Below are 44,756 nucleotides of genomic sequence, written 5' to 3' on the forward strand. Positions count from 1 at the left end.
GCGGCCAGAGAAGTCCAGGCAGGCCGGGCGGCCAGTCCTTTCAAGCCGCGCCACCGGGGCCGGCAACGACCATGCAGCCTCACCCGGCCCACCCGGGTCACAGCACAACGTAACAACACGAAGTAACTGCACCTACGAACTTAAGGAGTGACCGTGGGGCTGCAGGAGTTGTGGTTCGGCATTATTGGGATGCTGTTCCTGGGCTTTTTCATCCTGGAGGGTTTCGACTTCGGGGTGGGCATGCTGATGGAGCCGTTCGCCCACGTCGGAACCGGCGACCCGGAGGTGCGCCGCCGCACGGTGCTCAACACCATCGGACCGGTCTGGGATGGCAACGAGGTGTGGCTGATCGTGGCCGGTGCCGCCATGTTCGCCGCATTTCCCGGGTGGTACGCCACCGTCTTTTCCACGCTCTACCTGCCCCTGCTGGCGATTCTGTTCGGCATGATCGTGCGGGCGGTGTCGATCGAATGGCGCGGCAAGATCGACGACACAAAATGGCGCAGGTGGGCCGATTTCGGTATCGCCGCCGGTTCCTGGCTGCCCGGTGTGCTGTGGGGAGTGGCGTTCGCCATCCTGGTCCGCGGACTCCCGGTGGACGGCGCCGGAGAGGTTCACCTGTCGATCACCGATGTGCTCAATGCCTACACGCTGCTTGGCGGGCTGGCCACCGCCGCACTGTTCTTGTTCTACGGAGCGGTGTACATAGCTTTGGAGACCTCGGGTGCGATCCGCGACGACGCATACCGATTCGCGGTGTGGTTGTCGCTGCCGGTAACCGGACTGGTTGCGGGCTTCGGCCTTTGGACGCAGCTGGCACACGGGAAGGACTGGACCTGGCTGGTGCTGGGTGTCGCCGTAGCCGCGCAGCTGGCGGCGGTGCTGTTGGTGTGGCGGCGCTCGTCCGACGGCTGGGCCTTCGCGTGCACCGCCGTGGTGGTCGCAGCCGTTGTGGTTCTGCTGTTCGGTGCGCTGTATCCGAACCTGGTTCCGTCGACGCTGAACCCGCAATGGAGCGTGACCATCTACAACGCCTCGTCGACCCCGTACACCCTCAAGATCATGACCTGGGCGACGGCGATCATGGCCCCGCTGACGGTGGTGTATCAGGCGTGGTCGTATTGGGTGTTCCGGCAACGGCTTTCGGCCGAGCGGATACCGGCGCCCACCGGCTTGGCGAGGCGTGCGTCCTGAGCGCGCGGGCGCCCCTGGATCCGCGACTGTGGCGGGCATCGGCGCCGCTGCGGCGTTATCTGGTGGTCGCGGTGGGCTGCGGAGTGGTGATCGCGGGATGCGCGATCGGCTCGGCGATTGTGCTGGCCGGCATCGTCACGCGCATCGTGGGCGCCGCCCCTCCGCATGACCCGCGCACATGGCTGGGACGCCTGTCAATCCTGTTGGCGCTGTGGGCCATCCGTACCGTGACGCAGTGGTTTCAGGCGCGCCTGAGTCAGCGGGGGGCCAGCGCGGTCATCGCCGACCTCAACGGCCAAGTGCTGGCCGCCGTCACGGGCCGCCAGCCTCGCGAAGTCGCTGCCCAGCGCGACGCCGCCGCGGTGCTGGTCACCCGCGGCCTCGACGGGCTGCGCCCCTACTTCACCGGATACCTTCCCACATTGCTGCTCGCTGCGATTCTGACCCCCGCTACCGTTGCCGTCATCGCGGCCTATGACGTGAAATCAGTTGCGATCGTGGTGATCACACTTCCGCTGATACCGGTTTTCATGGTGCTGATCGGGCTCGCGACGGCCGACCGGTCGGCGGTAGCGCTGGAGGCCATGACGACCCTGCAGGCCCGGTTGCTGGATCTGATCGCCGGCATCCCGACGCTGCGGGCGCTGGGACGCGGTCGCGGCCCGGAAGTTAGGATCGCCGAACTCGCTGCCGCACAACGGCGCTCAACCATGGCCACGCTGCGGATCGCATTCCTGTCGGCGCTGGTACTCGAATTGCTCGCCACGCTGGGCGTAGCGCTGATCGCGGTCAGCATCGGACTTCGCCTGGTGTTCGGCGAAATGACCCTGACCACCGGCCTGACGGTGCTGCTGCTGGCGCCGGACGTCTACTGGCCGCTGCGCCGGGTCGGCGCGGAATTTCACGCCGCCCAAGACGGTAGGACTGCGGCCGACAAGGCGTTCGCCCTCATCGGCGAGCCGGCCGTCCCAACGACGCCAAACGGGACGGTGGCCGCCCGTGGCGCACGCATCCGACTGGAAAGACTCACCGTGGCGGGACGCGACGGCGCTGCGCCACGCGACCTCAGCGCCGTGATCGAACCCGGCCGGGTGACGGTGCTGACCGGACCCAACGGCGCCGGAAAAAGCACCACGCTGCAGGCGATCGCCGGGATCACACCGCCCTCATCGGGCCGCGTGACCGTGGCGGGAATCGACGTCGCCGAACTCGAGCCGACGACGTGGTGGCGGCAATTGTCCTGGCTACCGCAACGGCCGGCGCTGGTCCCGGGCACCGTGTACGACAATCTCGTCCTGCTCGGAGACTTGAATGATATTGAAAAAGCTTGCACTGCATCGGCTTTCGATGCTGTGCTGGCGGAGCTGCCCGACGGCATGGAGACCGAGCTCGGGCGCGGCGGCGTCGGCCTGTCGCTGGGGCAGCGGCAGCGGTTGGGGCTTGCGCGGGTGTTCGGCTCGGCGGCCAGCGTATTGCTGCTTGACGAGCCGACCGCGCACCTGGACGCCCACACGGAGGAACGGGTACTGCGGGCCATAGTGCAGCGCGCCCGGGCCGGGGCGACCGTGATCGTCGTCGGACACCGTGAACCCGTCGTCGAAATCGGCGACCGCGTCATCGAAGTGGCCGCCGGCAGCGGAGAGCGTCATGCCAGCGTCTGATCCGCTCGTGGTCGGACTTGGCTTGCTGCGCCCGCGCTTGCCCAGGATCCTCGCGGCCATCGCCCTCGGCGTGTCGTCATTGGGCAGTGCCCTGGCGTTGGCCGGGTTTTCGGCGTGGCTGATCACGCGCGCCTGGCAGATGCCGCCGGTGCTCGACCTGTCCGTCGCGGTCGTCGCGGTCCGCACGTTCGCGATTTCCCGTGGCGTCCTGCACTATTGCGAGCGGCTGGCCACCCACGACGCCGCGCTACGCGCGACCGGCAGCGCCCGGGTGCAAGTCTATCGGCGGCTGGCCCACGGGCCGGCGGAGGCAGCCGTCCGGCTCCGCAGCGGTGAACTGGTGGCACGGGTGGGCGCCGACGTTGAAGAGCTGGCCAACGTGCTGGTGCGCGCCGTCGTACCGATCGGCGTCGCGGCGGTGCTGGGCTTGGCGGCGACGGCGGTCCTCGCGGCCATTTCGCCGCCGGCCGCCACGGTCCTGGCGATCTGCCTGCTGCTCGCCGGCGTTGTCGCGCCGCGACTGGCCGCTCGAGCAGCGAGCAAGCAAGAGGAGATTGCGCGGCAACATCACTCCGCCCGCGACACTGCGGCCATGGCCGCCCTAGAGCACGCGCCGGAGCTTCGCGTCGCCGGCGCGCTGCCCGATGTCATCGCCGAATCGGCACGCCGCCAACGTGCTTGGGCCGCCGCCCTCGACGCGGCCGCCAGGCCGGCCGCCGCCGCGGCAGCGGTGCCGACCGCCGCCATCGGAGTCAGCGTGCTGGGCGCGGTGGTAGCGGGAATAGCGTTGGCCCCCGCGGTCGCACCCACCACACTGGCCGTCCTGATGTTGCTGCCGCTCTCCGCTTTCGAGGCGACGACGCCCTTGCCGGCCGCCGCGGTCCAGCTGATGCGATCGCGGATCGCTGCCCGTCGCCTGCTCGACCTGGCTCCCCCGGAACACCCCGAGGAGGGCGGCGAGCCGGTGCCCGCCGGCGTCGGCACGCTGTCTGTCGATGTCTGTTACGGTCACCCGAATGCGATCCGGCTTATCCGGGTTGAGCTCGAAATGCCGCCGGGGGCCCGGCTGGCCGTCACCGGCGCCAGCGGTTCGGGCAAGACGACGCTGCTGATGACCCTCGCCGGGCTGCTGCCCCCGCTGGACGGACGGGTGGCGCTGGACGGGACCGACATCGGCCGCTTCGACGAAGTCGAATTGCACAGGGCCGTCAGCTTTTTCGCCGAGGACGCGCACGTCTTCGCCACCACGGTCCGCGACAACCTGCTGGTCGCCCGTGGCGACTGCGACGACGACGAGCTGACGGCGGCGCTGGCCGCGGTCGGCCTCGGCGGCTGGCTCGCCGGCCTGCCCGAGGGCCTGTCCACGGTGTTGATCGGTGGCGCGCAGGCGCTTTCGGCGGGCCAGCGCCGACGGCTACTGTTGGCCCGCGCCGTGATCTCACCCGCGCGGATCGTGCTGCTCGACGAGCCCACCGAGCACCTCGACGCGACCGACGCCGAACCGATCCTTCGTGATCTATTGGGGCCTAACGGCCTCATTTCGGCGGACCGGACCGTGGTCGTCGCTACCCACCACTTGCCCAACGGGATTGGCTGCCGCGAACTTCACATCGATCCGGCGGATCACCTGATCGGCCAAGCCGATGCCAGCGTCACGAGCGGTGCGCTCTGAAAAATTCGCGGATGTCGGCAATGAGGACTTCGGGTTTCTCCATGGCGGCGAAGTGACCGCCATCGTCGACGTCGGTCCAGCGGGTAATCGTGTTCTGCCCTTCGACATAACGCCGGATGCTGACGTCCTGCGCGAACACAAGCGCTGCGGTGGGTACTCCGGAGTTTGGGTGCGGTGTCGTCCAGTCGCTTCCTTGTGCGTAGCCGACGTACGCGGCGGATCCGGCCGTTCTGGTGAACCAGTAGATCGACGCGTTGGTGAGCAACCTATCCCGCTCGATGATTTTGTCGGGGACGGTGTCTCGCGGATGGGTCCATTCTCGGAATTTGTCCATGATCCAGGCCAGCTGCCCGACCGGGGAGTCGGTAAGCCCGTAGGCGATGGTTTGCGGCCGGGTGGACTGAATCGCGATGTAGCCGTACTCCTCTCGCATGAACGCCTCGATCCGGCGCACCCGGTCGCGCTCGAGCTCGGAGAGCTCAGCGAGCTCCTTGTCCGGCAGTGGCACGGGCGGCACGACCGAGGGGCCGTTGAGGTGCACACCGGCGACACGATCGGGAGCCACCCGTCCCAGCTGCGGGCTGATCGCCGCGCCGAGGTCCCCGCCCTGGGCGCCGTAACGCCGATAGCCGAGCCGCCGCATCAGCTCGGCCCAGGTCCTGGCGATCCGATCGGTGGTCCAGCCGCCATCGACCGTCGGACCTGAGAAACCAAATCCCGGCAGTGAGGGAATCACCACGTCGAACGCGTCAGCGCGGTCACCACCTCCGTGTGCCTGAGGGTCGGTGAGCGGTCCGATGACGTCGAGGAATCCGACGAAGGAATCCGGCCAGCCGTGGGTCAGGATCAGCGGGAAAGCGTCGGGCTCGGGCGAGCGAACGTGCAGGAAATGGATGCGCTGTCCGTCGATCGTGGTGGTGAACTGCGGGTACTCGTTCAGGCCGGCTTCGGCCGCGCGCCAGTCGTACCCACTGCGCCAATACTCGGTGAGCTCACGCAGCCAGTGAAGGGGAACTCCGCTGTCCCAGTCGTCGCCCGGAAGCGGCGTCGGCCATCGGGCGCGATCAAGCCGATCGTGCAGGTCGTCGAGCTGCGGTTGGGGAATATCAATGCGAAACGGTGTGATGTCGTTGGTCATAAGACCGAAGGTATGGCTCGGTCAGGTCAGGTCCTGTCCTAGGTTGCGGGCAGAATTGAAACGTGCTCGAGACGTCCGCGCGGTTGCTTCGCCTGCTTGGCCTCTTACAGATGCGCCGCGAATGGACCGGCGCCGATCTGGCCGATCGGCTGAGCGTCGACGTTCGAACGGTGCGCAGGGACATCGCGAAGTTGCGGACACTGGGCTACCCGGTCGAAGCCACCTCCGGGCGCTGCGGCTATCGGTTGGGCGCGGGGGCTCAGCTGCCGCCGCTGCTTCTCGACGACGAAGAAACCGTCGCTGTCGCCATCGGATTGCGCACCGCCGCAACGAGTTCTGTGACGGGCATCGAAGAGCCCTCGGTGCGAGCGCTTGCCAAACTCGAACAACTGCTCCCGTCACGACTGCGGCACCGCATCAATCTGCTGACCGCGACCACCGAAACCGTTTCCGGACCCGGCCCTACCGTGCACCCGGAAAAGCTCATCGCCGTCGCCCGGGCATGCCGCGACCAGCACCAACTTCGGTTCGACTACGTCGGCCACGACGGAACGGCCTCGCTTCGCACGGTGGAACCTCATCGGCTGATACACACCGGCAAGCGCTGGTACCTGATCGCCTGGGACACCGACCGTGACGACTGGCGTACCTACCGCGTCGACCGATTGACCCCGCGCGTTCCCACTGGGCCCCGGTTCTCGTTCCGCGCGCCACCAGACGTCGACTTGAGCGCCTACCTGTCACGCGGTATCACAACGGACGCCTATCGATACCGCGCCCGCATCACTCTGCATGTCCCTATTAGCGTTGCCGCCGAACGCGTTTCGCACTATGTCGGACTACTCGAATCGAGCGGCGACGAAGACTGCGTCCTGTACACCGGATCGAACAGCCTCGACGAACTCGCGCTGTACGTCGGCTTGTTCCAATTCCCTTGCACTGTACATGAACCCACCGAATTGATCGAACACATCCGCCATCTCACCGACCGGCTCGCGGGCGCTATCGGGCAGAGCTTCCCTCCCCGCCGGGGCTGAAGCGGAAACTCAAATCACAGCGCCACGAACTACAGATGTCGCCGGCGCGGCGTGAACTCGAGCGTCAACAGCACGAAAACCAACTGGACCAGCTGGGTCATCGAGATTACCGCGTACCGTCGGGCGTCCATCGCGTGGAACTTGCGCACGTAGCAGTACAGCGACTCGAGCGCGATCAGCGGGTCGAGCACCTGGATCAACCGGTAGAAGACGCGCTGCAGCCGGCCGCGGTCCTTGTCCTCGAAGATCTCCGGGAACGCCGCGAACGAGAGCGATATCCGTTGCGCGCCGGTTTCTTTCGCGGCCATGATCATGTCGACGCTGAGGCGTTCGTCGATGCCGTTGGGCGCCCCGCGGCGACGCCACGGCACGTCGAGGCTGATGTCGCTGCCGCCGCCGACGGTCGCGTACCGATGGAAGCCCTGCACCCGCCCCGATGCGTCTCTGGCGATGATCAGCTGTATGCCGGGGAACCGGCCCTCCAGCACGCCGTCGAGATTCATGTAGAAACCGCGATCGGCGTGGGCCCCGCTGGGGGACGCCCGCACCACGTCGGTCAGCTCGGCGAGCAGCTTGTCGTCGAGCTCCTGCTCGCCCACGATCTCGGTGGTGATGCCGCAGTTGTGGGTGCGCTGCACTGCCTGGCGCAGATTGCGGAACTTGCGTCCGACCATCTCGAAGCTCGCCACGTCGACGACGACGTCGCGGCCAATCGGTATGGCGCGCAGCGATTGCCCGATCACCGCAGGGTCTTTCCACAACCCGAGTCGGCGTTCGCTGCAACCCACCACCGCGATCCGCCAGCCGTGGGCGCGACACATTGCGGCGAAGTCGGCGACCAACTCGGGGAATTTCTCCTCGTTCCCGACGGGGTCCCCACCGACCGCGGCAAATCCCAGCCGGGTCCGGTACGCCAACGCAGCGCTGCCGTCGGCGGTGAAGTGATAGCACTTGCCGGTCTGCATGGCGAACGGCGCCAGCGGGTCGTCACTGGTGGCGTTGATCAACGCCCACAACCGGGGCAGGTCCTCGGGTCGCGGACGCGAAGACGTCGGCCACATCAGCGCCACTCCGGACGCGACGATCAGCAGATTACCGAGTAGGTCAAAGGACAACACGTGCACGCCCAGCCCCGCGAGCACGACGAAGGCGGCAGCGGTGGCGTGCATGGCCGTCACCGGGCGGCCGAGGAAGATGCCGCGGGCGATGAAGGCCACCGCGCCCAAAACCGCCAGCGACCAGCCCAGCCGGTCGGCGTAGTGCCACGCAGGATTGCGGTGGTGTCGGGCAAGAACGACGGCCAGCCAGCCTGCGGAGCAGACCAGGGCCGTGGCCCCGACCCACCGGGCCGCAAGCGAATCACCGTGGACGACAACGCGTTCGCGCGCACGGGGCTTCGCGGCGACCTCGACCGGCGACCCGTTCACTCTCACCTCCGATGCGCTGACACTGCAGCTGGGCGGCAAATCGCCACCTCGGCACCGAATACCCGGCTGATTGTGAACATACGCTGCTCACAGCTGGTTGACAGCCTAAATCACACCGTCATCCTGCGAGTATCCCTTCAGCGTGTCTATCGGCGGCGAGAGGGAAAGTATTTCAGGACGCCCTCTTGCACCACCGTCGCGATGAGTTGCCCGCCGCTATCGAAGAAGTGCCCGGTCCCCAGCCCGCGTGAATCCGCTGCCACCGGTGAGGATGTCGAGTACAACAGCCAGTCGTCGAGGTTGACCTGCCGGTGAAACCACACAGAGTGGTTGGCGGACGCGGCGAAGATGCGGTCGAATCCCCAAGAAAGCCCGTGGGTGGTGATCACCGAGTCGAGCACCGTGGTGTCCGAGGCGTAAACCATGGTCGCGGTGTGCAATACGGGGTCATCGGGCATCGCCCCGAGGGCCTTGACCCAGACTCTGTTGTGGGGAAGGCGTTCGCCCTTGTCCCGCATCACCCAGGCAGGGTCGTTGGTGTAGCGCCATTCGATCGGCTGCAAGGCGTTGACGAAGTGCGGGACGGTCTCCTCGTAGCCCCTCAACAGTTCGCGGATGGGGGGCAGCGCCTGGGGCGGCGCGACCGCCGGCGGATCGACGGCGTGCTCCAGGCCGCGACCGCCCGCCATGTAGGAGATCATCGCCGAGGACAGCAGCAGGCCGTCTTGCACCGCGTCGACGCGCCGGTTTGCGAAGCGTCGCTCGTCCCGCAGCCGTACCACGCGGAATTCGATGTCCTTGGCGGTGTCGCCGCCGTTGACGAAGTGGACCGACAACGCGCTGGGCGGCAAGTCATCCCGGACCAGCGTGCGGCAGCTCGCGACAAACGATTGCGCCATGAGCTGCCCGCCGAAGGTGCGCATCGGGTTCTTGCTCGGATGGGACCCGACGAACAGGTCGTCCGCGACGCGGTTGAGGTCCAGGACGGCCAGCAGCTCGTCGAAATCGTTGCTAGCCGCCACAGGCCTGCTCTCCTGCCGATTTACTCGCCTCCTCCGCAGACGCCGCATGGGCGCGTCCGTATCGCCCCCCGCGGTCGTGAGCGGTCACCGGTCTGAGGCGGGTCGCGGATGCGCGGCCTGTTGGACGCTGGCATGAATCGTACGGGCACACAGGTGCGGGTCGTCGATCATAGGAACGTGCCCCACGCCAGGGAGCACGGTGTGCGCGGCGCGGGGCAGTCTCTGTTGGGCGATCGCGCCGTGGGCCGCGGGCGGAAATATCCGATCGTGCGCCGACCAGGCCAACGTGATCGGGCAAGGCAAGGGATCGAGTGCATCTACGTGTTCGTCGGTGGCGAGCAGATCGCCCGCCGCAGTGCAGCTCGCGGCGTCGCCGGCTATGTCGACGGCCTGTGCGACAGTGAGTCGCTCACCGTGTTGGGCGATGTCGCGCATCGCCGCGCGGCGCACCGCTGCGACGCGGAATGCGAAGGGCGCTAAGGGCCAGGTGAGCCGGGCGAGACGCACACTGCGGCGGATGCGGTGGGTGGCCTGGTCGCTTCTGCTCGACGTCCAGAAGCCGGCCGGCGAGAAGGCACACACAGACTTGGCGCGACCTCGGCGCGCCAACTCGATCGCCATCCATCCACCCATCGAGTTGCCGGCGATGTGTACTCGGTCGAGCCCACGTGCGTCGAGCACCGTTTCGATGTGATCGGTCAAGGTACCGATGGTGGCCTTGCCTACCATCGGGGGTCCGCCGCGATGGCCGACCGCGGTCGGGGCGAGGACGTCATAGCGGTCGGTGAGCAAGGGGGTGACGGTGGTCCAAGCCCGTGCCGACATGGTCACGCCGTGCAGCAACAGGATTGTCGGCTTGGACGTCATGCCGGTCGGTCGGCGCGGTGCGCTACGTGCGGATGATCCAGAGCGCCCAGCAGCGCGCGCATCGCGGGGATGGCTTGTTCGAGGGCGGCGCGTTCTTGGCTGGTGAGTGAGTCGATGGCATGCTGCAGCGCGGCGGTGCTGATGCGGTCGTAACGGCCGAGTAGGTCCATCGACAGCGGCGAGAGGCTCAGTTCGACGACGCGCAGATCCGACGACGAGGGGATGCGCTGCAATAGGCCAGTTGCGGTCATCGTCCGCAGCAGGTTGCTGATGGTCGATCGGGCCACCCGCAACTGCGCTGCTAGCTCTCCGGGGGTCGCGCTAGCAGTCGCTTCCAGGGCTCGCAGCAGTTCGATCTGCGCTTCGGGCAGATCGGGCAAGTCCTCGGCGAGCCGGGTGCGTAACACCGCGCGGCGCAGCGGACCGATTAGTCGTCCAAATTCCCGTGCGACGTCCACCCGGTCGAGTATGCCACAATGTTTTGTGACAAAATAGTTTTGTCACAAAACTCGCCCTCCGCATGTGGGCGCGTTGGCTCGTGCTCGCCTCGCCGCCGCAACCAAGGAGTCACCCATGCCTACCGTTCACGGCGCGCTACCGCCGCAAGACCTCAACGGAATTGTCGGATACCGGTTCATCTACACCTACGCCAACGGCTGGCGGTATGAGATGTACGTCAAGAACGATCACAGCATCGACTACCGCATCCACTCCGGAATGGTTGGTGGACGCTGGGTGAAGGATCAGCAGGTCGATCTCGTGCAGCTCGACGATGACCACTTCAAGGTTTCATGGACCGAGCCGACCGGAACCTCGGTGGCCGTCAACGTGATGCCGAGCAAGCGCCGCCTTCACGGCGTTATCTTCTTTCCGCAGTGGGTCAAGCAGCACGGCGAACGCACGGTCTGCTTCCAAAACGAACACCTCGACGAGATGACCGCCTATCGCGACCAGGGACCGACGTATCCCATCTACGTCGTCCCGGAATTCGCCACGATCACCTTCCTTGAGTTCGTGGGCGCCGACGACGACACCGTGATCGCCGTAGCCCCCGGTGACCTTGAGACCGGTTGGGCTGAACGCATCAATTGAGGCGCTCGCGGTATCAGACGTCGTCCTCCCCGATCCGGTGCACATGGATCAGGTTGGTCGAGCCTACTGTGCCTGGTGGCGCGCCGGCGACGATGACCACCAGGTCCCCGCGCTTGTAGCGACCGAGTTCCAGCAACGACTTGTCGACCTGGCGGATCATGCCGTCGGTGGACGTCATCATCGGGACGATGAAGGTCTCGGTCCCCCAGGTCATGGCGAGTTGACTGCGCACCTCCGGCCAGGCGGTGAACGCGAGCAGCGGCAGCGGGGTATGCAGGCGGGCCAGCCGCTTCACGGTGTCACCGGATTGGGTGAACGCCACCAAGGCCTTCGCGTCGAGCCGCTCGCCGATGTCGCGAGCGGCATACGAGATGACGCCGCGCTTGGTGCGCGGCACATGCGCCAACGGGGGCGCCGCCGTGGAGTTCTCCTCGACCGCGCACACGATGCGCGACATCGTGCGTACCGCCGCAAGCGAATACTTGCCCACCGATGTCTCCCCCGACAACATGAGCGCGTCGGCACCGTCGAGCACGGCGTTGGCCACGTCGGAGGCCTCGGCTCGCGTAGGTCGCGAGTTTTCGATCATCGAGTCGAGCATCTGGGTCGCCACGATGACGGGTTTGGCGTTCTCCCGGGCCATCTGGATGGCGCGCTTCTGAACCAACGGCACCTCTTCCAGGGGAAGCTCGACGCCGAGGTCGCCGCGGGCCACCATGATGCCGTCGAAGGCCAGCACGATGGCTTCGAGGTTGTCGACGGCTTCCGGCTTCTCCAGCTTGGCGATCACCGGGACCCGCCGACCGATCCGATCCATCACCTCGTGCACCAGCTCGACGTCGGAGGGTGAGCGCACGAATGACAGCGCGACCAGATCGACACCCAGTTCCAGAGCGAACGTGAGATCCTCAATGTCCTTGTGCGACAAGGCCGGTGCGGACACATTCATTCCGGGAAGTGACATGCCCTTGTTGTTGCTGACGGGCCCGCCTTCCACGACGGTGCAGACGACGTCGTCGCCCTCGATGGCGTCGACGATCAGCCCGACCTTCCCGTCGTCGACCAGAACCCGGTCGCCGGCCACCGCGTCCTGGGCCAACCTTTTGTAAGTCGTCGAGACTCGGTCGTGGGTCCCGTCGCAGTCGGCGATGGTGATCCGTATCGTCTCGCCGTCGGCCCAAAATGTGGACCCGGTCGCGAATCGACCCAACCTGATCTTCGGGCCCTGAAGGTCCGCGAGCACACCGACCGCACGGCCGGTGTGGTCGGAGGCGGCCCGGACCCGCTCGTAGGCGGCCTTGTGATCGGCGTAATCACCGTGACTGAAGTTCATTCGAGCGACGTCCATTCCGGCCTCTACCAGCGCCAGAATCAGCTCGTCGGAGTTAGTTGCAGGGCCAAGGGTGCAGACGATCTTGCCGCGTCTACTCACGACGAACCAGCATAGTCGCGCGCGGGCTCAACGGCCCCTCGGTCAACCGCTGAGGGTGCTCGGAATCAAGGGAAAGCCCGGAAGATTACGCACCACCGTCCAGGCCACCGCGGCCAGGATGATCGTCGCCACTGCCGGTAACGGCAACGACGCCCGGCGCTGGCGGTTGCGGATCAGGGTCCAGCCGACCAGCAGCGGGATGGCCACCAGCAGGAAGGCGTTGTCGTTGACGCTGGCCGCGAGATTTCCGTGCAGCAGATCATGCGTCATCCGCAGCCCACCGCAGAACGGGCAATTCCAGCCGGTGAGCAACTTGAACGGGCACAACGGATACACCGAAGCCGCATTGTGGGGATCGACCAGTTCGATGTAGCCCAGTGAGCCGGCCAGCAACATGCCGGCGCCGCCCGCTAGGTAACGGCGATGACGATGCGGGCCGTGAACCTGGTCACTCACGTTGCCAGCATGCCCCACCCATCCGCGAGCGTCGACTCGTTGGGTGGAAAGCGCGGATCTCGCCGCGACAACTCGACGCTGGACGTAGCGCCAACTGGGCGCAGGCTACTGGTGGCGACGGTTCCGTAACCGCGAACCCAATCGCCGCAGGGCTGAGCCTGCCGTGCCCGATGTCGTCCTGCCGTCAGCGGGCACGTATAGCCCAGCGGCGTCTACAGCGTCGGCGTCCGAGTTTGCGTCCGGCTCCGGTGCGAGCGGCTCCTGCGGCCCCGACTCGGTCGCCGTTCCCTCGGCTTGTGGCTCGGAAGTGTCGGCATCGTCGCTCGGAGCGGTTCCAGGCTCCGCGGCCTCGGGTTCGTCAGGTTCTGCGGTTTGCGGCTCGACGGCTTCAGGTTCCGCGGCTTCGGGCTCTTCGGCATCAGTTTCGACGGCTTCAGGTTCCTCGGCTTGATCAGCGGCTGCCTCGGGCTCTTCTACCTCAGGCTCTTCGACTTCGGGTTCGACGGCTACAGGTTCCTCGGCTTCGAGCTCCGCGGCTTCGGGCTCTTCGGCTTTTGGTTGCTCGACGGCCTCGAGTTCTTCGGCTTGATCAGCGGCTGCCTCGGGCTCGTCTTCCTCGGGCTCTTCGGCTTCGGGCTCGACGGCTACAGGTTCCTCGGCTTCGGGTTCCGCAGCTTCGGGCTCTTCGGTTTTCGGTTGCTCGTGGGTTTCGGGTTCTTCGGCTTCACCAGCGGCAGCTTCGGCCTCTTCGGCCTCGGGCTCTTCGGCCTCGGGCTCCTCCGCTTCACCAGCCGCCGACTCGGGCTCGACGACCTCGGGCTCTTCGGCTTCGGGTGGGACGACGGCGTCTGCTGGTTCCCTTTCCGCATCGACCGGCTCGGCTTCGGTGGGCTGCCCACCGGTGGCTTCGGCGGATTCCTCCGTTTTCACCGAATCGGCCGGCTTGTCGTCCTTGCCGGCGCCGGACGCCGTCGCGGACGCTGCCGCGGTCGAAGCGACGGTGGCGGCTTCGTCCACCGCCACGGGCGCCGGCGCGCCCCTCGCCGCTTCGTCGGCGACCTTGCCGCGCAGGCTCGTCGGATTCTCTCGGCCCTTGGGCGCGAGAATGACATACACCACGGCCCCGATGAACACGAAAGTCGATGTGAACACGTTGATCCGGATGCCCGCGACAAGGGTTGCGGTGTCGTTGCGCAGCAGCTCGACGCCGAATCGTCCGACACAGTAGAGGGCCACATAGAGCGCAAACAGGCGACCATGGCCGATCTGGAACCGCCGATCCACGTAGATCAAGATGGCGAAAACCACGAGATTCCAGATCAATTCGTAGAGGAACGTCGGCTGGACGACGTACGCGAGCTGCCCGGTCGAGACGCCGTCGAGCGAATGCGGGTCCACGTAACCGGAGGGGTCCCGGCGGTAAAAGATCTCCAGTCCCCACGGCACCGTCGTTTCCCGACCGTAGAGCTCCTGGTTGAAATAGTTCCCGAGCCGACCGATGGCCTGCGCCAAGATGATTCCGGGCGCTATCGCGTCGCCGAAGGCCGGCAACGGGATCCCGCGACGCCGACAGCCGACCCACGCGCCGACGCCGCCCAGGGCCACCGCGCCCCAGATGCCCAGTCCACCATCCCAGATTCGCAGGGCGGCACCGAAACCTGCTCCCCCCGGACCCCAATAGGTCCGCCAGTCGGTGGCCAGGTGATACAGCCTGCCGCCCACCAATCCGAACGGCACCGCCCACAGTGCGATGTCGTAGATCACGCCGCGATCACCGCCACGCGCCTCCCAGCGCCGGTCCCCAATCACCAGGGCCGCGACAATGCCGATGATGATGAACAGCGCGTAGGCACGAATCGGCAACGGGCCGAGGTGCCACACACCCCGCGAAGGGCTCGGGATATAGGCGAGCACCGTCGTCATGAGGCGGCGGCCCTTTGCCGCACGCCGGCGGCGAGTTCTTCTGTGAGCGTGCGCAACGCGGCCACACCACCATCGGTCAGCGCGGAGACCAGTGCGGAACCGACGATGACACCGTCGGCGTAGGCGGCGATCTGCGCCGCCTGTTCTCCCGATCGGACACCCAGGCCCACGCCGACCGGTATGTCCGACACCGTCCTGATTCTGCTCACCAATTCGGGCGCCGCCCGCGACACCACAGCACGCGCGCCGGTAACTCCCATTGTCGAGGCCGCGTAGACGAATCCGCGCGACGCTTCGACGGTGGTCACCAAGCGCTGCGGCGTCGAGGACGGCGCCACGAGGAATATGCGATCCAGCCGGTGGTTCTCGGATGCCGCCAGCCACTCCCCGGCTTCGTCGGGGATGAGGTCGGGCGTGATCAGGCCGTGCCCGCCGGCCGCCGCCAGGTCGCGCGCAAACGCGTCAACCCCGTAGCGCAGCACCGGGTTCCAGTACGTCATCACCACAGCACGCCCACCGGCCGCACTGATCGCCTCCACGGCGGTCAGCGTGTCTCGCACTCGCACTCCTCCCCGCAGCGCGGCCTCGGTGGCCCTGGCGATCGTCGGGCCGTCCATCCCCGGATCGGAATAGGGCACACCGACTTCGATGATGTCGCAACCGGATTCGACCAGGGCGACCATCGCGTCCACGGAGGTCGGCACGTCGGGGTAGCCGGTGGGCAGGTAGCCGATCAGCGCCGCACGACTGTCCTTGCGGCACACGTCGAAAGCGGGCCTCAGCCGGCTCGCGTGGCTCTGTGTCACGGTCACTGCGTGTCCTCGTCGCCGAGCAGGCCGAACCATTTCGCGGCCGTCGCGACGTCCTTGTCGCCGCGACCCGACAGGTTCACCACGATGACCGAGCCCCGGCCCAGCTCGGGCCCGAGCTTGAGCGCGCCGGCCACGGCGTGTGCGGATTCGATGGCCGGGATGATGCCCTCCGTACGGCACAACAGACCGAAAGCCTCCATCGCCTCGGCGTCGGTGATGGGCCGGTATTCGGCGCGACCGGTTTCCCGGAGCCACGCGTGTTCCGGCCCCACCCCCGGATAGTCCAAACCCGCTGATATGGAATGGGATTCGATGGTCTGACCGTCATCGTCCTGCAGCAGGTAGGAGAACGATCCCTGGAAGGCCCCGGGTGAACCACCCGCGAAAGTCGCGGCGTGCCTGCCGGTTTCGACGCCGTCACCCGCCGCCTCGAAGCCGACCAGCCGCACGCCGGGATCGTCGATGAAAGCATGGAAGATCCCGATGGCGTTGGATCCGCCGCCGACGCACGCGGTGACCGCGTCGGGCAACCGGCCCGCCTGGGCCTGGATCTGCACGCGGGTCTCCAGGCCGATGATGCGCTGAAAGTCGCGCACCATCGTCGGGAACGGGTGGGGGCCGGCCGCGGTTCCGAAGCAGTAGTACGTGTTGTCGGCGTTGGTGACCCAATCCCGAAACGCCTCATTGATGGCGTCTTTGAGCGTTTGCGAGCCCGTGTCGACGGAGACGACCTTTGCTCCGAGCAGCCGCATCCGGGCCACATTGAGCGCTTGGCGCGCGGTGTCGACGGCGCCCATGTAGATCACGCATTCCAGCCCGAGCAATGCGCATGCGGTCGCGGTGGCAACGCCGTGCTGACCGGCCCCCGTCTCGGCGATCACCCGGGTCTTGCCCATTCGCTTCGCGAGCAGCGCCTGGCCGAGAACATTGTTGATCTTGTGAGAACCGGTGTGGTTCAAGTCTTCTCGCTTGAGGAAGATGCGCGCCGAACCGGCGTGTGCGCTCAGGCGGGTGGCCTCGTACAGCGGTGACGGCCGGCCCGCGTAGTTCGCCTGGAGGTCATCGAGGGTGTCCAAGAACTCCGGGTTGACACGTTCCTTTTCGTAAGCGGTGGTGACTTCCTCGATCACGGCCATCAGGGCTTCGGCGACGTACCGACCACCGTAACCGCCGGGGCCGCCGAAATGACCGCCCGGGTCGGGGTCGTGCCGGGTGGGTTCAGCGACGGCCGCACTCGAAAGCGGAAGCTCCGGGCGGGACAGGTCTACCATCACCAAGGCTCGACGGGGGAACGGCTCATCGTCGGCTAGCGCGCGGGCTTCGGGCAGGACGGATGGGTGCCCGCGGTGACCAGGTCGGCAACCGCCGCACGTGGGTCACCGCTCTTAACCAGACCCTCGCCGACCAATACGGCGTCGGCGCCGGCGCCGGCGTAGGCCAGCAGGTCTCCGGTGCCCCGCACGCCGGATTCGGCGACCCTGATCACCTTGCTGGGCAAGCCGGGCGCGATGCGCGCGAAGCAATCCCGGTCCACCTCCAGCGTCGCGAGGTCGCGGGCGTTCACGCCGATCACGTTGGCCCCCGCCCTCAGCGCCCGGTCGGCTTCTTCCTCGGTGTGCACTTCGACCAGGGCCGTCATACCGAGCGATTCGGTGCGATCCAGCATCGAAACCAAGGCCGACTGCTCCAACGCTGCGACGATGAGCAACAGCATGTCGGCGCCGTGCGCGCGCGCCTCGTGTATCTGATACGGCTGGACGACAAAGTCTTTGCGCAACACCGGAATTGAAACAGCTGCCCGGACCGAATCGAGGTCGTCGAGCGAGCCGCGGAAACATCGCTCCTCGGTCAATACGCTGATGATCCGGGCGCCACCTTCTTCGTAGGCGCGGGCCAGCTTCGCCGGATCGGCAATGGGTGCGAGCGAACCCGCCGACGGGCTGGCCCGCTTGACCTCGGCGATGACGCCGATGCCGGGCGCGCGCAAGGCGGCCATCACGTCCAAGGGTGGTGGCGCCGCCGCGGCGGCCGCCTTGATCTCACTCAGGCTGACAACGGCTTCGCGCGCGGCAACGTCGGCCCGGACTCCCTCGAGGATGGAGTCAAGCACGGACGCCGGACTCATGCCTGTCGTTCCCTTCCCGCTCCAGCCCACTGCCACCCGCTGTCGCCACGATTACTTAGCCGATTCCGATGACGTGAGAGAAGGGTAGCGGCCGCCGCCCCGCGGCCCGTCACCGACCCTCGGTGTCAGACTGGCGACCCCGGTCGGTCGGGTCGCGGCCCTCGTCAAGCGCATCCCAGATCATCCGCTCCGACATATCCGACACGGCGGGCTTCGTAATGCCCTCCGGCTTCTCGTCGTCGGCTTTTGCGCGCAGCGCGTGCGACCGGCGGGTGGCGGGCGCCGCATACTTGGTCGCGCTTTCGCCGGCCGATCCCGGATCCGATGCCGACCGCATGAGCAGAACCGCCGCGCTCAGCGTGCACACCGCGGCGGCCACCGCGATGCCGGCCCCCCAGTAGCGCCGCTCGCTTCCTGCCAGGAACATCAACGGAATATGCACCAGGTCGGCACCCCGGACCGCCACGTCCGGAACTACCCACAGGCTGATTCCCAGATAGCAGACCGCAAGGCTGGCCGCCGCCAGCAGCCCGGAAAGCACCCGCAGGCGCCAGCCGCGAACGGCGAGTGCCGCCACGGCGGCAGCCAGCATGAGCAGCGCCATCGGCAGCAGCGCCGTCGACCAGGTCGCACCGGACAACGTCACCTGCTTCGGGGGGCTCAGCCCGTCAAACGAGCCGATCACCACCCATGGCAGGCGCGACGCCACCCACAGCGCGCCCGCGGCCGCCACCAGCAGCAGTTGGGCGATCACGATCGAAAGCCGGCCGCTCCGGGCCGGACGGGCATCAGCCATCGCGACCCGAGGGCGGGGGCTTCAGAGTCTCGGCCGCCGCAATCGCATTGAGCACCGCCCGGGCCTTGTTGGTGGCCTCCGTGAATTCGTAAGGGCCGTTGGAGTCCGCCACGACCCCCCCACCGGCCTGGACGTAGGCTGTGCCGGCACGAATCAACGCCGTGCGGATCGCGATCGCAAAGTCGGCGTTACCGGCGAAGTCGAGGTAACCGACAACGCCCCCGTAGAGCCCGCGGCGTGTCTTCTCCACCTCTTCAATCAGCTCCATGGCCCGTACCTTGGGTGCGCCCGAGAGCGTGCCGGCCGGGAAGCAGGCCGTCACGGCATCGAGCGCGGACTTGCCCGCGTCGAGCCGGCCGGTCACCGTCGACACCAGGTGCATCACATGGCTGTAGCGCTCGATGCGGCTGTAATCGTCGACGCGAACCGTGCCCGGCGTGCACACCCGCCCGAGGTCGTTGCGCCCCAGGTCCACCAGCATCAGGTGCTCGGCCCGTTCCTTCTCGTCGGCAAGCAGTTCGGCTTCCAGCAGCTGGTCCTCTTCGTCGGTGTGCCCGCGCCACCGGGTGCCGGCGATCGGGTGCGTCGTCGCCCATCCGTCGGCCACGGTCACCAAGGCCTCGGGACTGCATCCCACGATCGAAAAGTCTGTTGCGCCAACACCATCGGGGATGTGTAGCAGGTACATGTAGGGGCTTGGATTGGTCACCCGCAGCATCCGGTACACGTCGAAGGGGTCCACGTCGGTGTCCATCTCGAAGCGCTGAGAGGGCACCACCTGAAAGGCCTCGCCGGCCGCGATCTGCTCGACGAGATAGTCGACGATCTTGCTGTATTCCTCCGGGCTGCGCTGTGCGCGATATCGCGGCTCGGGTCTGCTGAACGTGGCCACCGCCGACGCCAGCGGCTGACCCAGGGCCGCGGTCATCACGTCCAGCCTGGTGACCGCGTCGTCGTAGGCCTCGTCGACCCGCTCGTCGGTGCCGTTCCAATTCACCGCGTTGGCGATCAGCGTGATAGTGCCCTCGTGGTGGTCGACCGCCGCCAGATCGGTGGCCAGCAGCAGCAGCATGTCCGGCAGGTGAAGGTCGTCAACCGCCAGTTGGGGCAGGCGTTCCAGACGCCGCACCAGGTCGTAGGCGAAGAAGCCGACCATGCCGCCGGACAACGGCGGAACCCCGGGCTCGGACTGGCTTGGAGCCGCGGTGGCAAGCAGCTCCAGCGTGGTCCGCAGCGCCAGCAGCGGGTCTCCTCCGGTGGGGGCGTCCCGCGGCACCGCGCCCAGCCACACCGCTTCGCCGTCGCGGACGGTCAGCGCCGACGGCACCCCCGCGCCGATGAACGACCAGCGCGACCACGATCGGCCGTACTCCGCGGATTCCAGAAGGAACGTGCCCGGACGGTTGGCGGCCAGCTTTCGGTAGGCCGACAGCGGCGTCTCGCTGTCGGCCAGGACCTTTCGAGTCACCGGAACCACGCGGTGCTCGCCCGCGAGCCGGCGAAAATCCTCCCGGGACGTGGTGGCGGCAAGGTGAGCGTGCACCGGACCATCTTCCCAGACCGGGGCGCGACGGCTCGCGAGCGCAACGGGGCGGCCATTCCTGCGCTCGTTTTTCGCGGTGGGGTTACGCTCGCCTTCATGAAAACCGGTGACACGGTGCCCGACTTCGAGCTGCCCGACCAGACCGGAACGCCCCGTAAGTTGAGCGCTCTGCTCGCCGACGGGCCCGTCGTGCTGTTCTTCTATCCCGCGGCGATGACGCCCGGTTGCACCAGGGAGGCCTGTCACTTCCGCGACCTGGCCGCGGAATTCGCCGCCGTCGGGGCCAACAGGGTCGGCGTCAGCACCGATCCCGTGCCAAAGCAGGCCCAGTTCGCCGACATGCGCAAGTTCGACTACCCGTTGCTGTCGGACGTCGAAGGCAAGGTAGCCACGCAGTTCGGTGTCAAGCGCGGCCTGCTCGGAAAGTTGATGCCGGTCAAACGCACGACCTTCGTCATCGACACCGACCGCACGGTGCTCGACGTGATCTCCAGCGAATTCAATTTCAATTCGCACGCCGACAAGGCGCTGCGGACGCTGCGGGAACGGTCGTCCGCCTAGCCCGTCAGGGGATGATCGCCAGGAAGATGTACGCGGCGAGCAACACCAGGTGCAACTCGCCCTGCAGCCGCGTAGCCCGGCCCGGCACCACGGTCAGCACGCTGATCGCGACGGTCACCGCGAACAACACGATCTGGGTGGCGCCCAGACCGAGCGACAACGGTCCCTTGAGCCAGATCGAGGCCAGCGCGATGGCCGGGATGGTGAGTCCGATGCTGGCCAGCGACGAGCCGTAGGCCAGGTTGAGGCTTCGCTGAATGCGGCCCTGCCGCGCCGCCCGCGCCGCCGCGAGCGTCTCCGGCAGCATCACCAGGGTCGCGATGGCCACCCCGACGAATGTCGGGGGGAATCGGGCCGCCGAGACGAGGTGCTCGATCGCCGGCGACTCCTGTTCGGCCAGACCCACCACCGCCAGCAGCGCGACGAAGAGGAGCCCCAGGCTTCGCAGCGCCGCCTCCCTGCTGGGCGGATCGGCGTGGCTGTCATCGTCGAAGAAGCTCGTTTGCCCCTTCTGCGTGACGGGGAGAAAAAAGTCGCGATGCCGCACGGTTTGGGTGAACACGAACAGCAGGTAGAGCCCCAGCGAGGCGGCGGCGGCGAAGATCAACTGGCCGGGCGAGAATTCTTTGCCCGCGTGGCTGGTGGTGAAGGTGGGCAGCACCAGGCTCAGAGTTGCCAGGGTGGTGAGGGTGGCCAGCGCCGCCCCGCTGCCCTCGGCGTTGAACAAGGTCACCCCGTAACGCCGGGAACCGAGCAGCAGCGATAGGCCGGCGATCCCGTTCGTCGTGATCATCAGCGCGGCGAAAACGGTGTCCCGGGCCAGCGTCGCCGCCTCGTTCCCGCCGGACGCCATCAGTGCGACGATGAGGGCCACCTCGATGGTCGTCACCGCGGCGGCCAGCACCAGCGACCCATAAGGCTCGCCCACCCGGTGAGCGACCACCTCCGCGTGGTGTACCGCGGCCAGCACCGCAGCGATGAGGAAGACCGCCTCCACCGAGGCCAGAACCGGCCCGGGCTGCATACCCAACGTGAGAACCAGCGCGAGGAGGGACAGCGGCGGCGCGACTGCGGTCCAGGAAGCCCAGGACACCCGTTTCAGCATCGCTCGCCATTCTCATCGAAGTCGGCAGCGGGCGCTTCTCGAGGCGACGGCCGTTCTTGGCACATTCATGTCTTCGGGTTCACCTGCTCAGTAGCATGCTGACATGCCGATTAGCGACGGCCGCGCGGATGGCCCGCAAGAAGGCCTTGAAGAAGGCCAGGTCTTCGCCGGATACACCATCATTCGCCGCTTGGGCGCCGGCGGCATGGGCCAGGTGTATCTGGCCCAGCACCCGCGGCTCCCCCGTCGGGATGCCCTCAAGGTCTTGCCCCGCGAGCTGACCGCGAACGACGAATTTCGCCAGCGGTTCAACAGGGAGGCCGACCTGGCCGCAAGCCTGTACAACGAGCACATCGTCGGGATCCACGACCGCGGGGAATTCGAAGGGCAACTGTGGATTTCGATGGACTACGTCGAAGGAACCGACGCCGCGAAACTGCTGCGCACCGAGTATCCGTCCGGGATGCTCAAAGCCGATGTCGTCGAGATTATCTCGGCCGTCGCCGACGCGCTGGACTACGCCCATTCGCGGGGGCTGCTCCACCGCGATGTCAAACCGGCCAACGTCTTGCTGACCGATCCCAGCCCGCGACGACGAATCCTGCTGGCGGACTTCGGCATCGCCCGAGAGCTGGGCGAAATCAGCGGTCTGACGGCCACGAACATGCTGGTGGGCACCACCGCGTACTGCGCGCCCGAACAATTGCAGGGCTCGGATCTGGACGGACGGGCCGATCAATACGCGCTCGGCTGCACCGCCTTCGAGCTGCTGACCGGTTCGGCCCCGTTCCGCCACTCGAACCCGGCAGTGGTCATCACTCAACATTTGTCGGCACCACCGCCGAACATCAGCGATCACCGGCCCGAACTCGCCGACCTCGACGGGGCTCTCGCCAGGGCTCTCGCCAAGAAACCCGCGGACCGTTACCCGACGTGCGCGGATTTCGCGGCGGCGCTTGCCAGCCAGTTCGACCATTCTTCCGCCGAGGTGCCCCACACCGTGGCGGGCCCCACCGAGGTCATCGCCGCACCGACGGAGTCTCCCCAGAGCGCGTCGCCGGCGACGTCGCCGGCAGCGCCCCGCGGCAACGGCGGGCGAGGCCCGGCTACGGTGATCGCGGTGCTCATTGCCGTCGCGGTGCTCGCGGTGGGGGCATACGTCGGCATCCACATGCTCGCCGACCGGCCGAACCACCACAACGCCGGCGCAACGCCTGCGAGGTCCTCCGTGCCGCCGCCCGGCGACGGCGCTCCCGCGCCCTCGCGGTCGTCACCGCCGGGACTCAAGCTCACCAGTCAAGTCACCGATCAGTCGAACGTTCTCGGGCCCCTCGAATACGCCGCGGTGAACCGAGCCGTCAACAACCTCTACAGCCTGCGCGGGACCCGGCTGTGGGTGGTGTACGTCAACAACTTCGGCGGTCTGATGCCATTCAGGTGGGCCGAGAACACCATGCGCGCCAACGGATTCAGCGATACGGACGCGCTTCTGGGCATCGCCACCGACGAAACCTCCTTCTCGTTTCGGGTGCCCGGGGCGGTGACCAACGGGAAGGCGATCGACGTCGAGATGATCCGCCGCGACCGTATCGCGCCGGCCGTTTACCGCCACGAATGGGCCCGCGCGGCCATCGCCGCGGCCAACGGCTTGGATGTGGCGCCCAGCTAGTCTTCGTTTTCCAGCAGCGGGTCGGCGTCGAAGCAGCTGTGGTCGCCGGTGTGGCAGGCACCGCCGACCTGGTCGACCGTCAGCAGCACGGTGTCGCCGTCGCAGTCCAGCCACACCGAGTGAACATGCTGGGTGTGCCCGGACGTCGCCCCTTTGATCCACTGCTCGCCGCGGGAGCGCGAATAGTATGTCGCCTCACGGGTTTCCAGGGTCCGCGCCAGCGCCTCGTCGTCCATCCAGGCGACCATCAGCACGTCGCCGCTGCCGCGCTCCTGCACCACGGCGGTGACCAGCCCTTCGGCATTGCGCTTCAAGCGCGCGGCGATGTTCGGGTCGAGCGTCATCGCACCGTGATCCCCGCTGCGGCCATGGCGGCCTTCACCTGCCCTATGGTCAGTTCGCGGAAGTGAAATACGCTGGCCGCCAGCACCGCGTCGGCCCCGGCGGCGACCGCGGGGGCGAAGTGATCCGCCGCTCCGGCACCACCGCTCGCGATCACCGGCACCGTGACCGCCGCGCGCACCGCCCGCAGCATCGGCAGGTCAAACCCGGCTTTGGTGCCGTCGGCGTCCATCGAGTTCAGCAGGATCTCTCCCACCCCCAGGGCGGCCCCCCGGGCCGCCCACTCGACGGCGTCGATGCCGGTGCCGCGGCGACCTCCGTGGGTGGTGACCTCCCAGCCCGACGCCGTCGGCTTAGGCCCATCGGGCCTGATTGGCACAGCGCGGGCATCGACGGACAACACGATGCACTGAGAGCCGAACTGAGTTGCCATCTCTGCCAACAGATCCGGGCGCGCGATGGCGGCGGTGTTCACCGAGACCTTGTCCGCCCCAGCGCGCAGCAATGCGTCGACGTCGGCGACGGTCCGGACCCCGCCGCCGACGGTCAACGGGATGAACACCTGTTCGGCCGTGCGGCGCACCACATCCAGCATCGTGGCCCTGCCCGACGATGATGCGGTCACGTCGAGGAAAGTGAGCTCGTCGGCACCTTCGGCGTCATAGGCGGCGGCCAGCTCCACGGGATCGCCGGCGTCCCGCAGGTTTTCGAAGTTGACTCCCTTGACCACCCGGCCCGCGTCGACGTCCAAGCACGGGATCACGCGCACCGCCAAGCCGGTGCCCGAATACATCTCAGTAATCATCGGGTTCGCCCAGGGAGCGCAGGATCTCGAGGACCTCGCCGTGCACGCCGGGTGCCGCCGCCAGCACCGAGCGCGCGGCGGGGGTCCACGGCCGGCCGGCCAGGTCGGTGACGATGCCACCGGCGGCCCTCACCTGTGCCACCCCGGCTGCGTGGTCCCAGATGTGGCCGCCGAATGTGATTGCGGCGCCCAGGATTCCATCGGCGACGTAGGCCAGGTCGATCCCGGTCGACCCGTGCATGCGCAGCCGGGAGGAGACCCGGCTCAAATTTTCCAGGACCGCCAGGCGATATCTCCCCGGGAAGCGGCCTCGAGAGTCGGCACTGAAAGCCCCCACTGCCACCAGGTTCTCGGCCAGCTCGGTGGCGGGCAGCGGTGGTTGCGGTTCACCGTTCTTCAACAGAGGGCCCCCCGCGACCGCGGTGTAGCGCACATCGATGAACGGCAACCAGGTCAGCCCCGCCACCGGGTCGCCGTCGTGCAGCAGTGCCAGCAGGATCGCGGCCATCGGCGACCCGGCCGCGTAGTTGAACGTGCCGTCGACGGGATCGACCACCCAGACCCAGGAAGAGTCGACGTCCGTGCCGCCGAATTCTTCGCCGTGCACGCCGATTCCGGTGGCGTCCTCCAGCGCGGCAACCACTTGGCGCTCGATGGCCAGGTCTATTTCGGTGGCGAAGTCGTTGCCCTTCTTGGCGACCGCCGAATCGGCGCGGTGTCCCTCCAAGAACGTCGGCACCGCCGCATCGAGTATGGCCGCCGCCTTGTCGACCAAGGGCGCTACCCGTGCCTCCAAATCCATTGCGGGCCTACGCCTTGACCGCTGCCAGTGCCTGGGGCAGCGTGAACCGCCCGGCGTAGAGCGCTTTGCCGACGATCGCGCCCTCAATCCCGCGGCCGGTGAGGTTGGCGATCGCCCGCAGGTCGTCCAGGCTGGACACGCCACCGGACGCGATCACCGGGGCGTCGGTGCGGTCGGCCACGGCGGCCAGCAGGTCGAGATTGGGGCCGCCCAACGTGCCGTCCTTGCTGACGTCGGTGACCACGTAGCGCGAACACCCTTGGCGGTCAAGGCGTTCCAGAACCTCCCACAGGTCGCCGCCGTCGCTTTCCCAGCCGCGGCCGCGCAACCGGTGCCCGCCGTCTGGATTGCCCTGGTCGATCTGAACATCCAAACCCACGGCGATCTTGTCGCCGTGCTCGGCGATCGCGCGCGCACACCATTGCGGGTTCTCACACGCCGCCGTTCCCAGATTGACCCGCGCGCAACCGGTGGCCAGGGCCGAAGCCAGCGAGTCGTCGTCTCGGATCCCGCCCGACAGCTCCACGCGCACGTCCAGCTTGCCCACCACCTCGGCGAGCAGTTCGCGATTGGAGCCGCGGCCGAACGCGGCGTCCAGGTCCACCAGATGGACCCACTCCGCCCCGTCCCGCTGCCAAGCCAGCGCGGCGTCCAGCGCCGAGCCATACTCCGTTTCGCTGCCGGCCTTGCCCTGCACCAGGCGCACGGCGCGGCCGTCGACGACGTCGACCGCCGGCAGAAGTATCAGCGACATCACGGCCATCCCTTAGAGTTTCTCCACCCAGTTACTCAGGACGGCCGCGCCGGCGTCGCCGCTCTTTTCCGGGTGGAACTGGGTTGCGGCCAGCGGCCCTTCCTCGACGGCGGCCAGGAACGGCACGTGGTGGGTGGCCCAGGTCAGCGCCGCATCGGCCGAACCTTCCCACCGCTGGGCGGCGTAGGAGTGCACGAAATAGAACCGGGCGCCTCCGTCCAGCCCATTGAAGAGCTCGCTGCCGCGACCGGGGGTCACCACGTTCCACCCCATATGCGGGACCACCGGCGCGTCCAGCCGGGTGACGGCTCCCGGCCACTGCCCGCAGCCCGTCGTCTCCACCCCGAATTCGACCCCGCGGGCAAACAGTATTTGCATGCCGACACACACGCCCAGCACCGGGCGGCCCGCGGCCAGCCGATCGGCGATGATCCGCTCACCCCCGATCTTGCGCAGGCCTGTCATGCACGCCTCGAACGCCCCGACCCCCGGCACCACCAGACCGTCGGCGGCCGCCGCCGCGCGGGCATCCGCCGTCACCTCCACCGACGCGCCGACCCGCTGCAGCGCCCGCTGCGCCGACCGCAGGTTGCCCGAGCCGTAGTCGAGAACGACCACCGATTTTCGCCGTAGCAGACCGGTCACAGAACGCCTTTGGTCGACGGTACGCCCGCGACCCTGGGATCGGGTTCGACGGCCTGACGCAGCGCGCGCGCCACCGCCTTGTACTGGGCTTCGGTGATGTGATGGGGGTCGCGGCCATACAGGACTCGCACATGCAGCGCGATGCGCGCATTTGCGGCCAATGTTTCGAACACGTGGCGGTTGACGACGGTGTGGTAAGGCACCGAGCTGCCGGCAATGGTGGTGTGCTGCAAGTGATCCGGCTCGCCGGTGTGCACGCAGTAGGCCCGGCCGGACACGTCGACGGCGGCATGGGCCAGCGTCTCGTCCATCGGGATGAACGCGTCGCCGAACCGGCGGATGCCCCTCTTGTCGCCGAGGGCCTGCCCAAGCGCCTGTCCCACCGCGATGGCGGTGTCCTCGATGGTGTGGTGACCCTCGATGTCGACGTCGCCTTCGGTGCGCACGGTCAAATCGAAGCTGGCGTGACTGCCCAGCGCCGTGAGCATGTGGTCGTAGAACGGCACGCCGGTGTCGACGTGGACCTGTCCGGTGCCGTCGAGGTCGAGCTCGACCACGATGTCGGATTCCTTGGTGCGACGTTCGGTTCGCGCGCGCCGCGCGGCTTTCCCTGTCTGCGTGGTGGTCACGGTGCTCCTACGGGGCTGGCTGGTGCGGGGGCCAGTTCGGTGGCCGCGATCTGGGCACTGGCCCGCAGGAAGGCATCGTTCTCCTCGGCGAGCCCGGTGGTGGCGCGCAGGTAGCCGGGAATCCCGACGTCGCGGATCAGGATACCGGCGTCGAGATACCGCTGCCAGGTGGCCGGCGCATCGGCGAACTCCCCGAAAAGCACGAAGTTGGCGTCGCTCGGGATCACCCGAAAACCCATGCCGCTCAGAGCCGTTGTGACGCGTTCACGTTCGGTCATCAGGATAGCCACGCTGCCCAGCGTGTCGTCGGCGTGCCGCAGCGCGGCCCGGGCCGCGGCTTGGGTGACCGACGACAGGTGATACGGAAGCCGCACCAGCAGCATCGCGTCGATCATCGCCGGCGTGGCGATCAGGTAGCCGAGCCGGCCGCCGGCGAAAGCGAACGCCTTGCTCATGGTGCGAGTGACGACGAGCTTGGCCGGATAGTCCGGAACCAGTGTCACCGCGCTGGGCTGCGAGGAGAACTCGCCATACGCCTCGTCGACGATCACGATGCCCGGCGCCACGTCCAGCAACCGCCGCAGGTCCGGAAGCGAGACGCTTTGTCCGGAAGGATTGTTCGGGCTGGCGACGAAGATGACGTCGGGCCGGCGGTCGGTGATGGCGGCGACCGCGACATCGACGTCGAGGCTGAAATCTTTGGCGCGGGGCGCCTCGAGCCATTCGGTGCGGGTGCCATCGGCGATGATCGGGTGCATGGAGTACGACGGGACAAACCCCATCGCGGTGCGCCCCGGGCCTCCGAACGCCTGCAGCAGTTGCTGCAGAATCTCGTTGGAACCGTTGGCGGCCCACAGGTTTTCGAGCGACAAGCGGATGCCGGTTTGCGCCGTGACGTAGGCCGCGAGGTCTCGGCGCAGGGACACCGCGTCGCGGTCGGGGTAGCGGTGCAGGTCCGCGGCGGCCCGCGCCACCGATCGCGTGACGTCCTCGACGAGGGCCTTGGTCGGCGGGTGCGGGTTCTCGTTGGTGTTCAGCCGCACCGGAACCGCCAATTGCGGTGCCCCGTAGGGGGATTTGCCGCGCAAATCCTCACGCAGGGGCAGGTCGTCCAGCGTCGGTTTGGCCGTGCTCATCGTTCGAACCTCCGACGTACCGCCTCGCCGTGCGCCGGCAGGTCCTCGGCCTGGGCCAAGGTCACGACGTGTCCGGAGACGTCTTTGAGGGCCGCCTCGGTGTAGTCGACGACATGGATGCCGCGGAGGAAGGTCTGCACCGACAGGCCGCTGGAATGCCGGGCGCTGCCCGCCGTCGGCAGCACGTGGTTGGAGCCGGCGCAGTAGTCGCCGAGGCTGACGGGCGCGTAGGCCCCCACGAAAATCGCCCCGGCCGAACGTATTCGGCTGGCAACCCGGGGCGCGTCGGCGGTCTGGATCTCCAAGTGTTCAGCGGCGTAGGCGTTGACGACCTTTACCCCGGCATCCAGGTCGTCGACCAGGATGATCGCCGATTGGCGTCCGCTCAGCGCGGCCGTCACCCGTTGGCGGTGCACGGTCGTTTGCAGCTGGGCAACCAGTTCGGCGTCGGTTGCGCCGGCCAGGTCCTCGCTCGGGGTAACCAGCACGCTGGCCGCCATCTCGTCGTGTTCGGCCTGGCTGATCAAGTCGGCGGCCACGTGTGCGGGATCCGCGGTGTGGTCGGCGAGGATCGCTATCTCCGTCGGCCCGGCTTCGGCGTCGATTCCCACCCGTGAGCGGCACAGCCGCTTGGCGGCGGTGACGTAGATGTTGCCGGGACCCGTGACCATGTCGACGGGTCTGAGTTCGCTTCCTTCGAGGTCGGTTCCGCCGTAGGCCAGCAGCGCCACCGCCTGCGCGCCACCCACGGCCCACACCTCGTCGACGCCCAGCAGCCTGGCCGCGGCCAGGATCGTTGGGTGCGGCAATCCGGCAAAGCGGGCCTGCGGCGGGCTGGCGACCACCAGCGAGCCGACACCGGCGGCCTGGGCCGGCACCACGTTCATCACCACGCTGGACGGGTACACCGCAGTGCCGCCCGGCACGTAGAGGCCCACCCGCTCCACGGGAATCCAGCGCTCGGTCACCGTCGCGCCGGGGGCGATCGCCGTGGTCACGTCGGTGCGGCACTGATCGGCGTGGACGGCGCGGGTGCGTTCCATCATCACCCGCAGCGCCTCGCCGACGGCGGGATCGAGTTCGTCCAACGCCGCCTGCAACGCAGCATCGGGCACCCGGACCGTCGCCGGCCGCACTCCGTCGAAGGACGCCCCGAAGTCCAGGGCCGCCTCGGCCCCGCGCTCGGCGACCGCCTGCACGATCGGGCGCACCCGGGGCAACACGGTCTCCACGTCGGCGCCGCCGCGCGGCAGCTCCGCCCGCAGGCGAGCAGCCGTGAGCTCCGCACCGCGCAGGTCGATGCGGGCCATCGGCGACGCTTGGGTGACGCTCATGTTGTCCATTGTCCCAGAGCAGCTCAAGTCGATATCCGACCGGTACAGTGCCGTCATGTCGAAAAAGGATCACCCCAACAACGCCCCGGGCGTTCCGATGGTCTTCCCGGTCTGGTTTGAGAACCTTCAGGTCAAATATCTCAACAATGCGCTCAAGCCGATCGCGCGCTACCTGCCCGGAACCGGGACCATCGAGCATCGCGGTCGCACATCCGGCAAGCCCTACAAGACGATCGTCACCGCCTATCGCAAGGGCGACGTGCTGGCGATCGCCCTGGCGCACGGCAAGACCGACTGGGTCAAGAACGTGCTGGCCGCGGGGCAGGCCGACCTGCATCTCGCCCGCCGCACCGTGCACCTCACCAACCCGCGGATCCTGCCGGCCGGCTCCGGCGGCCCCGAGGCCGAAGGCCTGCCGCGGATGGCGCGCATGCAGCTGCCCCGGATGGGGGTGTTCGTCGCCGACATCGCCTGAGTTCCCGTCGGGCGTGCGCCGGCACACCGAAACGGTCAGTTACATGTCGAGGCCGATGTCGAGCGCGCGCACCGAGTGGGTCAGCGCGCCGACGGCCAGGTAGTCCACCCCGGTCGCGGCGTAGGTCGTCGCGTTTTCGAGAGTGAGGCCGCCGGAGGACTCGAGCAGCACGGCGGGCGCGCGCGCGTCCCGGCGCTGCACCGCCATCTGCGTCTGCCACACCGGGAAATTGTCCAGCAGGATCAGCTCCGGCTTTTCGCCCAGCACCGCATCGAGCTGCTCGAGCGAGTCGACCTCAACCTCACAGGGCAGCTCGGGTGCGGCTTCGCGGACCGCGCGCAGCGCTTCGACGACGGATCCGGCGGCCGCGACGTGGTTGTCCTTGATCAGCGCCGCGTCGCCGAGCCCCAGGCGGTGGTTGACGCCGCCGCCCACCCGCACCGCGTATTTCTGCAGCACCCGAAGGCCGGGCAGGGTCTTGCGGGTATCGCGGACCTTGGCCCTGGTGCCCGACACCGCCTCGACCCAGGCCGCGGTCGCCGTGGCGATGCCCGACAGGTGGCAGAGCAGGTTCAGCATCGTCCGCTCGGCGGTCAACAGACCGCAAGTATCCGCCTGCACCGTCAGCAGCGACGTGCCCGGCTGCAGCCGGGCGCCGTCCTCGACGCGATCGAGCACGCGATATGAGCCGGCGCCCAGCACCTCGTCCAACACCAGCAAGGCCACCTCGACCCCGGCGATCACGCCGGCCTCGCGAGGCACCATCGACGCCGGGGCCACCGCACCGGCGGGCACCGTGGCCGACGTGGTGATGTCCGGCCCGTAGCGCAGGTCCTCGTGCAGCCCGCGCCGAATGATGTCTCGAGCGGCGTCGAGTTCACTGTCGGACAGCATCGTCAACCCACGGCCTCCAGCGCCTCCAACCGGACCGAGTTGTGATCCTCGCCCAGCCTCAGCACGCTGCTTCGAGCGTGTTCCGCCGCGGCTTCCGCGTACTCCGCGCGATGGTGGCAGCCGCGACTCTCGTTGCGTGCCAACGCCGCTGCGGTCACCACCCGGGCGGTGAGCGTCAATGCGACATCCTCGAAATCGCCGCGGCTGGCCACGTCCCGGACCCGCGCCCCGGACAGCGTGTCCGACAACCGCTTCAACCCGGCGGCATCCCGCACCACGGACACATCACGGCTCATCGCGCGTTGCAGGTGGTTGCGATCGAGTGCGGTGTGGGTGATCGGCTCGGGCGCCCCGAAGGTCAAACGGCGTGCATGCCCGGCCGCCGCCGCGTGTGCGGCCGCGGCCCTTCCGGCGCGGCCCCCGACCACCAGCCCTTCCAGCAAGCTGTTGGACGCCAAGCGGTTCGCGCCATGCATTCCGGTGCGGGCCACCTCGCCCGCGGCGAACAACCCGGGCAGCTCGGTCTGGCCGTGGACATCGGTGATGACGCCGCCGCAGCTGTAATGCGCGCCGGGCACGACCGGGATGGGCTGGCGCACCGGGTCGATGCCGGCGGCGCGGCAGGAAACGGTGACGGTGGGAAACCGACTTGCGAAGCCCTTGATGCCGCGCGCGTCGAGGAAGACGCACGGATCGCCGGTGGCCTTCAGCCGCGCGTCGATCGCCGCGGCGACGACGTCGCGCGGCGCCAGATCGCCCATGGGGTGAACACCGGCCGTTACCGAATTGCCGCGGCTGTCAAGCAATATCGCACCCTCTCCACGGATCGCCTCGGTGACCAGCGGACGCCGATTGCCGGTGCTGCGCCCGGCGGCGGGGCTGTAGAGCATCGTCGGGTGAAACTGGATGAACTCGAGATCGCTGACAGCGACACCGGCCCACAGCGCCAACGCGATTCCGTCGCCCGTGGCGCCCTCGGGGTTGGTGGTCGCGCCGTAGAGATGGCCCAGGCCACCCGAGGCCAGAATCACCGAGGGCGCGCTGATGATCCCGTACCCCTGCGGGTTGCCCACCATCACCCCGGTCACCCGTTCTTCGCCCAAGGCGTCATAGCGCAACACCCGCAGGGCCACGTGGCTCGTGCGGATGTCCAGCGTGGCCGCGGCGTGGTCGAGTGCGCGCTGAACCTCGGCGCCGGTGGCGTCGCCGCCGGCGTGCACGATGCGTCGCCGCGAGTGACCTCCCTCGCGTGTCACATCCCAGCGGCCCGGGGCGGATTCGTCGAATCGGGCTCCGGCACCGACCAATTCGGACACCGCGCGGTAGCCGTCAACGACGATCGAGCACACCGCGTCCGGATCGCACAGGCCCGCGCCTGCGGCCAGGGTGTCGGCGACATGGGCGTCGACGGAATCGTCGTTACCCGGCAGGACGACCGCGATGCCGCCCTGTGCGTAGTGCGTCGCGGTCACCCCACGCGCCTGGTCCGCCTTCGCCAGCACAACGACCCTGGCGCCGTCGCGATGGGCGGCCAGCGCGGCCGCCAATCCCGCCACACCTATGCCGATCACGACGACGTCGGCGGTGTCGGTCCAATCGGGACGGGCGATCATTCGCCGCCGCCCGGCTGCCCGATTTCGATCATGCGCTGCACACTGCGCCGGGCCGCGGCGGCGATCGTGGGCTCGACGCGAACTTCGTCGGCGCCTTCGACCAGGCAGCGCAACAGCGCTGCCGGGGTGATCATCTTCATGTACCTGCACGACGCACGGTCGTTGACGGCGCGGAAGTCGACGTGCGGTGCCGCCCGGCGCAATTGGTACAGCATGCCGATCTCGGTGGCGACCAGCACCTTGCGCGCCCGCGTCTGGTGAGCGGCGTCGAGCATGCCGCCGGTGGACAGGATCCGCACCCGGTCGGCCGGGAAGGCGCCCTCGCCCGCGAGGTACAAAGCCGAAGTGGCGCAACCACATTCGGGGTGTACGAACAGCTCGGCATCGGGATTGGCGCGGGCCTGCTCGGTGAGCTCGTCGCCGTTGATCCCGGCGTGCACGTGACATTCACCGGCCCACACATGCAGGTTCTTGCGGCCCGTCATCCTGCGGACGTGGGCGCCCAGGAATTGATCGGGGCAAAACAGCACCTCGCGGTCCGGGTCGATGGACTCGACCACCTCGACGGCGTTGGACGAGGTGCAGCAGATGTCGGTGAGCGCCTTGACGGCGGCCGTGGTGTTGACATAGGAGACGACGACGGCGCCGGGGTGCTCTTCCTTCCAGGCGCGCAGTTGGTCGGGGGTGATTGAGTCGGCCAGCGAGCAACCCGCCCGCTGATCCGGAATCAGCACGGTCTTTTGCGGGCTGAGGATCTTGGCGGTCTCGGCCATGAAGTGCACCCCGCAGAACACGATGGTGTCCTCGGGTGCGTCCGCGGCGATCCGCGACAGGGCCAGCGAATCACCGACGTGGTCGGCGACGTCCTGGATGGCGGGCAGCTGATAGTTGTGCGCAAGGAGGGTCGCGCCGCGCAACTTAGCCAGTCTGCGGACCTCGGCGGCCCATTGCTCGTCGGCGTCGACGCCGCGGTAGCCGTCGGGCGTGTTCGCGATACGCGCACTCATGTCGTCCGCGAGCGTGTCCATGCGGGTCAGCACCGTCACGGCGGCTCCTTTCGCGCTAGGAGGTTTTCGACTTAGAATCGAAAACATGGCCAATAGTAGCACCGCCCATGAAGTGCTTGCGGTCGTGTTCCAGGTTCGCCGGGTTTCGGAGCAGGTTAAGGGAGCGCCGCCGAGAGCGAAACCGCAGCTTAACGTGCTGTTATGGCAGCGTGCCAAGGATCCGCAGAAAGGAGCATGGTCGCTGCCGGGTGGGCGGCTGCGCAATGACGAGGATCTGACCACGTCGGTCAGGCGTCAACTTGCCGAAAAGGTCGATCTGCGTGAGCTAGCTCACCTCGAGCAGCTTGCTGTGTTTTCGGACCCGCGCCGGGTGCCGGGCGCCCGGGTGATCGCATCGACCTTCCTGGGTCTGGTGCCCTCCCCCGCCACCCCCGAGCTGCCGCCCGACACCCGCTGGCATCCGGTGAATGCGCTTCCGCCCATGGCGTTTGACCACGGCCCGATGGTGACCCACGCCCGCGCCCGGCTGGTCGCCAAGATGTCCTACACCAACATCGGATTCGCCTTGGCACCAAAGGAATTCGCGCTTTCCACCCTGCGCGACATCTATGGCGCGGCGCTCGGCTACCAGGTCGACGCCACTAATCTGCAGCGGGTCCTCGCCCGCCGCGGGGTCATCACGCAGACCGGCACCATAGCGCAGTCCGGCCGCAGCGGTGGCCGACCCGCGGCGCTTTACCACTTCACCGACTCTCAACTTCGGGTGACCGACGAATTCGCGGCGTTTCGCCCACCCGGCCAACCGTGAATCGGCCCAACCGCGACACACCGGTAAATTGGCCTTAATTGGTCAATGACACCGCGCGGGTGAGCTACAAACAGACGAGAACTGGCTCACATATGCGCCGATTACGCTTTGGCTACCGCCCGTTCATACGCGACAATGCCGGATGGCCAAGAAGGGACCCTGAATGGTTGAGCTCGGCAATCTGGCAGGTGAACGCGGCGCGGAGTGGATCGCCCGACCGCAGCACGAGGAACTGCAACGCAAGGTGCGGCCGCTGCTGCCCTCCGACGACCCCTTCTACCAGCCGCCGCCGGGCTATCAGCACGCCCAGCCGGGCACGGTGCTGCGCTCTCGCGACGTCGAGCTGGCGTTTCTCGGTCTGGTCCCGCAGCCGGTGCGGGCCGTCCAGCTGCTTTACCGAACCATGGACATGAATGGCGAGCCGGAGGCCACGGTCACGACCGTCATCGCCCCGGCCGAGCGCGCCCCGGGCCAGGCCTGCCCGCTGCTGTCATACCAGTGCGCCATCGACGCGATGACGTCCCGCTGCTTTCCGTCCTACGCGCTGCGGCGCCGCGCGAAGGCCCTGGGCTCGTTGAGCCAGTTCGAGCTCTTGCTGATCAGCGCCGCCGTCGCCGAGGGCTGGGCCGTCTCGGTGCCCGACCACGAGGGCATTCACGGTTCCTGGGGAGCGCCGTACGAGCCCGGTTACCGCGTCCTGGACGGAATCCGCGCCGCCTTGAGCTCAGAACGGATCGCGCTCTCTCCGTCGGCGCCCATAGGGCTGTGGGGCTACTCGGGCGGCGGGCTGGCCAGCGCCTGGGCGGCGGAGATGTGCGGCGACTACGCGCCCGAGCTGGACATCGTCGGCGCAGTTCTGGGCTCGCCCGTCGGCGATCTGGGCAACACCTTCCGCCGGCTCAACGGCAGCCTGCTGGCGGGCCTGCCCGCCCTGGTGGTGGCCGCCCTCGCCCGCATCTACCCGGACCTGGACCGCATCATCAAGGAGCACGTCAACGACGAGGGCCGTGACCTGCTCGATTCGCTCAAGGACATGACGACCGTCGAGGCCGTCGTCCGGATGGCGGGCAAAGACATGGGCGACTACCTCGACCAACCGCTCGAGGACATCCTGTCCACACCCGAGGTTTCCTACGTCTTCGACAGCATCAGGCTGGGAGCCGCGGTGCCGACGCCGCCGGTCCTGATCGTGCAGGCGGTGCACGACTACCTCATTGACGTGAACGACATCGACGCGCTGGCCGACGCTTATTCCGCCGGCGGCGCCAGGGTCACCTACCACCGCGACGCGTTCAACGAGCACATCGTTCTCCACCCATTGTCCGCGCCGATGACGCTGCGCTGGCTCACCGACCGGTTCGCCGACCGACCGCTGACGGAACACTTGATCCGGACCACCTGGCCGACGATGTTCCACCCGATGACCTACGTCGGCATGGCGCGGCTCATTAAGATCGCGGCCAAGGTGATCATGGGCAGGAAAATCCCGCACCGTCCGCTGTAAGCGTGCGTTCCGGTGTCGGCTAGGACACCGCGGCTTCCGGAGCCTCCGGCTCCATCGGCCGCTGAGGCGAACCGTTCGCTGAAGCCGGCAGTCCGCCGAGGTCGTCGCGAGCCTCGAGAGACGCCAGCGCGGCATACACGAGCGCGGCGACGGCGACGGGCCACAAAAGCGTCAGCGCCGCCTGCAGCGGCCCGAGGGCGAAGAACACCGGCGGTGCCTGAAGGACGTACGCCACCGACGGCTTTCCCGAAAGCGGTACCGCGTCGAAGTTCACCGCGCCGTAGGTCAGCCGAACCAACAGCGCACCCGTTCCGGCCGCGGCGGCAGCCGCGGCCAGCATGCCGATCGACAGCCCGATAAGCATCCCCGGCCCCCGGTGTTCACGCCACTGCCACACCAGTACCGAGCCCACCACCGCCAGCACGGTCAGCACACCCAACAGCAGACACGGCGCGTCGAAGAAGTGCTCGGATTCGGCGCCCAGATAGTCATGAACCCGTTCACCCGAGCGCGTGATCGCGACGACCGCGTGGATGGGTGGCGCGATGAACGCCCAGACCCCGCCGAGCACCACACCGGTGACCGCCACTCCCACCGCCACGATGACGATCGCGCGCAACGGTGGCGTGCGGGCGACACCGGCGGGCTCGGAGGCCTCGGGTACGTCGTGCTGGGTCACCGCTGCGCCTCCGCGTCGGCGGAGTCCACCGGTCCGTGCCGCGAGCATTGCGCCCGCCAGCCGTCCGGCCGGACCTGGACGACCATCCGGCGTCCACACTCGGCGCAGAACCGGGGCGGCTCGAGGCCCAGTCGGGCCGCGGTCGGCACGGCCGTTCCCCCCGGTTCCCCGGTGTATACGTTGTAGACGCCGGCACTGACCGGTGCGCCGAGTTCCCGAGCCACGCTTCTCAGTGTCTTACAAGCTCGCGTTGAGGGCCTTGATCGGCATCTGCAGATTTCCCAGCAGCTCGAGATCGGCTTCCGCGGGGCGGCCGAGTGTGGTCAGGTAGTTGCCGACGATCACGGCGTTGATACCGCCCAGGATGCCGCGCTTGGCGCCGAGGTCGCCCAGCGTGATCTCGCGGCCCCCGGCAAAGCGCAACATCGTCCGGGGCAACGCCAGCCGGAACGCGGCCACCGCCTTCAATGCCTCGCCGGCCGGCATGACTTCCAGGTCACCGAACGGGGTGCCCGGTCGCGGGTTGAGGAAGTTCAACGGCACCTCATCGGGACCGAGTTCGGCCAGTTCGGCGGCGAACTCCGCGCGCTGCTCGCACGTCTCGCCCATGCCGAGAATGCCGCCGCAGCACACCTCCATGCCGGCATCGCGCACCATCGACAGCGTCTGCCACCGCTCTTCCCAGGTATGCGTGGTGACGACGTTGGGGAAGAACGAGCGGGCCGTCTCCAGGTTGTGGTTGTAGCGGTGCACTCCTATCGCCGCGAGTCGGTCGACCTGCTCGGCGGTGAGCATCCCCAGCGAGCAGGCGATGTTGATGTCCACCTCGTCGCGAATCGCCTCGATGCCCGCCGCAACCTGGGCCAGCAACCGCTCGTCGGGCCCGCGCACCGCGGCGACGATGCAAAACTCGGTGGCACCCGACTTGGCCGTCTGCTTGGCCGCCTCCACCAGGCTGGGGATGTCCAGGCGCGCACTGCGCACCGGCGACGAGAAAAGCCCCGATTGCGAGCAGAAGTGGCAGTCCTCCGGGCAACCGCCGGTCTTGAGGCTGATGATGCCCTCGACCTCGACCTCCGGGCCGCACCAGCGCATCCGCACCTCGTGGGCCAGCCCCAGCAGCTCGTCGAGCCGTTCGTCGGGCAGTTGCAGCACCCGCAACACCTGTTCGCGGCCGAGCCCACGGCCGTCCTCAAGCACCTGTCGGCGGGCCACTTCCAGGATGTCGCCATGGCCGTCGGCTTCGGCTGTCGGTCGCGTGGCCGCTTGCGTCACGAGTTGACTCCCCTTGCATCCGTCGGCGGCCGCGCGCGACCGCCCCCGCCACGCGGTCGTGGCGTCCTGAACAAAAGTGTTCAAAGTAGGGTAACGGCCGCAGAAGCTGGTGATTGCCTGGGTATGCCAGCACAATGATCCCTACGCAAACTGCTACGCACGTCGAGTATGTGGCGCACCACATGCTCCTGCTGGCGATCCCGGCGTTCCTGCCGGCGATCGCCGTCGTCGCTGTGATCCTCTACGTGGCGTTGCGCGACCGCCGTAACGGCGGCTCCGACAATCCGGACGGGCGCGGCGACGCGGCGCAGACAAAGCGCGATTGACCGTGATTGACAAGGTCTCGATCGGGGCATTCCGGATCCTGCGAGCTGTGTCACAGCTGGCGAAGCGGCCATCCAATGTGAAAGGGGTTTCACGATGAGGTCGGGACTGATGGTTGTCGCCGAGGCACCGGCGCGCGGGGCCGGTCTGAATCAGGTGATCGGGCTGTCTATCGCCGCGGTGGTGATCGGCGCCATCATGCTGTGGGTCGGGTACGCCCATCGCACCCATCGCATCGAGTGGCTGACCCGCTTCGCCGACCGGGTGGGCGCGAAGTTCCACCGCCCCAACTGGGTGGCACTGCCGGTCCTGGTGTTCACCACGTCGATCATCTGCGCCCTGTTCGGATTCATCTGGGACGTCAGCTGGCACATCGGCAACGGCCGTGACCCCGGGCCCTTGGCCAACCCCGCGCACTACTTCATCATCATCGGCCTGTTCGGGATCTTCGTCGGAGGAATGCTGGCGGTCGTGCTGCCGTTCGACAAACCGGGCCCGGCCGCGGTGCGGATCACACGCAACTGGTACGCGCCGGTCGGCGGAGTCCTGATGGCCGGGTGCGGCATGTACGCGCTGATCGGGTTCCCGCTCGACGACATCTGGCACCGGATCTTCGGTCAGGACGTAACGCTTTGGGGTCCAACGCATTTGATGATGATCGGCGGGGCATGTTTCTCCCTTTTCGCGGTGCTGATGCTCGAGCGGGAAGGCGAGACCGACGCCGAGGAGGTCGTGCACGGCCCGTTCATCACGTTCCTGCGGTACTTGTCGCTGGGCGGGTTGTTCATCGGCCTGTCGGTTTATCAGATCGAATTCGACTTCGGCGTCCCCCAGTTCCGCCTCGTGTTCCAGCCGATGCTGATCGCCGCGGCGGCCGCGCTGGCGGCCGTCGCCGCCCGCGTGACGATGGGGCGGGGAGCCGCGATCATTGCCGCGCTGTTCGCCATCGCGCTGCGGGGCACGGTCTCGTTGCTCGTGGGACCCATCCTGGGCGCGGCGATCAACTGGTTCCCGCTGTACCTGGGACCCGCGCTGGTCGTCGAGCTCGTCGCGCTGACTCCCCTGTTCAAGCGCCCCATCGCTTTCGGCGCCGTCTCCGGCCTCGCCGTCGCCACGCTGGGGCTCTGGCTGGAATCGCTGTGGATCGGGGCGGTGTACCACTACCCGTGGCCGGTGAAGATGTGGGGCGAGGCGCTGGCAATGTCGGTGCCCGTGGGCGTGCTGACCGGTATCTGCGGGGCGATGTTCGGCATGGTCCTCACCGGCCAGCGCCTCCCGGGCCGCAAGCTCGGCATCGCCGTGATCGCGTCGGCGGTGGTGGTGATCGGCGGCGCGGTGGCCAACGGGTTGCACATCACGGTGCCGCGGCAGAACACCGCCACGGTCACGCTGACGGACCTGCCCAGCCCGGCCGGACAGCGCATGGTGTCCGCGGACGTCCAGCTCACCCCGCCGTTCGTCAGCGACCACCCGGAATGGCTCTCGATCCTGTCCTGGCAGGGCCGGATGGAGAACAACCGCGGCCTGATGATCGACAAGCTCGCCAAGGTGGGGCCGGGGCACTTCCGGTCCACCCAGCCGGTGCCGGTGTGGGGTTCCTGGAAGACGCTGCTGCGGGTCCAGGACGGGCGCACGATGACGGCCGTCCCGATCTTCGAGCCGGCCGACGACGCCATCCCGGCGGCCGAGGTCCCCGCGCTCGCGTCCAGCACGCGCCCGTTCGTCCTGGAAGTGACCATCCTGCAACGCGAACGGGATCAGAGCGCGCCTGCCTGGTTGTTCACCGCCGGCGGGATCGTGGTGTTGTTCTTGACGCTGATGGTGATCTCGGCGCTGACGTGGGGCGCGGGCCGGCTCAACAACGCCGAAAACGCTCCCGAGCCGGTCGAGGAGAGGCAGCCCGTTCCCGGCGCCCCCAGAGCGGCGTGACCCGATGACGGTTCGCGGCACCGTCGTCTCGGCGCGCGTGTCGGCCTTGCTGGGGGCCTTGCTGTGGGCCTTGCTGTGTGCTCTGGTGGCCTGCGGCGGGAAGTCGCAGAACCCCTCGCCCGCCGCGGGCCTGAATCTCGATGTCACCATCGCCCGGGGTCAGGTCACCCCGACCAACGCCGCCCTGCAGGCCAAGGTGCGCCAGCCCATCACCCTGCGGGTGACCAGCGACGCCACCGACGAGCTGCACGTGCACTCGACCCCGGATCACAAGTTCGAGGTCGCCGCCGCCCCCAACCAGACATTTCAGTTCAGCGTCGACGTCCCCGGCAACGTCGAGGTGGAGCTGCACCATCTGAACCGCACGATCGCGACCATCCAAGTACAGCCGTGAGCTCCGCCGGCGCGACGGTGCTCGCGCACGGTCTCGGCGGCTCGGGCGACCTCCCGGTCCCCTACCTGTACGCGATGGTGGGTGCCGCGTGGGCGTTGACGTTCACGTTCGCGCTGGTCGCCTTCGCGTGGCGGCGACCGCGGTTCGACCCGGAGAAGCCGGGCCACCCGCTGCCGACGGCGGTGACCGCCTTCGTCGACGCCCCGGCGACCCGCGGCGTGGTCGCCGGATTGGCGTTGGTCTTCGCGGCGTGGGTGGTGGTGGCCGGGGTGTGGGGTCCGCAATCGGAGTCCAACGCCCTGCTCGGGGCGTTCTACGTGTTGCTATGGGTCGGGCTGGTCGCGCTGTCGCTGGCTTTCGGACCGGTCTGGCGGGTGCTCTCGCCGATGCGCACGATGTATGTGCTGCTGCGGCGCCTCGTGCCCGAAACAGCTGGCCGGCCCGGTCCGGCGGATGGGCGGTCCTACCCCGAAGGCTGGGGATACCGGCCGGCGGCTGCGGGCCTGTTCGCTTTCGTCTGGATGGAGCTGGCCAGCCCGAATTCGGCATCGCTGGCTTGGGTCAAGGCCTGGCTGGGGACCTACTCCATACTGATGCTGGCCGGGGGCTGGCTGTGGGGTCAGCGCTGGTTCGCCCGGGCCGACCCGTTCGGCGTCTACAGCATGGCCGTGTCTCGCCTGTCCCCTTTTCGCCGCCACCCGGTGAGCGGCGAAATCGTCATCGGCAATCCGCTTGACCACCTGCCGTCGCTGCCCGTGCGCCCGGGCATCGTCGTGACGCTGGCAGTGCTGCTCGGATCGACCGCGTTCGACAGCTTCTCCTCCTCCCCGACGTGGCGCGGCTTCGCCGATCGGCTCTCGCGCGCCCCGGGCCTGGCGCCGGCGCTGTCGTCGTCGCTGCTGCGGACCATCGGACTGATCGTCTTCATTTCTGTTGTGGCACTGACATTTTCTTTCGCGGCCCGTGCCACCGGCGGCGTCGACCGTGCGCAACGTCGCGCGCTGCCCGGCCAGCTGGCGCATTCGCTCATCCCGATCGTGGTGGGCTACGTCTTCGCCCACTACTTGAGCTATCTCGTCGAGCGCGGGCAGCAGGCCGTCTTCGCCCTGGCCGACCCGTTCGGCCGCGGCTGGAACCTGCTGGGGCTGGCGCACCTGCATGTTGCCTATGTGCTTTCGATGCACCCGCCGGTGCTCGCCGGAATCAAGGTGGCCTGCGTGGTCACCGGGCACATCCTGGCGGTCATCGCCGCCCACGACAAAGCGCTGCGAGTGCTGCCCGAGGGCCACCAGCTCACCGGTCAGCTCACCATGATGCTGGTGATGGTCGGCTACACGTTCACCGGCTTGTACCTGTTGTTCGGCGGCTGAAGCCGGTCGACGGGTGTGCGCCGGTGGCGACGACACGCCGAAGTGAGCCGCCCTGGATTCACAGCCCCCGCCCTGGTTGCACACTCGCCGAGCGCCCCCGTGCGAAGGACTGCGCATCAGCCAATCGGGTGCTCGACGCGCATGTTGCCGTCCCAGCGGCGCAAACCCACAAAGCGGCCGTCGATCTGCGACGGCCGGCCCGCGATGCGCAGCGCACGCCCGAGTTGGTGTCCGCCGACCCGGCGGGCAAGCGTTACGTGCGCGGTCCACTGACCGGGCAGGCTGTTCGCCATCGGCTCGGGAGTCAGCTGTGAACGGCAGAGGCGGTGCACCTCGGCGTGTAGGGCCAGCAGCTCGCTCGTGGGCACGATGAGCCGCGCGAACACGACACTCGCCCGCCCGAACAGGACCGGTGCACCGACCGCGGCGACCGATGGCAACCGCTCACTGACCGTCCGCAGCAGCCCGTCGACCCGCGGGTCGATGCTGTCGGCGACGGCCAGCGTCACATGCGGCCGGCTTGCGGGGGCCTGACTGGGGATTCCGGCGCCGGCCAGCGCCTCCCAGATGCCACGTATCGCCGCCTCGGTCTCGGAGTCGAACACCAGCTCGATTGAATGCACCATCAGCGGACCAACGCGGTGACCCAGTCACGGTCGAAGGCGCCGGCGCTCAGGGCCGCGAAGTCGGCGGCGCCCATCGATCCGGCGCCGGCGGGCAGGACACCGCGCAGGGGGGCGAGCCGGCCCAGCGCGGACCGATTCGAGCTCTCCACCAATCCGGGCGCCCCGGGCCAGCTCCCAATCACCAATCCCGCGCATGAAACCTGTTGCGCCGCAAGTGATTCCAGGGTCAAGGCGGTGTGGTTGAGGGTACCCAACTCCGCGGTGACCACCACCAGCGCCGCGGCACGCAGCTCAACGGCGAGATCACGCAGCGTGACTCCCCCGTCGGCGAGTTCGACCAGCAATCCGCCCGCACCCTCCACCATCGTCAGACGGCTCGGGCGGTCCAGGCCGGCGATGAGCTGCACCAGCTGGTCACCGGTGGGCAGCGCCGTCGCGGCCTCGGCGGCCGCAGCGGCCGGCGCGAGGGGTTGCGGATATCGAGCCAGACCGGCGAGCTCGGTGACGCCCGATAACCGTTCCACCTCGGCGAGGTCGTCATCGCCGGAGTCGGTGCCCGTCTGGACCGGTTTGCACACGGCCACGTCTATGCCCGCCTGGCGGGCGTGACAGGCCAGCGCCGCGGTGACCACCGTCTTGCCGACGCCCGTGCCCGTGCCCGTCACGACCAGGACGGTCAATGGCAGGCCCTAACGAGACCCGGCGAGCACATCGGTCAGCACGCGGCGCGCGAGCTCGATTTCGGCGGCATCCAGGGACGCGCGCGCGGTGAGGCGGAGTCGCGATGTGCCGGCGGGCACGGTCGGGGGCCGGAAGCATCCCACCCGGACGCCGGCGTCCAGGCACGCGGCCGCCGCCGCCACCGCCACTTCCGGGTCGCCGAGGATCACCGACACCACCGCCGACTGCGGCGCCTGCGATACGCCGCAGATCCCGGCCAATTCGCGCGCGTGCGTCAACACGGCCCCCGGGCGCCAGGTTTCGGTCCGCAGCACCCCCAGCGCGGCCCGCGCGGCGCCCACCGCGGCGGGGGCCAGGCCGGTGTCGAAGATGAACGGCCGCGCCGCGTCGATCAGGTGGGCGCGCACCGCCGCGGGACCCAGGACCGCGCCGCCCTGGCTGCCCAACGCCTTGGACAACGTCGTGGTCAGCACGACGTCCGGGGCGCCGGCGAGCCCGAGCTCGTACAGGAGTCCCCGTCCCCCGCCTCGCACGCCGAGGCCGTGGGCCTCGTCGACGATGAGCAGCGCGCGGTGGCGGCGGCAGGCCTCGTGGAGGTCGCGCAGCGGAGCGAGCGCGCCGTCGGTGCTGAACACCGATTCGGTGACCACGACGGCGCGCTCCTCGTCGCGCGCTGCCAGGGCCGTCTCCACGGCGGCGACGTCGCGGTGCGGCGTCACGACCACCCGGGCCCGCGACAGCCGGCAGGCATCCACCAGCGATGCGTGCGAGTAGGCGTCGGAAAGCAGCAGCGAACCGCGCCCCGACAAGCCCACTACCGCCCCGAGGTTGGCCGTGTATCCCGACGAGAACAGCAACGCCGAGGCGGCGCCGGTGAACTCGGCGAGCTCGGCCTCGAATTGCTCGTGCAGCTCGGTGTCGCCGGTAACCAGGCGTGAACCCGTGGCGCCGGCGCCCCAGACCCGCAGGGCCGCCACGCCGCCCTCGATGACGTCGGGATGTTGTGACAGACCCAGGTAGTCGTTGGACGCCAGATCCAGTTCGGTCGCCACGGCGGCGCGCGGCCGCAGCGAGCGACGCAGTCCGGCGTCGCGGCGCTGCCGTTCGGTGGCCTCGAGCCAGGCCAGCGGGGATGTCTCGATCGGTGCCCGCGCGAAGGCGTCCATGACCCGTCAGCCTACGAGGCGCGCAACCTCGA

At 68.2% G+C, this 44,756-nt stretch carries 45 protein-coding genes; 14 read left to right on the forward strand and 31 right to left on the reverse strand.

The window, feature by feature from the left end; all coding sequences use genetic code 11:
* Nucleotides 1-153: 153 nt before the first annotated feature.
* From cydB to cydC, 3 genes are read left to right on the forward strand one after another with little or no spacing between them, the layout of a single operon-like run.
* Nucleotides 154-1,194, forward strand: a complete 1,041-nt coding sequence (gene cydB / locus JO059_RS14220) for a cytochrome d ubiquinol oxidase subunit II (RefSeq protein ID WP_293319731.1) — start codon at nucleotides 154-156, stop codon at nucleotides 1,192-1,194.
* Between the two features lie 47 nt (nucleotides 1,195-1,241).
* Nucleotides 1,242-2,855, forward strand: a complete 1,614-nt coding sequence (gene cydD / locus JO059_RS14225; RefSeq protein WP_293319808.1) for a thiol reductant ABC exporter subunit CydD — start codon at nucleotides 1,242-1,244, stop codon at nucleotides 2,853-2,855.
* Nucleotides 2,842-4,527 carry a thiol reductant ABC exporter subunit CydC gene (gene cydC, locus JO059_RS14230; RefSeq protein WP_293319732.1) on the forward strand — a complete coding sequence of 562 codons (1,686 nt, stop codon included), beginning with the start codon at nucleotides 2,842-2,844 and terminating at the stop codon, nucleotides 4,525-4,527. The genes cydD and cydC overlap by 14 nt, the downstream gene beginning before the upstream one ends.
* Here cydC and JO059_RS14235 read toward each other — a convergent pair.
* Nucleotides 4,508-5,665 (reverse strand): epoxide hydrolase family protein, encoded by a 1,158-nt coding sequence (locus JO059_RS14235; RefSeq protein ID WP_293319734.1) that lies wholly within the window; start codon nucleotides 5,663-5,665, stop codon nucleotides 4,508-4,510. The genes cydC and JO059_RS14235 overlap by 20 nt on opposite strands.
* A gap of 62 nt (nucleotides 5,666-5,727) precedes the next feature.
* Here JO059_RS14235 and JO059_RS14240 point away from each other — a divergent pair, with 62 nt between their 5' ends.
* Complete coding sequence (locus tag JO059_RS14240) at nucleotides 5,728-6,702, forward strand: YafY family protein (RefSeq protein ID WP_293319736.1); 975 nt, start codon at nucleotides 5,728-5,730, stop codon at nucleotides 6,700-6,702.
* A gap of 29 nt (nucleotides 6,703-6,731) precedes the next feature.
* On the opposite strand, the gene JO059_RS14245 is transcribed toward JO059_RS14240, so the two are convergent.
* The 4 genes from JO059_RS14245 to JO059_RS14260 form a co-directional block, all read right to left on the reverse strand.
* The gene (locus JO059_RS14245; protein ID WP_293319738.1) at nucleotides 6,732-8,129 is read right to left on the reverse strand and encodes a phosphatidylglycerol lysyltransferase domain-containing protein; all 1,398 of its coding nucleotides are present in this window, start codon (nucleotides 8,127-8,129) and stop codon (nucleotides 6,732-6,734) included.
* 146 nt (nucleotides 8,130-8,275) lie between these two features.
* Nucleotides 8,276-9,199 carry an acyl-CoA thioesterase II gene (locus JO059_RS14250; protein ID WP_293319740.1) on the reverse strand — a complete coding sequence of 308 codons (924 nt, stop codon included), beginning with the start codon at nucleotides 9,197-9,199 and terminating at the stop codon, nucleotides 8,276-8,278.
* A gap of 36 nt (nucleotides 9,200-9,235) precedes the next feature.
* Complete coding sequence (locus tag JO059_RS14255; RefSeq protein WP_293319742.1) at nucleotides 9,236-10,018, reverse strand: alpha/beta hydrolase; 783 nt, start codon at nucleotides 10,016-10,018, stop codon at nucleotides 9,236-9,238.
* The gene (locus tag JO059_RS14260; protein ID WP_293319744.1) at nucleotides 10,015-10,476 is read right to left on the reverse strand and encodes a MarR family transcriptional regulator; all 462 of its coding nucleotides are present in this window, start codon (nucleotides 10,474-10,476) and stop codon (nucleotides 10,015-10,017) included. The genes JO059_RS14255 and JO059_RS14260 overlap by 4 nt, the downstream gene beginning before the upstream one ends.
* Before the next feature lie 115 nt (nucleotides 10,477-10,591).
* Here JO059_RS14260 and JO059_RS14265 point away from each other — a divergent pair, with 115 nt between their 5' ends.
* On the forward strand, nucleotides 10,592-11,110 hold the full coding sequence (locus JO059_RS14265) for a phenolic acid decarboxylase (RefSeq protein WP_293319746.1): 519 nt from the start codon (nucleotides 10,592-10,594) through the stop codon (nucleotides 11,108-11,110).
* A gap of 13 nt (nucleotides 11,111-11,123) precedes the next feature.
* Here the strand turns inward: JO059_RS14265 and pyk are convergent, their stop codons facing one another.
* The 8 genes from pyk to JO059_RS14305 all read right to left on the reverse strand — a co-directional run bounded on the left by pyk (nucleotide 11,124) and on the right by JO059_RS14305 (nucleotide 20,197).
* On the reverse strand, nucleotides 11,124-12,542 hold the full coding sequence (gene pyk, locus JO059_RS14270) for a pyruvate kinase (RefSeq protein ID WP_293319748.1): 1,419 nt from the start codon (nucleotides 12,540-12,542) through the stop codon (nucleotides 11,124-11,126).
* A gap of 42 nt (nucleotides 12,543-12,584) precedes the next feature.
* Nucleotides 12,585-12,938: a DUF2752 domain-containing protein gene (locus tag JO059_RS14275; RefSeq protein ID WP_293319810.1), complete on the reverse strand. Its 354-nt coding sequence runs from the start codon at nucleotides 12,936-12,938 to the stop codon at nucleotides 12,585-12,587.
* 165 nt (nucleotides 12,939-13,103) lie between these two features.
* Nucleotides 13,104-14,921 (reverse strand): prolipoprotein diacylglyceryl transferase, encoded by a 1,818-nt coding sequence (locus JO059_RS14280; protein WP_293319750.1) that lies wholly within the window; start codon nucleotides 14,919-14,921, stop codon nucleotides 13,104-13,106.
* A complete protein-coding gene (gene trpA, locus JO059_RS14285; RefSeq protein ID WP_293319752.1) occupies nucleotides 14,918-15,766 on the reverse strand; it encodes a tryptophan synthase subunit alpha in 849 nt (282 codons plus the stop codon). The genes JO059_RS14280 and trpA overlap by 4 nt, the downstream gene beginning before the upstream one ends.
* Nucleotides 15,730-17,007 carry a tryptophan synthase subunit beta gene (gene trpB, locus JO059_RS14290; RefSeq protein WP_293319754.1) on the reverse strand — a complete coding sequence of 426 codons (1,278 nt, stop codon included), beginning with the start codon at nucleotides 17,005-17,007 and terminating at the stop codon, nucleotides 15,730-15,732. Before trpB ends, trpA begins: the two co-directional genes overlap by 37 nt.
* A gap of 32 nt (nucleotides 17,008-17,039) precedes the next feature.
* Nucleotides 17,040-17,858: an indole-3-glycerol phosphate synthase TrpC gene (gene trpC, locus JO059_RS14295; protein ID WP_293319756.1), complete on the reverse strand. Its 819-nt coding sequence runs from the start codon at nucleotides 17,856-17,858 to the stop codon at nucleotides 17,040-17,042.
* A 109-nt stretch (nucleotides 17,859-17,967) separates the two neighbouring features.
* Nucleotides 17,968-18,654, reverse strand: a complete 687-nt coding sequence (locus tag JO059_RS14300; RefSeq protein ID WP_293319758.1) for a TIGR02234 family membrane protein — start codon at nucleotides 18,652-18,654, stop codon at nucleotides 17,968-17,970.
* A complete protein-coding gene (locus tag JO059_RS14305; protein WP_293319760.1) occupies nucleotides 18,647-20,197 on the reverse strand; it encodes an anthranilate synthase component I in 1,551 nt (516 codons plus the stop codon). Before JO059_RS14305 ends, JO059_RS14300 begins: the two co-directional genes overlap by 8 nt.
* 96 nt (nucleotides 20,198-20,293) lie before the next feature.
* Between JO059_RS14305 and JO059_RS14310 the strand changes: the two genes are divergently transcribed.
* A complete protein-coding gene (locus JO059_RS14310) occupies nucleotides 20,294-20,758 on the forward strand; it encodes a peroxiredoxin (RefSeq protein WP_293319762.1) in 465 nt (154 codons plus the stop codon).
* Nucleotides 20,759-20,762: 4 nt separating this feature from the next.
* On the opposite strand, the gene JO059_RS14315 is transcribed toward JO059_RS14310, so the two are convergent.
* A complete protein-coding gene (locus JO059_RS14315) occupies nucleotides 20,763-21,863 on the reverse strand; it encodes a calcium:proton antiporter (RefSeq protein WP_293319764.1) in 1,101 nt (366 codons plus the stop codon).
* A 103-nt stretch (nucleotides 21,864-21,966) separates the two neighbouring features.
* Between JO059_RS14315 and JO059_RS14320 the strand changes: the two genes are divergently transcribed.
* Entirely contained in the window at nucleotides 21,967-23,532 is a 1,566-nt protein-coding gene (locus JO059_RS14320; protein ID WP_293319766.1) for a serine/threonine-protein kinase, read from the forward strand.
* Here JO059_RS14320 and hisI read toward each other — a convergent pair.
* From hisI to hisD, 8 genes are read right to left on the reverse strand one after another with little or no spacing between them, the layout of a single operon-like run.
* Nucleotides 23,529-23,876: a phosphoribosyl-AMP cyclohydrolase gene (hisI, locus tag JO059_RS14325; protein WP_293319768.1), complete on the reverse strand. Its 348-nt coding sequence runs from the start codon at nucleotides 23,874-23,876 to the stop codon at nucleotides 23,529-23,531. The genes JO059_RS14320 and hisI overlap by 4 nt on opposite strands.
* The gene (hisF, locus tag JO059_RS14330; RefSeq protein ID WP_293319812.1) at nucleotides 23,873-24,667 is read right to left on the reverse strand and encodes an imidazole glycerol phosphate synthase subunit HisF; all 795 of its coding nucleotides are present in this window, start codon (nucleotides 24,665-24,667) and stop codon (nucleotides 23,873-23,875) included. Before hisF ends, hisI begins: the two co-directional genes overlap by 4 nt.
* A 1-nt stretch (nucleotide 24,668) precedes the next feature.
* Nucleotides 24,669-25,481 (reverse strand): inositol monophosphatase, encoded by an 813-nt coding sequence (locus JO059_RS14335; protein ID WP_293319770.1) that lies wholly within the window; start codon nucleotides 25,479-25,481, stop codon nucleotides 24,669-24,671.
* 7 nt (nucleotides 25,482-25,488) lie between these two features.
* Nucleotides 25,489-26,238 (reverse strand): bifunctional 1-(5-phosphoribosyl)-5-((5-phosphoribosylamino)methylideneamino)imidazole-4-carboxamide isomerase/phosphoribosylanthranilate isomerase PriA, encoded by a 750-nt coding sequence (gene priA / locus JO059_RS14340; RefSeq protein WP_293319814.1) that lies wholly within the window; start codon nucleotides 26,236-26,238, stop codon nucleotides 25,489-25,491.
* A gap of 9 nt (nucleotides 26,239-26,247) precedes the next feature.
* The gene (gene hisH / locus JO059_RS14345; RefSeq protein ID WP_293319816.1) at nucleotides 26,248-26,871 is read right to left on the reverse strand and encodes an imidazole glycerol phosphate synthase subunit HisH; all 624 of its coding nucleotides are present in this window, start codon (nucleotides 26,869-26,871) and stop codon (nucleotides 26,248-26,250) included.
* 5 nt (nucleotides 26,872-26,876) lie between these two features.
* On the reverse strand, nucleotides 26,877-27,509 hold the full coding sequence (gene hisB, locus JO059_RS14350; RefSeq protein ID WP_293319772.1) for an imidazoleglycerol-phosphate dehydratase HisB: 633 nt from the start codon (nucleotides 27,507-27,509) through the stop codon (nucleotides 26,877-26,879).
* Complete coding sequence (locus tag JO059_RS14355) at nucleotides 27,506-28,645, reverse strand: histidinol-phosphate transaminase (RefSeq protein ID WP_293319774.1); 1,140 nt, start codon at nucleotides 28,643-28,645, stop codon at nucleotides 27,506-27,508. The genes hisB and JO059_RS14355 overlap by 4 nt, the downstream gene beginning before the upstream one ends.
* On the reverse strand, nucleotides 28,642-29,988 hold the full coding sequence (hisD, locus tag JO059_RS14360) for a histidinol dehydrogenase (protein ID WP_293319776.1): 1,347 nt from the start codon (nucleotides 29,986-29,988) through the stop codon (nucleotides 28,642-28,644). The genes JO059_RS14355 and hisD overlap by 4 nt, the downstream gene beginning before the upstream one ends.
* Nucleotides 29,989-30,034: 46 nt before the next feature.
* Here hisD and JO059_RS14365 point away from each other — a divergent pair, with 46 nt between their 5' ends.
* Nucleotides 30,035-30,454 carry a nitroreductase family deazaflavin-dependent oxidoreductase gene (locus tag JO059_RS14365; RefSeq protein ID WP_293319778.1) on the forward strand — a complete coding sequence of 140 codons (420 nt, stop codon included), beginning with the start codon at nucleotides 30,035-30,037 and terminating at the stop codon, nucleotides 30,452-30,454.
* 39 nt (nucleotides 30,455-30,493) lie between these two features.
* On the opposite strand, the gene nadC is transcribed toward JO059_RS14365, so the two are convergent.
* Genes nadC through nadA form a run of 3 tightly spaced genes read right to left on the reverse strand, consistent with a single transcriptional unit; the run spans nucleotide 30,494 to nucleotide 34,007 of the window.
* Nucleotides 30,494-31,348 (reverse strand): carboxylating nicotinate-nucleotide diphosphorylase, encoded by an 855-nt coding sequence (nadC, locus tag JO059_RS14370; protein ID WP_293319780.1) that lies wholly within the window; start codon nucleotides 31,346-31,348, stop codon nucleotides 30,494-30,496.
* Between the two features lie 2 nt (nucleotides 31,349-31,350).
* Nucleotides 31,351-32,958 (reverse strand): L-aspartate oxidase, encoded by a 1,608-nt coding sequence (locus JO059_RS14375; RefSeq protein WP_293319817.1) that lies wholly within the window; start codon nucleotides 32,956-32,958, stop codon nucleotides 31,351-31,353.
* Nucleotides 32,958-34,007, reverse strand: a complete 1,050-nt coding sequence (nadA, locus tag JO059_RS14380; RefSeq protein ID WP_293319782.1) for a quinolinate synthase NadA — start codon at nucleotides 34,005-34,007, stop codon at nucleotides 32,958-32,960. The genes JO059_RS14375 and nadA overlap by 1 nt, the downstream gene beginning before the upstream one ends.
* A gap of 46 nt (nucleotides 34,008-34,053) precedes the next feature.
* Here nadA and JO059_RS14385 point away from each other — a divergent pair, with 46 nt between their 5' ends.
* Both JO059_RS14385 and JO059_RS14390 read left to right on the forward strand, forming a co-directional pair.
* Entirely contained in the window at nucleotides 34,054-34,776 is a 723-nt protein-coding gene (locus JO059_RS14385) for an NUDIX domain-containing protein (protein WP_293319784.1), read from the forward strand.
* 163 nt (nucleotides 34,777-34,939) lie between these two features.
* Nucleotides 34,940-36,280, forward strand: coding sequence for a lipase family protein (locus JO059_RS14390; protein ID WP_293319786.1), 1,341 nt, complete (start codon nucleotides 34,940-34,942; stop codon nucleotides 36,278-36,280).
* Between the two features lie 19 nt (nucleotides 36,281-36,299).
* On the opposite strand, the gene JO059_RS14395 is transcribed toward JO059_RS14390, so the two are convergent.
* The 3 genes from JO059_RS14395 to bioB are packed head-to-tail and all read right to left on the reverse strand — an operon-like array spanning nucleotide 36,300 to nucleotide 38,234.
* Complete coding sequence (locus tag JO059_RS14395) at nucleotides 36,300-36,959, reverse strand: DUF2567 domain-containing protein (protein ID WP_293319788.1); 660 nt, start codon at nucleotides 36,957-36,959, stop codon at nucleotides 36,300-36,302.
* Nucleotides 36,956-37,183: a hypothetical protein gene (locus tag JO059_RS14400; protein WP_293319790.1), complete on the reverse strand. Its 228-nt coding sequence runs from the start codon at nucleotides 37,181-37,183 to the stop codon at nucleotides 36,956-36,958. Before JO059_RS14400 ends, JO059_RS14395 begins: the two co-directional genes overlap by 4 nt.
* A gap of 13 nt (nucleotides 37,184-37,196) precedes the next feature.
* Nucleotides 37,197-38,234: a biotin synthase BioB gene (gene bioB / locus JO059_RS14405; RefSeq protein ID WP_293319792.1), complete on the reverse strand. Its 1,038-nt coding sequence runs from the start codon at nucleotides 38,232-38,234 to the stop codon at nucleotides 37,197-37,199.
* 134 nt (nucleotides 38,235-38,368) lie between these two features.
* Between bioB and JO059_RS14410 the strand changes: the two genes are divergently transcribed.
* The 4 genes from JO059_RS14410 to JO059_RS14425 all read left to right on the forward strand — a co-directional run bounded on the left by JO059_RS14410 (nucleotide 38,369) and on the right by JO059_RS14425 (nucleotide 42,251).
* Complete coding sequence (locus tag JO059_RS14410) at nucleotides 38,369-38,560, forward strand: hypothetical protein (RefSeq protein ID WP_293319794.1); 192 nt, start codon at nucleotides 38,369-38,371, stop codon at nucleotides 38,558-38,560.
* A 94-nt stretch (nucleotides 38,561-38,654) separates the two neighbouring features.
* Nucleotides 38,655-40,487: a hypothetical protein gene (locus tag JO059_RS14415; protein ID WP_293319796.1), complete on the forward strand. Its 1,833-nt coding sequence runs from the start codon at nucleotides 38,655-38,657 to the stop codon at nucleotides 40,485-40,487.
* Nucleotides 40,488-40,491: 4 nt separating this feature from the next.
* On the forward strand, nucleotides 40,492-40,881 hold the full coding sequence (locus JO059_RS14420) for a hypothetical protein (protein ID WP_293319798.1): 390 nt from the start codon (nucleotides 40,492-40,494) through the stop codon (nucleotides 40,879-40,881).
* On the forward strand, nucleotides 40,878-42,251 hold the full coding sequence (locus JO059_RS14425) for a hypothetical protein (protein ID WP_293319800.1): 1,374 nt from the start codon (nucleotides 40,878-40,880) through the stop codon (nucleotides 42,249-42,251). Before JO059_RS14420 ends, JO059_RS14425 begins: the two co-directional genes overlap by 4 nt.
* Before the next feature lie 116 nt (nucleotides 42,252-42,367).
* Here JO059_RS14425 and JO059_RS14430 read toward each other — a convergent pair whose 3' ends face one another.
* The 3 genes from JO059_RS14430 to JO059_RS14440 are packed head-to-tail and all read right to left on the reverse strand — an operon-like array spanning nucleotide 42,368 to nucleotide 44,724.
* Nucleotides 42,368-42,877 carry a 2'-5' RNA ligase family protein gene (locus tag JO059_RS14430; protein WP_293319802.1) on the reverse strand — a complete coding sequence of 170 codons (510 nt, stop codon included), beginning with the start codon at nucleotides 42,875-42,877 and terminating at the stop codon, nucleotides 42,368-42,370.
* Nucleotides 42,877-43,557 (reverse strand): dethiobiotin synthase, encoded by a 681-nt coding sequence (gene bioD, locus JO059_RS14435; RefSeq protein WP_293319804.1) that lies wholly within the window; start codon nucleotides 43,555-43,557, stop codon nucleotides 42,877-42,879. Before bioD ends, JO059_RS14430 begins: the two co-directional genes overlap by 1 nt.
* A gap of 9 nt (nucleotides 43,558-43,566) precedes the next feature.
* Nucleotides 43,567-44,724: an 8-amino-7-oxononanoate synthase gene (locus JO059_RS14440; protein WP_293319806.1), complete on the reverse strand. Its 1,158-nt coding sequence runs from the start codon at nucleotides 44,722-44,724 to the stop codon at nucleotides 43,567-43,569.
* Between the last annotated feature and the right edge of the window lie 32 nt (nucleotides 44,725-44,756).

This window comes from Mycobacterium sp. (genome assembly GCF_019247615.1).
GTDB lineage: Bacteria > Actinomycetota > Actinomycetes > Mycobacteriales > Mycobacteriaceae > Mycobacterium.

What these genes read in the sequence shown, in the direction of transcription:
- cydC (WP_293319732.1), top strand. Translation starts at nt 2,842, where the DNA reads ATGCCAGCGTCTGATCCGCTCGTGGTCGGACTTGGCTTGCTGCGCCCG.
- JO059_RS14235 (WP_293319734.1), bottom strand. Translation starts at nt 5,665, where the DNA reads ATGACCAACGACATCACACCGTTTCGCATTGATATTCCCCAACCGCAG.
- JO059_RS14250 (WP_293319740.1), bottom strand. Translation starts at nt 9,199, where the DNA reads ATGCGGCGTCTGCGGAGGAGGCGAGTAAATCGGCAGGAGAGCAGGCCT.
- JO059_RS14255 (WP_293319742.1), bottom strand. Translation starts at nt 10,018, where the DNA reads ATGACGTCCAAGCCGACAATCCTGTTGCTGCACGGCGTGACCATGTCG.
- JO059_RS14265 (WP_293319746.1), top strand. Translation starts at nt 10,592, where the DNA reads ATGCCTACCGTTCACGGCGCGCTACCGCCGCAAGACCTCAACGGAATT.
- JO059_RS14275 (WP_293319810.1), bottom strand. Translation starts at nt 12,938, where the DNA reads ATGTTGCTGGCCGGCTCACTGGGCTACATCGAACTGGTCGATCCCCAC.
- JO059_RS14280 (WP_293319750.1), bottom strand. Translation starts at nt 14,921, where the DNA reads ATGACGACGGTGCTCGCCTATATCCCGAGCCCTTCGCGGGGTGTGTGG.
- trpA (WP_293319752.1), bottom strand. Translation starts at nt 15,766, where the DNA reads ATGGTTCGGCCTGCTCGGCGACGAGGACACGCAGTGACCGTGACACAG.
- trpC (WP_293319756.1), bottom strand. Translation starts at nt 17,858, where the DNA reads ATGAGTCCGGCGTCCGTGCTTGACTCCATCCTCGAGGGAGTCCGGGCC.
- JO059_RS14300 (WP_293319758.1), bottom strand. Translation starts at nt 18,654, where the DNA reads ATGGCTGATGCCCGTCCGGCCCGGAGCGGCCGGCTTTCGATCGTGATC.
- JO059_RS14310 (WP_293319762.1), top strand. Translation starts at nt 20,294, where the DNA reads ATGAAAACCGGTGACACGGTGCCCGACTTCGAGCTGCCCGACCAGACC.
- JO059_RS14315 (WP_293319764.1), bottom strand. Translation starts at nt 21,863, where the DNA reads ATGCTGAAACGGGTGTCCTGGGCTTCCTGGACCGCAGTCGCGCCGCCG.
- JO059_RS14320 (WP_293319766.1), top strand. Translation starts at nt 21,967, where the DNA reads ATGCCGATTAGCGACGGCCGCGCGGATGGCCCGCAAGAAGGCCTTGAA.
- hisI (WP_293319768.1), bottom strand. Translation starts at nt 23,876, where the DNA reads ATGACGCTCGACCCGAACATCGCCGCGCGCTTGAAGCGCAATGCCGAA.
- hisF (WP_293319812.1), bottom strand. Translation starts at nt 24,667, where the DNA reads ATGTATTCGGGCACCGGCTTGGCGGTGCGCGTGATCCCGTGCTTGGAC.
- JO059_RS14335 (WP_293319770.1), bottom strand. Translation starts at nt 25,481, where the DNA reads ATGGATTTGGAGGCACGGGTAGCGCCCTTGGTCGACAAGGCGGCGGCC.
- JO059_RS14355 (WP_293319774.1), bottom strand. Translation starts at nt 28,645, where the DNA reads ATGAGCACGGCCAAACCGACGCTGGACGACCTGCCCCTGCGTGAGGAT.
- hisD (WP_293319776.1), bottom strand. Translation starts at nt 29,988, where the DNA reads ATGGACAACATGAGCGTCACCCAAGCGTCGCCGATGGCCCGCATCGAC.
- JO059_RS14365 (WP_293319778.1), top strand. Translation starts at nt 30,035, where the DNA reads ATGTCGAAAAAGGATCACCCCAACAACGCCCCGGGCGTTCCGATGGTC.
- nadC (WP_293319780.1), bottom strand. Translation starts at nt 31,348, where the DNA reads ATGCTGTCCGACAGTGAACTCGACGCCGCTCGAGACATCATTCGGCGC.
- JO059_RS14385 (WP_293319784.1), top strand. Translation starts at nt 34,054, where the DNA reads ATGGCCAATAGTAGCACCGCCCATGAAGTGCTTGCGGTCGTGTTCCAG.
- JO059_RS14390 (WP_293319786.1), top strand. Translation starts at nt 34,940, where the DNA reads ATGGTTGAGCTCGGCAATCTGGCAGGTGAACGCGGCGCGGAGTGGATC.
- JO059_RS14410 (WP_293319794.1), top strand. Translation starts at nt 38,369, where the DNA reads ATGATCCCTACGCAAACTGCTACGCACGTCGAGTATGTGGCGCACCAC.
- JO059_RS14415 (WP_293319796.1), top strand. Translation starts at nt 38,655, where the DNA reads ATGAGGTCGGGACTGATGGTTGTCGCCGAGGCACCGGCGCGCGGGGCC.
- JO059_RS14420 (WP_293319798.1), top strand. Translation starts at nt 40,492, where the DNA reads ATGACGGTTCGCGGCACCGTCGTCTCGGCGCGCGTGTCGGCCTTGCTG.
- JO059_RS14430 (WP_293319802.1), bottom strand. Translation starts at nt 42,877, where the DNA reads ATGGTGCATTCAATCGAGCTGGTGTTCGACTCCGAGACCGAGGCGGCG.
- JO059_RS14440 (WP_293319806.1), bottom strand. Translation starts at nt 44,724, where the DNA reads ATGGACGCCTTCGCGCGGGCACCGATCGAGACATCCCCGCTGGCCTGG.